Here is a 42,425-nt window from a genome sequence, read left to right as displayed (position 1 = left end):
TTTATTTTGGATTTGGATGGTTTACTACTGCCCAACCATTATAAAGGCTTTTTTTATGCACGGATAATATTACAGAAAATTCAGTTTTTTAAAATTACGTTGAATTATTTTAATGCGACGCTAGTGAAATTGATTATTTTAATAAAGTTTTGTATCAAAGCAGGATTTTTTCTTATTCAACAATCGGGCCATATTGTGGAATAAAGACTAAGTTTTTTAACAGGGGTGTTTTGTTAAAATTTTTTTTATTCGAATTAAAGATATAACAAAATTTTATAGTGATCTTACCTTATATTCTTGTGATAAGATTGCATAGTAATTTACTATAAAGTATTCATATTGATAGGATATTCTTATTAAAAGGAGAGTAGGATTGTGAGAGAAACCTGTGTTCCGACTGGCGTAGAACTAAAAAACACTGGTTTTGGATATACGTTATCCTTAATAGGTGGTAAGTATAAAATGATTATTTTGTATTGGTTGTCTGAAAATAAGGTTATGAGGTTCAATGAGCTGAAGAGATGTATTGAGACTATTCCCTTTAAAACATTAAGTGTTATGTTAAAAGAACTTGAGGAAGATGGTCTTATTATACGCAAAGAATTTCCCCAAATACCTCCAAAAGTTGAATATTCATTATCTGAACGTGGTTGTTCACTTATTCCATTGTTAGATATGATGTGCGATTGGGGAGAGAAAAATAATTTTTAAGCTCTAGAATGTAACAAAATAGGCATAGTGTAAAAAGGAAGTACCTTCTTGTTTAGGAGGTACTTCTTATTTTAACTTTTATAAAAGTTACCCATTACATATTTTCAATGAAATTTAAATAATCTTGAGTGCTTTTTTCTATTTCGCTTACAGATGGCTCAAATTCTGCTCCATAAAACGCAAAGAACGAACGATAATCTGCTTCACAATAGATGGCTGTCGTCTCAAACGGACGTAACACTTGTTCAAGTGTATAATGGTATCTTCCAGCTTCACTATAATCCACATTTTTGATCCCGGCAGATACCCCTAAAGCAATTTTACGATTCTTTAATTTATCTCCTTTTGAACCATAAGCCCACCCATAAAGGAAAACATCATCCATCCACTTTTTTAAGAGAGGGGGACAGTTGAACCAATATACAGGGAATTGGAAAACAAGGTTCCCGTGAGTTTCAATCAATTTTTGTTCTTTTTCCACATTTATGTTCTCATCCGGATATACCTTATACAATTCGTGCACAGTATATTTTTCTGGATATTTTTTTAATTCTTCTACCCATCGCTTATTAACAACAGATGTTTCTAAGCTTGGGTGTGTTATGATAACAAGAGTTTTCAATGTTTTTTCCTCCTTAAGCTGATTTCATTTTTATTGTAAAGTCCAAGCTAAAAATATGTAAGTACGCACTTTTATTACAGGTACTTACATAAAGGTAAGTGTTAAATCAGTGATAAAAAGATTTTTCTATAAGGGAGGACCAGCGAATCTATTATCCACAAAGTAGAATAGCTGCATTCTCAGGTCACCATACGTAATGTGAAAAGATTGTGTACTAAGTCATTATAATTATTCAAGTAGATAGGCTACACTAAGTTGGACAGATAAAATAAGGGGTTGTAAACTTAGACTATTAAAACAAGGGAGCGTGCTACTATGACACGTCAACGTCGAACTTTTACACCCGAATTTAAACTGCAATTAGTGAAACTTTATGAAAATGGTAAATCTCGTGCAGATATTTCTAGAGAATATGATATTACACCTTCTGCGTTAGATCGTTGGATAAAAAATCATAAAGAAACAGGCTCTTTCGCTGCCAAAGATAATCGATCTGTAGAAGAAAATGAACTGGCTCGATTGCGTAAGGAAAACCAACGATTAATGATGGAGAATGATATTTTAAAGCAGGCGGCGCTGATCATGGGACGAAAATAGATGTGATTCGAAATAACGCTCACAAATATTCAGTATCAGCAATGTGTGACGTCCTCAATATTCCCAAAAGTACGTATTACTATCATGCCGATTTGTGTGGTAGACGTACCCTAAAAACTGAAGATAAAGAGATTTCAAAAGAGATTGCCCGTATTTTCAAAGAAAGCCGTAATAATTATGGTACACGTAAAATTAAGAAAGAACTGAGTAAATTACCTGAGCCAAAACACGTATCACGTCGTCGAATTGGTCGTTTAATGAAAGATCTTGGACTCGTATCAAACTATACAGTAGTACAGTATAAGCCACATAAATCAACATGTAATGAAGCGTCAATAAAAAATGAATTACAGCGTCAGTTTGAGCAAGAAGAGCCGTTAGCTGTCATCGTCAGCGATTTAACATATGTTCGTGCCGGAAAAAAGTGGCACTATGTATGCTTATTTGTCGACCTTTTTAATCGTGAAATTATTGGTCATAGTGCTGGCGCGAATAAAACCGCAGAGCTTGTGTATCAAGCGATAGCGAGCATACATGCCAATTTGAATGATGTCAAAATGTTTCATACTGACCGAGGGAAAGAGTTTGATAATAAGCTAATTTCAGAGAGTCTTGAAACATTCGGTATCCAACGGTCACTAAGCATGAAAGGATGCCCTTATGACAACGCTGTGGCTGAAGCGATGTTTAAGGTATTTAAAACAGAATTCGCTAACGGAGCTCATTTCTCTTCTCTTGAACAGCTCGCCCTTGAACTTGATGATTATGTTCATTGGTTCAATAACATTCGAATTCACGGAACACTAGGCTATTTAACACCAGTGGAATTCAAGCAACAGCCCTTATAATTTTTGTCCAGTTTAGTGTTGACATACCATGGAAACGGGGTGACAACTTTGCATTCCTGTCTTTGCGAATGCTGTTGGATTTTATGCAATAGCAAAGGGGGAATTTGGATGAGTAAAAATGGAAGGAAGAATAAGCCTGTAAGTTTCAATACCAATGATGAATATGACCTCGCACTCTTGAAACACGCTAAACAGATTAACCCACTCACTGACAAGCCACGTAATTTCAGCAAGTATGTGAAAAGATTAATTGAAGAAGATATGAAACGTAGATCTGGTAATGAAATTAGGATAGTCAGAAATGAACCGATAATTCATGAAGAAGAAACGTACTCCATTAAAACAAAAGAAGCAATGAACAGTTTTATATAAAAAAGAAGTCACTCATCCGAAAAATGAGTGACTTTCTTCTATTATTATTTTAAATTAATCATTCCTGTTTCAGTTCCCCAGATTCCAGTTTGCACTTGTAACTGTAAATCAGTTGCTTCAGCTACTTCTGGAGCAAGGTCAAATACGACTTTACCCTTGATTTCCATATCAGGGTTTACTTCTTGTAAGAAGAAACTGTTTTGAATGTTTCCATCATTACCTTGGTTAGCTGAGATGCTTGCAACATTATCAGATTCGTAAGTTTTTTCACCACGTTTTAGTTTAAAGAAACTTGCATCAACTGTTACAGCTTTATTACCATTGTTTTTGTAAGTGACATCAATAATTAAGAATTTACCTTTAGCCTTAGTAGGTAATACAGAAGGACCTACTTGATCTGCTAAACTAGATCCATTCAGAGTAAAGACCGCATCTCCGACTTCTAATGGAGTACCCACTCCAGTGATTTCTTCTTTTTTATCTTCTTTTGCATTATCTTTTTTATCATCTGGAGCTTTTGCAGAAGTCTCAACTTTATCTTTAGAGTCCTTCTCTTTTGTTGCATCATTTCCTCCTGCCATATTTCCGATAGCTCCTAATACAATGATGGCAACGATTAAAATAAACCACCATTTTTTGTAGAAAGGTTTTTTCATGTAAAATAGTCTCCTTTGTATATATTGTTATTACTATTAAATTATATCAATATTGGAATGTGTTGTCAGTATGTAATTGGTATAGGTAGATATAATTACACAAATACTAAAGCATGGACATCGAGACATTACACACTATAGCTATCTACTGCTTCGAACAGATTCGTTCTAACTGTGAATTTTTAAAGATATATTCTTACGCTGAAGAAGTCGATGAAAATTATTCCTTTTATGAATTATTTAAGTGCGAACGCAGAGTTATGGTAAAAAAAGTTATTCTTGCTCCCGATGGCAAATGTAGCGAGAGGACGCTACTTGCCTGTTCTGAATCGAACTCCCCTGTTTTTTTGAGACGTGAAGATGGTAGTACTTTAATTAAAATAAATAATTCGGGTAAGCAAAAAGTATAAAAAATAGCGTACCTTATTGGTACGCACGATGAATGGCCATCTATCTGAAATTTCAATCCTATATTGAATCCTTATGTAAAAGCTGTGAACGATAAATCGATTTCATATACGGACGAATTTAAACAATTCTTTATAGATGAATATGAGAAGGGAAAATCCCCTCGTGAAATTTTTCTTGAAGCAGGCTTTGATATTGACATTATTGGCATGACACGGGTAAAAAAGTAGCCTATCGTTGGCGTAATGCTTATAAAGAACATAGGATGATGGAATTAGAGGATGCAAGATCATTCAGGTCGTCCATTAGAACGGGAATAAGTTAAGAAGAAATATATGAACGCTTAAAAGCGAAGATGAAATTATTAGAAGCTGAAATCGAAAACAAGCCTTTTCTTTTTGTTCGTATATCAGGGGTACTAGTATCAATTTAATCAATCTTTATTTTAAAGCAATAGTAATATTCACTAAATAGAAAATAGAGTTCCTGCCCTCGTTTCAAAGTAGTCATACCCCACCAATATTAATCAGTTCTTAATGAAGGAAGTTCCTAGTCTCCTGTTTGCAAAAATAATTGTTTGTTAGATTCAACATGAAGTTGTTCTCATAATTCATGTGCTCTCAATACAAGTGAAACCTACTGTTTTCCTTCACCATACATGTCGAATAGCAATATTGTGCTAATATTTCGAAATATCCTCTAGAGTCAAATGTTTTAAAAATAGATATAATCGCTGTATCACACTAATCGATTAATAAATTACTAAATTCTTAATTGATTGATTGAAAGCGCTTTAATAGAGGGCTAAAGGGGGGTTTTTGAGTCATTTCATTTATTTTTTTGGACATAAATATCTGAAAAATCTGAAAATACAGGAGGAATTCTAATGAATGGACAAACATATAGGATGGATGACGCTCCGCTAAATAAGTTTCATATAAGGATCACAGCACTTACCTTTGGTTCTAATTTTTCTGATGGATATGCACTTGGAATCATTGGGATGGCTCTTAGCCTCCTTGGTCCGCAAATGCACCTTGGTTCATTTTGGACTGGATTAATTGGAAGCTCGGCCTTAATCGGATTATTTTTTGGAAGCCTTTTTCTTGGCGGACTTTCTGATAAAATAGGCAGGCAGAAAATCTACTTATTCAATTTTGTCATTATCACAGTAGCATCGGCTTTGCAATTTTTTGTAAATGGTCCAGTCACGCTTTTCATACTGCGAATCTTAATCGGCGTTGCTCTTGGAGGGGATTATGCAGTAGGTTCTACTTTACTCGCAGAATTTTCACCAAGAAAGTATAGAGGTATTTTATTATCATCCTTAAATGTTATATGGACATTAGGTTATGTCTCTGCCAACGTTGTAGGATTTTATCTTGGGAAGATGGGACCTGACTCTTGGCGCTGGATGCTTGTTAGTGCAGTGATCCCTGCTGTAATTGTTTTAGTTATGCGTATTGGAACTCCTGAATCTCCAAGATGGCTTGTGAAAATGGGGAGAAATGAAGAGGCAAAAGAAATTGTTAGAAAATATATTGGTCCTAATGCTGTAATGGATGAAAATATTTCGCAAGATAATGCCACTAATTATGGCATAAAGGATCTTTTCAACAAACATCTTTGGAAAAGAACTGCTTTTGGCGGTCTATTCTATACATGCCAAGTAATTCCTTATTTCGCTATTTTTACTTTCTTACCGACAATTTTAGAAGCAATGGGCTTTAAAGAAACCTTTATGGTTGATATGCTGTTAAATCTATTCCTTCTTGTTGGGGTAATCGCTGGTGTATGGTGTACAGAAAAGCTCTCACGCAGAGGTTTTACTATTTATACCTTTATTATCCTGACTGTTTCCTTATTTATTCTAAGTCTTATTCCAGCAGGATCTAGTGGCTTTGCTATCATGGTGTTTGCCATCTTCACTTTTGTAATGGCTGCAGCTGGCAACCTTACACTCGTTTATCCAGCAGAATTATTCCCAACCGAAGTCCGTGGAACAGGTGTTGGGTTAGTTACAGCGATAAGCCGTATTGGTGCAGCGATTGGAACATTCCTTTTACCAATAAGTGTAAGTTCTTATGGGATGACAACATCAATGATCTCCATGACTGTTATCTTATTGATTGGAACGATTGTCTCGATTGCATGGGCACCAGAAACGAAATCACTTGGCTTGAATGAAGCGAGTGATCCGAATTTGGACGTTGTCATTGACCTAAATAGAGCGGAAAAGAGTGTTGAAGTAGGTAGATAACATTTATTTCTTTGTCATATTGGAACTTGAAGGGAGTAGGTAAGGAAAATGAATACAACTATATCAAAAATCCATCCAGAGGAAATAAAAAAAGTTACACTAGGTTCTGAAGCTATTTCCATAAATGAAATCATTGCTGTTGCTAGATATGATGCCGAGGTTTTATTTTCACAGGATTACCGTGAGCGGGTAAATCTTTCAAGGTCGGTCATTGAAAAGTTTTTAGATGAAGAACGCGTCATTTACGGGGTCACAACAGGATTTGGCAGTAACGTAACCGAAACTATCTCCACAGAAGATGCCGAGATTCTTCAAAAAAATATTATTCGTTCTCATGCAGTATCAGTCGGTGACCCGTTGGAAAAAGAAGTGGTAAGAGCCATCCAATTCATGATTTTAGTCAATTTAGGGAATGGTTTCTCTGGTGTAAAGTTAGCGACTTTAGAACTTTTAAGGTCGTCGCTCAATCACCAAATTATTCCTTTTGCCCCTGGAGAAGGCTCGGTGGGATATTTAGCTATTGAAGCCCATATGGCCTTAGTGTTAATAGGGGAGGGAAAAGCATGGTACAATGGCGAGCTGATTCCAGGGAATGAAGCTTTAGAAAAAGCTGGTTTACAGCCGGTTTCATTGGGCTGCAAGGAAGGATTATCCTTAATAAATGGATCGACTTCGGTCACAGCTTTCGCTTCATTAGCTCTCTATAACAGTATTCAAGCAGTAAAAACGGCGGATATTACAGGTGCTATGTCACTAGAAGCATTGAAGGGAACCATTAAAGCCTTTGACCCAAGAATCCATTCAGTTAAAAAGCATGAAGGGCAAGCGATCACAGCACGAAATATTGTGGAAATGCTGGAACGCAGTGAGATTGCTGAAAAATATAAGGATTACAGAATACAGGATGCCCTTAGCCTGAGATGTATTCCTCAAGCCCATGGAGCTGTAAAAAAGGTTTTAAAAGATGCGGAATTTACCATCAGCAATGAAATAAACTCAACAAGTGACAATCCAATCATTTTCACTGAGGATCAGGGGGATGCCCTAATGGTTGGGAATTTTGATGGATCATTCGTTGGTATCTATGCGGATACGATGGCCATAGCGATGGCTAATCTTGCAAAGGTTTCAGAGAGAAGGCTAGACCGACTCGTCAACTATCATGTTAGTGAACTTCCGAGTTTTCTCGTAGCAAAGCCAGGGTTAAATAACGGTTACATGATTCCACAGTATACGGCAGCTGGGCTACTTAATGAAATAAGGGTTCTTGTTCATCCCGCAACCGTTGATAATACACCAACCAGTGCAAATCAAGAGGATGTGGTCAGTTTTGCTTATTTTGCGGCAAAAAAGGCTTATCAAATTTCTAAAAAGCTGGAGTATATTTTAGGACTTGAATTGATGGCGGCTGTTCAAGCGTTGGATTTTCATCGACCTTTAAAACCTTCACCTGTCAGCCAAAAGGTTTATGAGCACATCAGAAGTGCCGTTCCAACTGTAGAAGAAGATCGATATTTTTATCCGGACATTCAATTTATTACTAATCTTATTCACGAAGGAGAAATCCTAAAAACTGTGGAATTGATAATTGGAAAATTAGATTGGTAGGCACATCAAGAATATTGGAAGCTTTTTTACTCATCTTCATTCGAGTAGAAAAGTTTCCTTTCTATTTTGGGGGGCTTAGAATATGGTCAAAGAACTGATACAAATATCTTTTTCACAACTATTGCTTTCAGGAACCTTTGTACACTTGGCACCTTTTGAAGTTTTACAGGAAAAGTACGGCGTGAATATTCAGCCTAATGTAGTTGTTTTAGTTTCGATGGATCGCTATCCGGATTTAGCTGAGGGAAAACCGCTTGAATGGAAAATGAAGATTGGACGAAAGCTTGTAGAAGAATTAGACACCATCTTACCTACTCCATTTTTAAGGATATGGGTCGAAGAGGGCGTTCTGGCGCTTTTACTGGATTTTCATGAGGTAAACACACAAGATAGAAGGAGGGATGTTCTTTTACTGGCAGAAATGATTCAAAAGGTCTCAGATCAAAATGGCATACATGTTTCGATTGGTATTGGTAATTTTTACGATGATCCTACTTCCCTCATTTGTTCTTTTGAAGAAGCAAAAAAATCAATGTCTGGAAGGTTTTTTCGAGGGAATAAATTAATTTTTCATACCGATATGAGAAAAAACATGGTTGAATCATTAATGATTCCTTTAACGAAAGAGAAGTCGGAACTATTTTCAATCGTTAGAATCGGGCACACAGAAGGGGTAGTGGCCCAAATGAAAGGAATCATGAATAGAGTTGCAGAGATTTATAACTATAATGAAGATGTTTTTAAATCAGAGGTTATTGATCTTCTTATGATGATGTCTAGAATTGTGTTAGAAGTCGGAGTAAGTCCTGTCTCGATTTTGACTAATACGGCAAATGTGATTCAAGATCTCTACCATATGATCCGATATGATAAATTTGCTATGAAAGTTTGTCATTATGCAGAATGGTTAACCGAACAAGTAGAAAAAATATATATTGGTGATGTTTCACCCACTATTAAACATGCGATTCGTTATATGAAAGAGAATCATCAAAAAGAAGTTTCTTTAGACGATATCGCTAATTATTGTCACTTAAGCAGATATCATTTCAGCCATCTTTTTAAAAAAGAAGTTGGAACCAGTGTCATGGATTTTTTTAATAAGCTTAGAATTGATAAATCCTTATTTTATTTGGAAAAAACTGAATTTCCTGTATATGAAATTGCTAATCGAGTGGGTATCCATGATTTCAATTACTTTAGCCGATTATTTAAAAAATATATGAATTCCAGCCCCACGGATTATCGGCGGTTAATGAGGAAAATTTAAAAATTTATTAGGTGTCCTGCTGTATGCACTCAAAGACTATATTTACTATTACAATCACAAACGAATGAAGGGAAAATTAAAAGACCTAAGCTCGGTGGAGTACCGAACTCAGGTCTTAGAAGTTGCTTAACTAAATATGTCTAACTTTTTTTCTGGAACAAATTAGCGGTTATAGTGAAATAAGAATAGAAGGAGTAGCAGAATGACAAACGAAACGAGAAGCGTCAATGTCAAGTGATGTTATTTAGGTTAATATTTTTACCATAAAGAAGTACGGTGCTGATGGTGGTGCTTCTATCTTCACAAATGAACAGCAAGACTTCTTTATGGAATAAGTAAACCCTGAAGGGATTGCTTTTTACCCGTTAAAACAGTTAATACAATATTCGTAACGAAGAAATATATAAAACTAGTCATGGTCAATAGTATAAGCGTGGCTGCCTCTAAATTTAATTCCAACTCTGTTAAACTAATCGTTGTACCTGTGCCTAAAGACATCGCGGTAATAACTGCAATTGATGGTAAAACGATTAATATACTTAAACATAAAGCAATGATATTGACTACTAAAATCGAACTCTTCCACAATTTCACATTTTTCGTTTTTTTGATTAAAAAACAATATTAATTATATAACAGTGTCACTAAGATAAAAGGTAATATACATAGTAAGAATAATAACATTCCAAGCACTTTGACCTTAAACTATTTTATTTGATGTCAATTACATATCGTAATGTAATTTTACACTTTTGATATTATCAACATGATATCTTTTGGACCGCTTTTTTTATGAATTACATTATAATAGATAAGTAGATTTTATGAAGAAAGAAAAACGCTTAAAAGCTTGATATAAAAGGTTTTAAAGCGTTTTTTTATTTTGTGGTTTTCGATTAGATTCGATTGAACATTTTAAGGTAAATACACGAATCCAGAATGGGGCATACAGCAATCGCGATTGTTGCCATGAACGTGCTGTACAACTTTAGATGATTTGAGTATGGGAACCTCTCAAACGCACTGGGCATAAGCTGATAATATATGTCGAATGGAAAGGGTGTCTTGTTCATGTTTCCTTATTCTCAATTTCCCTATCGCGATTATAGATCTATGTCCAACAGCTTTTATTACGCCCCTTATTGGTCTCCCTGGAGCAATAGTGCCCTTGAATTTGATGAAAGACACCGTTTACCCTCACAGCAACGGCTTACCTTCGTGCTAGTGCATGGTGCTTGGGCTGATGCTCATTTCTGGGATGGAGTAGCGGCAGAGTTGCGCAGTCGAGGGCATGACGTCTATACACCTGAATACGCAGGTCACGGCGAAGATCCGAATAAAAATGTCACGCATGCGATGATCACGAAGTCCGTCGTTGATTTTATAACAAAATGGAATCTACGTAACTTTGTTCTCGTCGGGCACAGTTTCGGAGGATCAGTCATTCAAAAGGTTGCAGAACAGGTTCCAGATCGCATAAAGCGACTTGTTTTCTGGGACGCGTTCGTACTGAAAGACGGAGAATCAGTTGCTGACGAATTCTCGCCCCAAATGTTACAAGGTTTTGAACAGCTCAGAGCCAGCTCGAATGACGATACGATCTTTATGCCGTTTTCCCTGTTTCGGGATTCGTTCGTCAATACGGCAACTTTAGAGGAAGCTAAACGGATGTATGAAAGCGTTACACCGGAACCGGCTAAGCCGCTTTTCGAGAAACTGGATCTTAAAACGTTCTACTCGCTGCCTACGCCCAAAAGCTATGTCTATTTCTACCAAGACAACGCATTGCCACGAGGAGAGAATTACGGCTGGCATCCGAATATGTCCAGCCGGCTAGGGCAGTTCCGACTGATTGTAGGCGACGGTGACCACTTTACGGACACGCGTACAAGACCGGCTATGGTGGCACAAAAGTTTTACGAGGCAGGTCGCGACTGACTACTGAAAGCAGGAGTAAGTTAATGATTAGCTTTAATAAATCATAAAAAGACAACTTTGTGAGGATCAACAAGAACCAAGTTAGAACCAACTGAAAAGTGCTTTGAATTCTTTGTTATTAAGGGTTTAAGGCACTTTTCTTTTTTCATATTGTTCATTCTTGATGTGGCCAGATCAACTGCTTTGAAAATTGTATTTTGTTGCATCACTTAGTCTCTGTTGGGTTATTCACATGCCATTTAATGATGTTCTCACTAAACTATATATCATTCTCCCCCGTAAAGATTCTTTTGTAAATTAGAATAATTTATATAAAAAACGGAAAGAAATATGTGTAAAAATGTTGGAGTTGATCGTTATGGAATTTGATAAAGAGTTAAAAATTTACTGCTACAGCTGTCGTAAAAAAACTGTATTTACACGTAAGGATATGCATAATAAAAGTGGGGTAGATAGTCATTGTAGTGAATGTTCAGGTACTTGGTTTGAATGGCAAAATCGAGCCGTGGAGAGAGAAATGGAAAAGTGGATTGAATATAACCAAAGGCTCATAAATTAACTGAATGTCCATTTTTAACATCCACTAGTTAAAAGAATTTATTACATTAATGATTGAGCTGTTTCATAAATTTAATCCCTTTAGTTTCAAAATTGGTTGAATTAGGCATTATTGAAAAGTTACCTGGAACAAAACTAGCAAGTTAACCACTTCTGGAGCAACAGGATTGATTGAGGAAGCATAACAAAAGGACTTGTGTGAATTTTACGCACAAGCCTTTAGATTGATGTATGATGGCTATTGTTTTATTGTTGAAAAGTCGAGAATAGTCCTCAAAAATATTGATCCATTATTTTTCTACACCATTTTCAACATAAGATTCTAAAACAACTTTATTTTCACGATTTAAGTAATAGTAATACGTTTTTGAATCACCTTCGATTTTAACGGGAACCATCCAATTTTTTGAACCTCTTAAATTTGCTATGAATGTTTAAGAGAATCCTTTGAAATTCCCTCGCTATCTATTAAATAATCAATTACTGCCTTATTCTCCTAATTAAATTTAAATTGAATATAGCCAAAATTAATAATCAATAGGATTAATAGACCTAAAAAAATTTATAGATTTTTTTTCAAATTATTCCCTCGTTTTATTTGCTTAACTATTGAAAATTTTTTAAACAGAAATTGTAACACTACTGATTATTGATTGGTAGTGAGGTAGTAAGGTAGTAAAGGTGCATCGAAGGTGTTTATTTTAGTTATGGAATATGAGTAGTAAAGAAACGGGAAGGATGATAATCATTAAAAAAATGAACTAGGCAATCTATTTATTAGTATGTTTAGATTGGATTTAGATAGGAAATTACTAGTCCTTTCAGAATAAAGTCTAGTATAGTTATATGGGTATTATATTTAATGCAACAAGAGAATAATCTTAATATACGTATAAAAAGTTGGTGAATTTTATTTTGACTGAGAAGTATTTTAAAATAAGCGGATTACTTATTTATGGCTTAATTTTAAGTGGGATAATCGGTTTTATTTCTTCTGTTTTTTTAATTTTAGTTAATGGCTTGGTAGATTTTTTGTGGAATGACGTATCCAATGATTTAAAAATACCCGCTATTTATACATTAATTTTATGTATTTTTGGTGGCATTTTAGTAGGTGTTAGCAAGTTCAAGTGGGGTGGCCTCCCTAAAACGGCTAATGAAGCTATTGTTGAATTAAAAACAACTCAAAAAATTGACTATTCGAATGTAGGTCTCAATTTTTTAATTGCTTTTTTAATTTTAGTTTTTGGTGCAAGTGTTGGTCCCGCAGCAGCCATACTAAGTTCTGTTATTGCGTTATCGGTATGGCAGGGAGATAAAATGCGTTACTTTTATTTTTCCTACAACGAATGGAAACAGGATTCTTGGATAATTAAACTAAAAAAATTAACTTTACCTCATAACTACCTTATTCCATATAATCCTGATCGGGCTCCTAAAGAGAAAAAACTGCTTTTATTGAAGAAATCCTTGTATATATTATTTATCGTTAATGGAATAGTGACCTTTATGTTCTTTATTAAAATATCAGGTCAACCTCCTTTTGTGACAAAGTTAGGGGAAACTAATTGGGGATTAGATGAATTGTTTCTATTTATTCCTTTTGTGTTGTTTGGTATTTTGTTTAGTAAACTTTATGAACTAATGGAAAGAGCAATGAAAAAATTCTTTTCTAAAATTAACAATAAAATTATTTTAAGTGCTGTTATCGGTGGTATTGGTATTGGTTTGATGTCAATAATCGCTCCTAATTTACTTTTTTCCGGCCAACTTTCTATGCAAGCTTTACCTAGTTTAGTACCGACACTTTCGATGGCTACTTTAATTTTAGCTTCTGTTTTAAAACTGATTTTTATGGAGTTTTGTTTTAAGTCAGGTTGGGTTGGTGGAAATGTTTTACCGGTTATATTCGCTTCTATATTACAGGGTTACGCGATCGCGACTTTTTTTCCACAACTAGATATGCTCTTTATCGTAGCTGTTATAGGTGGTAGTGCTTCAATCGCTATTTTAAAGACACCTTTACTAGTAGGAATTGCTCTAATGCTATTTTTCCCTAAAGAGTTAGTCCCGGTTATATTCATCATTGTGTTTTTATTTATTTGGTTAAGTAAAATGGGTAAAAAAAATCCACAAAAAATAACTGCTTGATTTTAGTTGGGAACGCTGGTTGAAACCAACTGAAATGCACAAAGGTTGTAAGGCTTTTGCATTCATACAAATTTGTCGATAGCGTAAAAATTTGTCCGAAATCACTATTTTTCAAAAAATAAGTACTCGCTCTTTTAGTTTCTTCCAATAAATGATCAAAAGTGTTCATCGTAGTCCTACTATAAGAACGTATTTGATCGATTAAAAAAAGTTATTATTCATTAGGTGAGCATCTTACATGTTGAATAGATTTGAAGTTCATTATTTTATCAACCCAAAACAATATATCTAAGAAACGAGAGAAGCGAAAACCTATAAAAAGAGTTATAATATAATAGGAAGAAACTCAATATAAAGTGAGATGGATTTTAACATGAACGAACAATTAGAAGATTGGATTACACGTTTTCAAAAGGAGAAAGATATAGAGGCTCTCGCAAACTTAAAAGACTATTGCTACTATATGATTGAACCTTTAATTGAGGAATTTATGGAGAAATACGGTGAAGATGCCGGGGAATTATTACGGTTAAAATGGGATAAGCGTTTTTATTTTATTTTTACAAAGTATCAATTAAATGTTGGGCTGCCTTTAGATACTTTCGTTAAAAATACGTACCGCTTTTATTTTATGCAGGTTTTAAAAAAGGCTGGCTATTGAATTACATATAGGGAAGTGTTTCAAACTTGAACATTGCTCGATAAAAAAATCCTTGTCTCGTGTAAAAGCGAGACAAGGATTTTTGTGTTTTATCATGCTCTTAGGCAGGAGAATAACTGCCTGTAAAAGCCTGATTGGTGAAGACTAATCATCAGTAGGGGATGAAGAAAACCACCTACTGATGAAAGGTACATTTTATTGATACATCATATCTTCTGCAAGGTGGGTAAATACCTCACCGATAATGGAGTCTTCGTCATAAACGGAAGAGCCTGTATTTTCTTCAGGTTGCGCAAATGGAATTTGAGCGATGATACTTGTCTGAAGCTCATCTGCTAATTTTTCTGCGCCACCTTGACCGAATAGATAGTTCTTTTCGCCATTAGAATTTTCAAAGTAAGCCATATTTTCAACAACACCAAGAATCGTGTGGTTTGTATGTTGAGCCATCAGACCCGCACGAGAAGCAACATGAGAAGCTGCAAGGTGTGGTGTTGTTACAATAATTTCTTGTGCTTGTGGAATCATTGCTGCCATATCAATGGCTACATCTCCTGTACCAGGTGGTAAATCTATAAGGAGATAATCTAATTCATCCCAATGTGTATTAACAAGGAAATTACGAATCCATTTGTTGAGCATTGGGCCACGCCACATGACAGGTTGGTTTTCGTTTGTGAAAAAGCCCATCGACATGATTTTTACACCATGACTTATTACTGGTATAGCTGTTTGGTCTATCATTGTTGGCTTTTGTTGAATCTTCATCATGGCAGGAATACTGAATCCATATATGTCGGCATCTAAAATACCTACACGTTTTCCAAGACGGGCAAGAGCTACTGCTAAGTTAATCGTCACGGTAGATTTACCGACGCCACCTTTACCACTAGTAACTGCTATAAATTTGACACCAGAATCGGGTAGAAGCATTTTAGGCATACCTTTATCCGTAACTTTTTCTGATTTTAAAGAAGCTGTTAAACTACGACGTTCGTCATCTGTCATAGAACCAAATGTAATGGAGACATTTGTTGCGCCGATCGCTTTCAACGCTTCTTCAACATCTTGTTGGATTTTGGCTTTCATAGGACATCCTTGAATAGTCAAGATAATATCAAGTGAGATATCCGTACCGTTGACTTGAATATTGCGTACCATATTCAAGTCAACGATGCTTTTATGAAGCTCTGGGTCATCGATTTTCTGCAAAGTTTTTAAAATGTGTTCGTTCGTTAGCATGTTAGAAACCACCTTCCTATTTTAGGCCTTTGCCAAGCCCTTTTAAGAAGTGAACGCCAAAGTTTACAGCACGATTAACATCAGGATCGTTTAACATTTTGAACAACTTAAAGGCGCTAACTTTTTCATCCGATTCAACGGCTTTGTTCGCTTCATCTAAGCCAGTATTTAAGCCTTCAATAAGCTTTGTTGTTGTTTCTGGATTCAATTCGGTTAATGCTCCTGCAACACCCATTAAGTTATTGATGATATTCGTAACAGGCTTACGCGTTAATTGACCAAGAGCGATATGTGCAACATCCTCTTTTGCTTCAAGTAGTTTCGTAGCTGCCTCTAGCGCTCCAATATCATTTAATTCTGCCATGATCGTAAAGACCTGATTCACCATTTCTTCATTCTCAGAAAGAAGTTGCTTTAAATTCTCTAACTTTTCTTCCTTTAGTTGTTCTTCTGTTACTTGCGCTTTTTGAATTGTCGTAATTGGTGCAGCCATGAAATCACTCCCTTTCGTTAGTTGTTAAGTGAACGTAACCAGGACGATTCCATTTACGTTGTACCTCAACACCATTTTGTGGATGACGTTTTTTATAACGCGGGTTTGTTCTAGGAAGTGGAGATTTTCCTTTTTGCTTCAATACTTCTACGCGTACTTTTGTTTGTTTGTACGCTGGTGTCGATGTATTGATGTCTCCAGCCTGGCCCGTTAAGAAATTAATCGCTGAGTCTTTGCTAACAGAGTTCATTGGTAAGAAAAGTTCATTTCCTTGTACACGATCTGTCACTAGGGCATTTAATTTTAATGCGCCCTGAGGAGACACTAAACGAAGAAGAGCTCCATCTTCAATGCCACGTTCTTTTGCTAGTTCTGGTGATACTTCAACAAAAATTTCAGGTACTTTCGATTGAATACCTTTTGATTTATTTGTCATATTACCTTCATGGAAGTGTTCAAGCATACGACCGTTGTTAATATGGCAATCATATTGCGCTTCATATTCAACCGGTCTGATCCAATCATTTAAAGCAAAACGAGCTTTTTTGTCAGGGAAGTTAAAGCCATCCTCATATAGTAAAGGTGTGTCTTTACCATCATGGCTACCCCAACAGAAGCTACCCCAATTTTCTAATACATCATAGTTCGCTTGCGAGAAGAATGGAGCAAGACTAGCCATTTCAGCAAAGATTTCACTTGGGTGACTGTAATTCCAGTCAGCACCTAGGCGACGTGCAACTAATTGAAGGATTTCCCAATCGGCTTTTGATTCACCAAGTGTTGGTAATACTTGATATAGTCGTTGTACACGACGCTCTGTATTCGTGAAAGTACCTTCTTTTTCAAGAGAAGGTGCTGCTGGTAAAATAACATCCGCATATTGTGCTGTACGTGAAAGGAAGCAATCTTGTACAACAAAGAAGTCTAATTGTGAAAGTACTTTATCTACATGGTTAGCATCGCAATCTACAAGTGCCATATCTTCCCCAACTAAATACATTGCTTTCATTTTACCTTCCATGATAGCATCTAACATTGCCATATTCGTACGACCTGGTTCAGGTTTGATTTTCACACCATATGCTTCTTCAAATTTCTTACGTGCTTCGTCGTCTATTACTTTTTGATTACCTGGTAATAGATTTGGTAGTGTACCCATATCACAAGCACCTTGAACATTGTTGTGACCACGAAGAGGGTAGGCACCTGCACCTGGACGACGATAGTTCCCAGTAGCTAGAAGTAGGTTAGAAATTGCAGCTGATGTATAGGAGCCACCTGTATTTTGTGTAACACCCATACCCCAAAGTACACATGTACCGTCAGCATCACGAATCATTTCAGCAACATTTATCAACGTTTCTTTTGAAATGCCCGTTTCTTTTTCTGCATATTCTAGTGTGTATGTTTCAAGTACATCTTTAAAATCATCAAAGAAGTGCACGTTCTCTTTAATGAAGGCTTCATCATGCCAACCTTGATCGATCATATATTTTGTAACGGCCATTAACCATACTTGGTCTGTTCCTTGTTTTGGGCGCATGAAAATATCAGAACGCTCAGCCATTTCATGTTTACGAACGTCGGCAACAATTAATTTTTGACCGTGTAATTTATGGGCACGTTTTACACGAGTAGCTAAAACAGGGTGACCTTCTGCGGGGTTTGCCCCAACAATAATAACAAGTCCAGCTTTTGCGATATCTTTGATCGTTCCAGCGTCGCCACCTATACCAACTGTGCGTAGTAGGCCATCTGTAGCAGGAGATTGACAATAGCGTGAGCAGTTATCAACGTCATTTGTTTGGAATAATTGACGTGCCATTTTTTGAATTAAGTAGTTTTCTTCGTTTGTAATTTTTGAAGAAGAAATAAAGCCGACAGAACCAGAACCGTGTTCTTTTTGAATGCCACCTAGTTTAGTAGCAATTAAGTCAAGAGCTTCATCCCATGAAGATTCAACAAATGCATCATTTTTACGAATTAATGGTTTTGTAATTCGTTCTTCAGAGTTGATGAAGTCCCAACCGAATTTTCCTTTTACACAAGTAGAAATAGCATTTACAGGACCGTCAGAAGGTTGTACTTTTAAAATTTTGCGGTCTTTTGTCCAAACTTCGAACGAACAACCTACACCACAGAAAGTACAAACTGTTTTTGTTTTCTTCGTACGTTTACTACGCATAGCAGCTTCGACTTCAGAAACAGCGAAGATACCGCTATAGCCAGGCTCAACTTCCTTAATTAAACTAATCATCGGATCTAACGTTTCTTGTTTAAGCCCAGTCATAAAACCAGCTTCGCCAAGCATTGATTTTTCCATTAAGGCATTACATGGACAAACAGTTACACATTGTCCACAGCCTACACATGAAGAATCGTTAATGGCAACGCCTTCATCCCAAATTACTTTTGGTCTTTCAGCTTCCCAGTCAAGAGATAATGTTTCATTGACTTGTAAGTTTTGACAAACCTCTACACATTGTCCACATGCGATACATTGGTTTGGATCATATCGATAAAACGGGTGCGACATGTCTACTTCGTGTGGTTCGACTTTTGGTTGATAAGGATATTTTTGATGTTCGATTTCCATTAATTCTGCTGTGTTGTGTAATGTACAATTTCCGTTGTTATTATCACAAACTGTACAGTACAGTAAATGATTTTCTAGTAAACGATCCATCGCTTCTGTTTGTGCAGCTTTCGCTTTATCAGAAGTAAGTTGGATATCCATGCCGTTTATTGCTTTTGTTGAACAAGAGCGAACTAATTGTCCATTCACTTCGACGATACATGTATCACAAGTTTCGATAGGATCAACAGATGGTACATGACAAATTTGTGGATGGGCGATGCCATTTTGATTAATGGTATCAAGTATTGTAGCTCCCTCTGCTACATCATACGGTTGGCCATTAATTTTAATTGTAGTCAAAGTATTTTCCTCCTTTTGCTCTTTGAGACTTATTTGACAACAGGTTAATACTTAGGATAAATCGGGAATAGAGTTACGAGTTTTATTTTGATTGTCTTGTTTTTTAAAAAAATTGTCTTGTTATAATGTCATTCCCCAATTTGTCCAATTTCTACACCAACATAGATGAAGAAACATTAATTATTAGTTGTCGATGTTGATATTGCTCAAAAATAAAAAAATCCACCATGAAAAGGCATGTACTAACATGCTATTTATTCATGGTGGATAAAATTCTTAACAGGCCTTGCTAAAAATTCAATCAACTTTTATTTTTTATTCAATATAACTATAGAATATAAATATTAAAACCACCATGCCTATAGTTCAAACTTATTTGTATGAAACCATGACATAGGAATCAAAATACTTTCATTCCATATGTAATACCAATTATTATAGCCTTTTCAGCTAAAATGGACAATAATAATAATAAAAATTATCTATTGAGAATAATTATCATTGGATATTTTCTCTTTAATTTTTATTTAAGTTGCTATATTATTAACAAACTGTAAGGGTGACCCCCATGAACATAGGAAAAAAAGATTAATTACGTTGGGAGAATCGTTAAAATGTCAAAAAAAGTGCATGAGTTCAACGACATTATTCGAAAACTACGCAAAGATATATTTGGAAAAGGACCAGAGCGTATTCATACTGTTTTCGTAGAGAACATGGCTGTCTCAACTTTATATGGTAATATCACACCGACAGAAAAATTTATTGCGAGTACGCCTGAAGGGTTAAAAATGGTTCATGCTGCACGTACAAGAATGATTCAAGATTTGTATACTAAATCACCTCCTGAAGGCATGGAAGAATTGATGGGCACTAAGTTACTCCATTTATTTTCAGATATCAAAATTGAAGAAGATTTTGCTATTTCCGTCTTTGTTTTTGAAGATAATATTAGTGAATAAAGGGGATGCCATATGGAACGCGCAGTAACTAGAGAAATAATACGTGTTGAAGGTAATCAAATTAAAGAAATAGAAGATACCGTTGTCACAGAATACGCTGTCACAGTGAAGATTAATGAGCAAGAATTTGTGACGATGGTTTGCACACCCGAGTATGTAGAAGATATGGTTATTGGTTATTTGGCTTCTGAACGGATTATTCGCGATTACGAAGATATTGAAGCCATTTGGCACCAAGAAATAGAAGGTTTTGTACATGTTAAAACAAAGCGTGTGAATCCTTACTTTCAACAAATTCAAAATAAACGTTACATTACTTCTTGTTGTGGCATGAGCCGCCAAGGGTTTGTTTTTGCTAATGATGCATTAGTAGCTAAAAAAATGGAAGGCATTCATGTGCGTATTACAACAGATGATTGTTTTCGTTTAATGCGCGATATGCAAGATTTGGCTGAAACATTCAAACAAACTGGTGGTGTTCATAATGCCGCGCTATGTGATGCGAATGGTGTTTTATTAAGTAGAATGGATATTGGGCGCCATAATGCCTTAGATAAAATATATGGTTATTGCCTAAAAAACAAAATTAGCATTCAGGATAAAATTATTGTATTTAGCGGAAGGATTTCATCTGAAATTTTACTTAAAGTATCGAAAATTGGCTGTGAAATTGTGCTGTCCAAATCGGCTCCAACAGAATTAGCATTGCAATTAGCAGAGCAGCTCGGTATTACGACGGTAGGTTTTATTCGCCAAAATACACTTAATATTTATACACACAAAGAACGTATTCACTTACCAAAAAGTTAATCGCTCTAACAAAATGAAAGGAAGAGATTAAAATTACTAGTCTACAAGACCAACTACACAGACCATTAAGAGATTTAAGGATATCAGTGACAGATCGTTGTAATTTTCGTTGTCAATATTGCATGCCTGCAGAAGTATTTGGTCCAGATTATGCTTTTTTACCGTCCGAAAAAATATTGAGCTTTGAAGAAATAGAAAGATTAGTAAAGATTTTCGTTTCATTAGGTGTGAAAAAAGTACGCATTACTGGTGGTGAGCCTTTACTACGTCGTGATCTGCCGACATTAATTGAACGTATACATCGCATAGATGGAGTAGAAGATATTGCCTTAACGACCAATGGCACATTGTTGAAAAAATATGCCGATGAATTGGCGAGAGCAGGTTTATCACGAGTAGCTGTTAGCCTAGATTCTCTAAATGAAGAACGTTTTTTCGAGATGAATGGCCATCGAGGAAAAGTGAAAACGGTATTAGAAGGTATAGAAAAAGCGGCAGAAGCGGGTTTACAAGTGAAAATCAATATGGTCGTTCAAAAAGGGAAAAATGAGCAAGATATCATTTCGATGGCAGAATATTTTAAAGAGAAACAGCATATTCTTCGCTTTATTGAATATATGGATGTCGGTAATTCGAATGGTTGGCGGCTGGATGAAGTTGTGTCGAAGAAAAAAATCATTGACGAGGTCAACCAATTTTCCCCTTTGCATCCTGTTGACCCTAATTATAAAGGGGAAGTGGCTACACGTTATCAATATGAGGATGCTCAGGGCGAAATTGGCGTGATATCATCTGTAACAGATTCTTTCTGCTCCACATGTTCGCGTGCTCGTATTTCAGCAGAAGGAACATTATATACTTGTTTATTTGCAACAGAGGGAACGAATCTACGAGATTTGTTAAGGTCTGGGGAAGATGATGAAACCATCACCCAACACATTTCGAATGTTTGGGAAAATAGAAAAGATCGCTATTCCGATGAACGAAATGAACAGACAATGGAAAAAAGGAAAAACTCAAAAATTGAAATGTCACATATCGGTGGATAGACGAAATAGAGTGGTATTAGTTAGTGCTGGTGACTTTTGTTAAAAAACAGAAAAAATTCGGCAAAACAATGCCGGATTTTTATCTTCGTTCAGCAGAAAACTATTGCCATAGAAGGTGTGATATGGATGCGTATGAGGTTTCTTTTCAGTGGGTGTCCAAGTATCTGTACCTGCTGAATGAAGATAAAGCCTCCGGCGGATGTCACGGATTTTCAAAGGAATGAATTGTGCTAGCACAATTCAAAATCCGGACGCATTGTTTATCTGCGCGAAAGCGAAGCGGCAGTGGCAATTACGCCAAGGCGAAATTGATTTGATGTTTATTTATGCACAAAGTCGCCACTTTTTCCGCCTGTTTTTTGAACGAGGTATGTTTCTTTAATCACCATAGATTTGTCGACGGCTTTACACATATCATAAAAAGTCAGTGCAGCTATGGATACAGCAGTTAATGCTTCCATTTCGACGCCTGTTTTACCATTACATTTTACTGTAGCTTGAATGTGTAGTTCGTAACCATCCTCTGCTTTAGTATATTCAAATTGCAGATCTGTTCCTTGTAACATAATCGGATGGCACATTGGGATAATATCAGCCGTTTTTTTAGCGCCCATAATCCCGGCAATTTGTGCCACTTGCGTAGGGTCGCCTTTTTTAATGCCTCCCTGTTGGATAGCTTGATAGACTTCATCGGATAACGTGATTGTACTACGAGCGATCGCTGTACGGTTTGTGATTGTTTTATCTGAAATGTCGACCATTTTGGGACGACCTTCTTCATTCCAGTGTGTAAAATTACTCATTATTAGACTTCCTTTCAAATGTTTGTAGCCAATCTTGTTGAGAATTAATATTGATAAATGTTGAGCTTTCTTCTTCGAATGGGACATAACATACTTGAAGTTGCTCTAACAAGACTTTCATACTTCGCTTGTTTTGTTGGACTAATTGCTGTGCTTTTGGTAAAGCGCTGCGTCGATATAAAGCAGCAAGAGGTTGTATTCTTGAAGCTTGTTTAGGAACAATCGCATCATAACGATCATCGATACATGTGAGCATAGTTTGAACAAATTCTGCATTAATAAAAGGCATATCACTAGCTATTACGAAAAACCACTCTACTTCCAGAAAATTTGTCATTATATTATGCAAAGCAAACAGAGGTCCTTGATGAGGCTGTTTTTCAATAATCCATTGGACATTTTCTTCTACAAACTTTGATTGCAAACTAGCATTCGTAGCAATAATTAAAGGCTGTAGTTGATTTTTTTGTAAGGCTATGAGACTGTGCTTATATAAGGGCAGACCAGCAAATAATTCAAACATTTTCGGTTGACCGTACCGTGAAGATTGACCACCTGCTAAGACAACACCAGCCATTTTCATATGCGATTCAACTCACCAACGAAATGTTGCACAGTAGGAAGAATCAGTTTTGTCATGGCAAGTGTCACGGCATTAGTGGAACCTGGTAGTACATAGATAGCCGTTTTATCGCGACTACCTGCTGTTGCACGACTAAACATGGCTTTTGGGCCAATTTCTTCATAACTTAGTGTACGAAATAATTCACCAAAGCCCATCATTTCTTTTTCGAAAAAAGGGAGAATCGTGTCGTAAGTTTGGTCTCTCGGTGTAAATCCTGTTCCACCTGTTACGATAATGGTATTAATGGTTTGATCATCGCACCATTTTTGTACGTGGTTTGAGATTTTAAGCGGTTCATCTTTTGACATTTGGTAGTCTACTAATTCAAATGAAGCTTCTTGAAGTAATGATTGGATACGCTGACCACCATGATCATCCGCCTTTGTTCGTGTGTCGCTTACTGTTAAAATGGCAGCTCGGATAGGAAGTTCACTATGTGTGGGATGCAAGGTAAAAGACCTCCTTTTATAGAGTTGATTTTTGTTTTTGCTGAAAAACATTGCTTTTATTATAAAGCTATAAATGAAAAGGTCAAACTAAAATTCATAGAAAGAAAGGCAAAAATGTTTATGCATAATAGATATTCTAGACAACAATTATTCAGCCCAATCGGAGAAAACGGGCAGCTACTACTAAAACAAAAGCATGTCCTAATGATAGGAGTTGGTGCTTTAGGCAGTGCTAGCGCAGAGGCTCTTGTAAGGGCAGGCGTCGGAAAATTGACGATTATTGATCGTGATTATGTAGAGTGGAGTAATTTACAAAGACAACAACTATATACCGAACAAGATGCACAAGAAAAAGTCCCAAAAGTAATCGCTGCAAAAAAACGACTACAAAGCATTAACGCAGAGGTAGAAATTAACGAATATATTTTTGATGCGTGTACAGAGCAAATAATCCCACTGCTTGCAGATGTCGATATTATGCTGGATGCAACAGACAACTTTGATATTCGCTTTATGATGAACGATCTTGCACAAAAATATCAAATTCCTTGGGTTTATGGTTCTTGTGTTGGGAGTTATGGTGCTACTTATACGATTGTGCCAGGTAAAACACCTTGTTTACATTGTTTGCTAGCAGCGATGCCTAATACAGGGATGACATGCGATACAGTAGGAATTATTAGTCCAACTGTTCAAATCGTCGCAGCTTATCAAGTAGCTGAGGTATTAAAGTTTTTAATAGGCGATGAAGAAGCATTACGCAAAAGTTATTTAACTTTTGATGTTTGGCAAAATCAACATTATGAAATCAACGTAGAAAAAATTCGCAATCATGACTGTCCATCCTGTGGCAAAAATCCGACCTATCCGTATTTATCCTATGAAAATCAAACAAAATTAAATGTATTATGTGGTCGCGATGCTATTCAAATACGTCCAGCAAAACCGATTCACTATAATTTTGATCAGCTCGCTGTTCAACTTCATCCCTATGGTGATATTCAACAAAATCCCTATTTACTATCGTGCCAAGCAGAAGATTATCGACTAGTGATTTTCCAAGATGGACGAGTTGTCATTCACGGTGTACAAGATATACAAAAAGCTAAAACCATTTATTATCGTTTATTCGGATAAAGGAGTGTTCTAAAATGTTAGAAAAAAGAAAACCAATTGCTGTTGGAGAAGCTGTTCAACGTGTCATGGAGTTTGCATTCCAAGGAAAAATAGAGGTCATTTCACTACAGCAAGCACATGGACGATTTTTAGCAGAAGATGTTGCTGCAGATCAAGATGTACCAGCTTTTGATCGCTCACCTTATGATGGTTATGCTATTCGCTCGGTCGATAGTCAAGAGGCAAGTTCAGACAATCCAGTAACCTTTAAAGTAGTGGGGGAAATTGGTGCGGGCTATGTATATGAGAGAGAAGTCGGTGAACGAGAAACGGTGCGTATTATGACAGGAGCGCCTATCCCAAACGGATGTGATGCAGTCGTTATGTTAGAATTAACGCACACATTTGAAGAAGACAATCAATCGTATATGTCGATTAAACGCTCTTATGAAACAGGAACAAATATTTCCTTTAAGGGAGAGGACGTTCAAAAAGGTGCAATTCTTATTGAAAAAGGACAATATATCAATCCAGGTGTTGTCGCATTACTTGCTACTTTTGGTTATGATCAAGTACCTGTTTTTCGAAAACCAATCGTTGGCGTAATTGCAACAGGAAGTGAATTACTTGAACCGAGTGATGCTTTGCAGCCAGGAAAAATTCGTAATAGCAATGCATATATGATAATGGCTCAAATTGAACGTGCTGGGGCAACCGTCAAATATTTTGGTAAGTTTAGCGATGATCTAAATTTATGTATTCAAGCTGTTGAAAAAGCTCTTCAGGAAGTAGACATATTGATTACAACTGGAGGAGTATCAGTAGGTGATTACGATTACTTACCTGCCATTTATGAAGCCATTGACGCACAAGTACTTTTTAATAAAGTAGCAATGCGACCAGGTAGTGTAACAACTGTTGCGGCTCGAAATGGTCAATTATTATTTGGACTTTCAGGTAATCCATCAGCTTGCTATGTTGGTTTTGAATTATTTACACGACCTATTATTCGTACGGCTTTTGGTAATAAGCAACCACATCTACGTAGAGAGCAGGCTGTTTTAAATGCGGACTTTAAAAAACCGAATCCGTTTACCCGTTTTGTACGTGCGAATGCGTCTTACGAAAACGGTCAATTAGTTGCAGTTCCTTCTGGGTTCGATAAATCTAGTGCCGTTTCTTCCTTAGCAGAAGCCAATTCTTTTATCGTATTACCAGGTGGATCACGTGGATACGAAAAAGGAATGCAAGTTGTTGTTTTATTGTTAGAAGATTTGCAGGGAAGTGAGTGGCCATGGGGCAACATCGAAAAATCTTACAAATCGTAGGCTATCAAAATAGTGGGAAGACAACGTTAATGGAACAACTCATTACACAAGCCACCACAGAAGGATTTCGTGTAGGAACGATCAAGCATCATGGCCATGGTGGCATCCCTATGATAGAAAGTTCAAAAGATAGTATTCGCCATGAGAAGGCTGGTGCAAGTGTGACAGCAGTTGAGGGGGAAGGTACTTTGCGCATGAGCATTCACCAAAGTAACTGGCAGCTTGCTGAAATACTAGCTATTTATGAAACATTTAATATGGATATCATTTTCATTGAAGGCTATAAAAATGAAGACTATCCGAAGGTTGTTCTTTTGCGACACGCTGAAGATCAATCTTTGCTACAAAAAGTAACCAATATCGTCTGTGTTCTTTATTGGTCAACATATCCACTAAATAAACCGTTAGATTATCCAACTTTTTCATTTCAAGAAAAAGCACAATATATGGATTTTCTTATGCAGGAAATGAGGAGAAAATCATGACTACATCGTTGTTTGAAATCATGGATAAACCAATTGATGTTGAAGAAGTTAGACAAAAAGTAACTGATCGAAATGCTGGTGCAATCACTGTATTCATTGGAACAGTACGTGAAATGACGAAAGGCAAGAAAACACTACATTTGGAATATCAGGCCTATCCATCTATGGCTATTAAAATGTTCGAACAAATATCTAAAGAAATACAAGAGCGATGGCCAGAAGCGAAAGTAGCCATTACACATCGTGTTGGTCATTTAGAAATTTCGGATATTGCCGTAGTCATTGCGGTTTCATCACCACATCGTAAAATAGCCTATGAAGCCAATGAATTTGCTATTGATCGTATTAAACAAATTGTGCCTATTTGGAAAAAAGAGTATTGGGAAGATGGGACTGAATGGATTGGTGATCAATTAGAAAATGTCCCTTATCCAAAAGGAAATCCATCAATCAGAGAGGAGGAATCTTGTGATTAACATATTACTATTTGCTCACTTACAAGAAATAATCGGTGAGTCAAAATTATGTGTAGACTTGTCAGACCGAACAATTGGACAAATTAAAGAATGGATGGAAACGCAATATCCACAAATTAATTTACAACATGTCATGACAGCAGTAAATGAGGAATTTGCAACGGATACAACGGTTGTAAAAAACGGGGATACAATCGCCTTTATTCCACCCATTAGTGGAGGATAAAAAGAAAAGATGTAGTTGGTACAGTTTAGTTTGCACCGACTACATCTTTTATTATATTTACCCTGTAAAAGTAGAGGGAGGAACCCCTAATAGTTAACGTTTCACTTTACGCCTTCATGAGATGAACGCTCAGAAGCATAAGGAAGGAAATACTTATCATACAAATCACCCATGACCAAGCGAGTGACATGTTACCCGAACCAATCGCCATATAAATAGCGAGTGGGGTCGTTTGTGTTTTGCCTGGAAGGTTACCAGCAAACATTAAGGTTGCACCAAATTCACCTAAAGCTCGTGTGAAACTTAAAATTCCACCTGAGACAATTGATTTTAATGCGAGAGGGATAGAAATTAAGAAAAAGACTTGCCATTCGTTAGCTCCATCAACACGTGCAGCGTTCTCAATGTCCACATCAACAGATTCAAAGCCAGTTTTTGCTGATTGATACATTAAAGGAAATGCAACAACAGTAGAGGCAATGACCGCCGCCCACCATGTGAACATAATGGGTTGATTAAAAAGCCATGTAATCAAGTTACCTAGCACACTATTTTTACCAAAAATAATAATTAGAAGAAAACCTATTACAGTAGGAGGTAATACTAATGGTAAAAGTAACACTGTTTCTAGAAATAATTTTCCTTTGAAATTACGTTTTGCCATCCAATTACCAAATAGAATACCAGTTATTATCACAATTACTCCTGACACAAGTGCTATCTCGATAGAAAGTTTAAGAGGTGACCAGAAATCCGAACTCATTTATTAATGAGTTCCTTGAAAGCCGTATTTTTTAAATACTTTCATCGCTTGATCACTTTGTAAATAGTGATAAAAATCTTCCGCCTCTTTTGCATGCTTACTATCTTTGATAACACCTACAGGATAAATAATAGGTGTATGTGTATCTTCTTTAGCTGTAGCAACGACATCGACTTTTTCTGACACAAGGGCATCTGTTTTATAAACTAACCCTGCATCAACATTTTCAGTTTCTGTATAAGTAAGAACTTGTCGTACGTCTTTTGTATAGACTACCTTTGATTCCGCATTTTCCCAAAGGTTCATGTTTTTCAATGTTTCTATACCGTACTTGCCAGCAGGAACCGTTTCAGGTGTACCAACGGCAATCTTATCAGCTTTCGTTAAGTCTTCAAATGATAGAATTTGTTTTTCATTTTTCTTAGGAACGATTAATACTAATTCGTTTGCTAAAAGATTCGTTCCTTGCTTTTCATCGATTAAACCTTTTTGTACTAACTCATCAAATTTATCTTGTGCTGCTGAAAAGAAAAGATCAACAGGAGCACCTTCTAAAATTTGTTGCTGTAAAGCACCAGAGCCACCAAAGTTAAATGTGATTTTAATATTATCGTGTTCATTTTCATAGGCTTTTTGAAGCTCTTCTAATGAATCTTGCAAACTAGCTGCTGCGGAAATCGTTAATTCAACTGGTTCGTTTACTTTGTTGTTACTTTCTTGACTACCACAACCTGCTAAAATGCCGACTAGTAGTAATAATGAAGCTATTAAACTATAATACTTTTTCACTTTGATTATACTCCTTTTATAACTCGTTATAACAAGACATAACTAATTATAATTAGTTATGTCTAAAAAAGAAATACCAAATCGCTAGAAACTTTCAAGATGTTAAAAATATGGTTCATCACCAAAAGTTGTGGATGACTTTTGTTAACCGTATACTATGTAAATAAGTTAATTGGAGTGGAGGCTGGGCGACCCCTTGGGGATTAGCGATAGAGGAACGAAGGCTAAAACCATCACGTCCTGTGATAACGCCTTCGTGACCAACATCCTGTTGGCCCAAGCGGCTCATTGGACGCCCCCAGTCGGAACGGAAATCAACCACACGTTTTGGTGATGCCAATAATATTATAATTACGTTACTATAGAATCAATAGAAGCAGAAGGGGAGATTTTTTACATGTCACATGAACATTCCTATACGATTGAAGAGGTGGCTCAATTATTAAAGGTTTCAAAATTAACGATCTACGATTTAGTGAAAAAGGGAGATTTACCTATTTTCCGTGTGGGCCGACAAATGCGTGTGGATAGAACCGATTTACAATTATATATACAAAAGAGCAAGACAGGAGCAACTCCAGCTGCATCTACTGCCTCGACTACTCCTTCGACAAAAAATAAAAAAATTATTATTAGCGGACAGGATTTAGCCTTAGACTTATTAGGGAAATATATAGAGAAAAAACAATCAAATAAAGTATTGCGCTCGCATGAAGGTAGCTTTAATGGTGTCATGGCGCTATATAACGGGGATTGTGATATTGCGAGTTTACATTTGTACGATGGTGATACAGGGGAATATAATACCCCTTATTTGAAAAAGATTTTTGTAAGTCACTCTTATATTCTTCTCAATCTGATTTCACGCCGAGCGGGCTTTTATGTTCAAAAAGGTAATCCATTGCAAATTCAATCAATGGATGATTTTAAGACTAAATCACTAAAATTGATGAACCGTGAAAAAGGTTCAGGTGCTCGTACTTTCCTAGATGAACAATTACGCATTCATCACATATCTCCATCCTCAATTGAAGGGTATAACGAAGAAGAAATGAGCCATATAGATGTAGCTTCTGCAGTCGCAAATGGGCATGCAGACATTGGAATAGGCATTGAAAAAATATCAAAACTCATAGAGGTTGACTTTATACCACTTGTTAGAGAACGTTATGATATTGTCCTATTAAAAACACCTGAAAACCAACTGCTGGTTGAATCGGTAAAAGAGATTTTAAATTCACCAGATTTCCAATCAGAAGTAGTCGCACTAGGAGATTATGACGTCACTCAAATGGGACAAGTTATATATGAAACACTTTAACTTCTTTTAGCAATTATTTTCTGTAGCGAAAGCATAGCGTTAGCTACAAATATTTTATGTCTAAAATAAAAGTCATTGTAACATATTATATCGAAGATTAATAAAGCGTGTATAAGAAAGAAACATGTGATTCCATTTGCTTCAAAAGGGTTTTCTTCTATGTTCTTTCTAAGTAAACGCAAGGTTCAACTAACGGAGTAGATTGATCTAAAAAAGGATTAAATATACCTCATAGTTGAACTTATTTTAGTGCGAAGCGGGTAAGAAAGAAACTAAATTTTAGAAAATCTGCTTTTGCACTAGACAAATATGATTTTTTCTTATATATTAAGTATAATAAAATCGTTTTCAAGAGAACAATAAATTCACATATTACAAAGAGTAATCGTGTTTTGTTTGATGCTTTTTGTAATATGTGAATTTTTTCTTTTGAAGTAAAATGATTTTACTTAAATATTATTAATGGAGGTCATGCAAAATGGCACAAGGTACAGTAAAATGGTTTAACTCAGAAAAAGGTTTTGGATTCATCGAAGTAGAAGGTGGAAATGACGTATTCGCTCACTTCTCAGCTATCCAAGGTGACGGTTTCAAAACACTTGAAGAAGGTCAAAAAGTTGAGTTCTCAGTAGAAGAAGGCCAACGCGGACCTCAAGCTACAAACATCGTAAAACTTTAATTTTAATGATGTAACCATAAAAGAGGCATCCTTTCATGAGGATGCCTCTTTTTTATGCGAAAAAAGAAGTGTTGTAATGAAAAAATGGATTGGTTAATAAGTATAAATTTGGAACTTAATACAAATTCAATCGTATACAGAGTAAGAAGCATAAACTTTGAAGAGTAGGGGGATATATATGAGTAGGAAAAATTTGATAATTATGATAGTAGCATTTATTGTGGAAGTTTTAATTACGTATTTTATTGCTTCATTTTTCTCCGTAAGATTTATCGAGGTAATGTTTTTCGCTGGTATCGTTTTTGCTGGGGGTACTTTTTACTTTTCAAGTAGTGGGGGAGCTATGTCTAGATTATTTGCATCTCAAGCTAGTGGGCAAACAGGCATAATTCAGAAAAGAGAACAGTTCACTTATCAAATAGGTCCGATATTTATTACTTCACTAATATTCTTTTTAATTGGGTTAGTATTCTTTCTCCTACTTGTTTGGGGAATAATTCCACCTGATCAAGCTTAAATAATGGGAAATCAATAAATTCTGTTTACCCCAAACACCTATATAAAATAGCTGTAGACAAAGTTACATATAACTTTGTCTACAGACTCTAACATAAAAATTAATCGCTTAGCATTGCTTTTAATGTTCGTTTTTGCCAGCCTAGCTTGAAGTATGCGTATTGTAATACAAAATGCACACAGAAGGCAGCAGGGTAAGCGATCCAAACGCCGTTTAGCTCGAATGTAGTGTAGTGCGATAACATAAACGCCAATGGTACCTCGACTACCCAAATTGCGATGACTAGGAAAATTGTCGGCCATAAGACAACACCTGTAGCACGCATTGTAGCTGAAACGGTTTGTGTATGACCAAAAATTAAATAGCTCCAAAATGCGATATATAAATAATTCTTGGCGATAAGTACCGTATCTTGTTTATCAATAAAGAAAGATAAAATAGGCTCCGCAAATATATACATAATTAAAATAATAGCGCCGCCTAAAATATAGTTCACAAGCACACCGAATTGACGAATTTTTTTAATCATATCTGTAGAGTTTGCCCCTAAAGCCTGCGCCACAAATACAGATGTCGCAATAGCAATACTCATCGCTGGCACCTGCGCATAGCTAGCGACCTGATTGACAACACCGTAAGCGGCAGTAGCATCGGAGCCGTAAACATTAACGAAGCCTATTACAGCAATTTCTGCTACAGAGATCGCAACCATACTAATGCTTGCTGGAATGGCTAATTTTAGTAATGAAGCTAAAATATCTTTCTTTAATTTAAAATGCTGTAAAATCGATTTGTCTAAGCGTAAAATATGCTTTGTTTTATGCAAGTAGGCGAATAACAATATCATCGTCACCAAATTCGATAAAACGGAAGCATAAGCAGCACCGTTTAAGCCAAACTTAGGCAGACCAAGCCAACCGAATACTAATGGTGGTAGGAATGCGATATTTAAAATAACACTTATGACTAAAAATAAAAAAGGTGTTTTAGAGTCACCTACACCACGCATAAAGGTTGTGTACACCATATACCAGAACATAATCGGTAATGTGAAAAATAAGATTTGAGCATAGCTTATACTCATATCTAAAATATTTGCGGGTGTTTGCATAAAGCGTAAAATCCATTCAATGAAAAAGCCACCAAAAATCGCGACGACAATCGATAAAATCGTTGTAAACGCTAAAGTTACCCCTACAACCTCCTTCATCTTCTCATGATTGCCAGCCCCATAAGTTTGCCCTACTAAAATCGAGCTACCTGAGCCAATCCCAATAGCAAATGCCATTAAAAAGAAGAAGAAAGGAAAGAATGCTGAAATTGCCGCTAGCGCATCAACACCTAAATTGCGCCCAACGATAAACATGCCAAAGACTTGCCCTAGTGACTGCAGCACATTCGCTAGCATAACCGGGATTAAAAAGTTAAAAAAAGCTTTTTGCAGTTTCTTATCATCATGTAAAATTTGTTGGTTCATTTTTATCCCCTCTTGGGTTTTAATAACCGTAACCCATTTCCTTTAAAATATGAGATAGCGTGCGCAGGCGTTCGCCAATTAGTTCACCATCCGCACTTAAAGCTTGACGAAAGAGCTTAATATCCTCTTCAATTTGTTCATTTTCCGTACATACTTCCACTGTCATTGCATCTCCTTGTAAGCCAATACGTTTAATAACAGGGTTTTCTTCATCATATAAATGATCGTAGCGATAAGCTTCCTTAAAATGAAGCTGAGATTCACATACTAATATAGCGAGGTCAAGCACGCGATGGAGTGGTAATTCCTCCGATTGACGTGACCATTTACCACCTGTATGACGCCACACTTTAGCAGAAATATCAACCTTGCCTCTGTCATTCCATTGAGCTAAGCCAAGTGAGAGCCCCTGTGCATCTGTATGATAAGCAGTGCGCCCATCAATATTGGCATAATTTTCAGCAACAATAACAGGTTTGTGCTTTAAATGTGTAGGTATTTTCAACAATTACATCCCCCTTTGTTAATTCAATTTTTAGTAATTTAGTAAATTACTGCATTAGTAAATATAACATTGGACAAATTCGGAGGTCAATCTTTATATGGAAAATTTTTCATCTAATGGATCTCGTGAATAAACCAGTTATAAAGGGAACATCAAGATAATCTTCGCAATATTAATATGAGAATTACTACTGATTTGTTCGAAAGAATTTTTTGCAGAGGATAGCTACTACAATTTATAGAGAGTAGACCAAATTAATTAAATTAGTTAAAATGGTAATTGGTTTATATAATGGAAAAATAATTAAGCGTTATTCTTTGAATATCGAAAAAACGAATGAAAGAGGGCAATAGAATGAGGATTCAATCTACAAATAATAATTACATAAATACGATAAAAAAAGATGAATTAAATAGACTATCTCCAGATTTATTTTTAGATAAAAATAAAGGAGCAAAAGCGAAATATGAAATAATAAGAGAAGATGGTTATATTCGTCATTATGTAACAAAATTGAATGGCGAAAGAGTAATGATTAAAGAAACGAAATTACCAAAGAGACAAGGTACAGATCAAAGCACAGGCGAGATGCACGATGTTTTGATAGATAACCTATTAAATCAATTTACTAAAACTTTAGATCACCAAAAATCTGATGAATTATTAAAAACAGGATTAGCTGGTCGGAAAGCCAAAGAAAAATTAATGTTAGCTTATCAAAATTCAATCTAGGTACGTTTTAAGAGAAAAGGATATTTAAAAAAGGGGTTATGTAGGTGATTGTTTGTGCAGGATAAAAAGCGTTTAGGTTATTATATATCAGCTTTGTTAGTCGTATTACTTGTAGGGATTGTTTTCAAAAATGTATTCATAAAAGAAGCAACAGTAAATCCGATAGTAGAAAATGAAGATGGAACAAAACAGCTTGTTTTTGATGCAAAATTAACACGATTAGACGAATCATCAACAACATTTAAAGAATACAATGGAAAGGTCCTAATCGTTAACTTTTGGGCATCTTGGTGTGGACCTTGTCAAGAAGAGGCTTCTGAATTAAGGGATTTTTATAACAATAAATCTGAAAATGTTGAGCTGTTAGCGATCAATGCAACTTCTAAAGATAGTATTGAAAATGCCATGAAATTTCAAGAGTCATACAATTTGAATTTCCCTATATTTCTTGATATAGATGGTACACTTCAAAAATCATTTGAAATATTGGCTTACCCAACAACGTTTATATTTGATTCAAAAGGTAAATTAATGTACACGATAAAAGGATCGATTAATCAAAAAGAATTAAATAAATATATTGAAAACCTCTACTAATCTATAAACATTTCCTTTACGATAAGAGCACTTTTCTGTTGTTGTCACTTTTAAGAAAAGAGGGGATTATTATGTATCAGAATTTAAATGATTTTTTTAAGTCTTGGGAGTTCGAAGCAAATTGTACACAGAGGTTACTGAATAATCTAACTGATGAATCTCTTCAACAGGAAATAACATCTGAAAATTGGACTTTAGGACGTATTGCTTGGCATACAGTTACGGCAATTCGCATCATAACTTCAAATACAAATTTGACATTTGAAGGTCCAACTAAAGATTATCCTGTTCCTGCTTCAGCACAATTTATTGCAGATAGCTATTCTCAAGCTAATAATGCGTTTATGGAAGCAGTAAAAACAAATTGGACGGATCAAACCCTTCACGAGCACATCAATTTTTTCGGTCAAGAAATGCGAATTAGTACACTGTTAATGTTCTTGATTCAACATCAGAATCACCATCGAGGACAAATGACGGTTCTTATGCGACAGGCGGGATTAACTGTCCCAGGCATTTATGGTCCAGCTAAAGAAGAATGGGCAAATTTCGGTATGGAAGCTCCAGAAATGTAAAACTAATTAAGGTGAGGATATTGTGAAAATAGCTGTACTATCAGATATTCATGGAAATAAAGATGCATTAAAAGCAGTGTTAGAGGATATAAAATATAGAAGTATCGATAAGATATATAATTTAGGTGACACTCTTTACGGACCGTTATTCCCATTAGAAACATATGAAATGATACAGAGTACAGATATTAAAAGTGTAAGTGGGAATTGTGATCGGATATTGTTGCAGTCTTCATCGGATAATCCAAACATTCAATGTGTAATAGACGTTCTCTTAGAGGAACATAAAAGCTGGTTAATTAACCTGCCATTTTCGATTCAGACAGATGATTTTTACTTTTGTCATGCTTCACCTGAAAATGATGAACTGTATATGTTGAATGAAATTACTCCACATGGCGTTACTGTTAAACAGACAGAGGAAATAATGAAATTAGTAAAAGATATTCCTCAAAATATTATTTTTTGTGGTCACTCCCATTTACCAACGATTGTTTATTTACCTAATAACAAAATCATTATAAATCCAGGCAGTGTCGGTTTGCCTGCTTATGAAGAAGTTGAACCGTTCTATTATAAGATTGAATCAGGCACACCGTTTGCAAATTATACAGTTGTAGAAAAAAGGGATGGTGAATATGTTATTGAGCAGTTAAGCATTCCTTATGATACTACGGAGGTTATTAAACAAAGCGAAGTTCAAAATAGATCTGATTGGGCGAGAGCATTAAAATATGGGAGAGTTTAAGGTGATATTTTTTAAGCTTAAAAGAGTAAAAGGACTTGTTGATAAATCATAAAAACAAGTCCTTTTTTATCATGTTAAATACTGTCGTGAGCTTTGTCTGTCATTGTTATTACCTTTAGTAGATTCTTCTTCTGGATAAATAAAATAACTAAGGCTTGTACTGTCATTGCTAAGACAAGCAGAATGAAGTGTGAATTGTGGTACAAAATTATTGAAAGAAAATAAAATATTGGTGCAGACGAAAGGTACGAAATATATTGGTTTTTAGTTACTAAATAAATAATCGTTGAAATACAAGTTGTCACTAAAAGAAGTTCGAGTAATATCCCGATTGAAGCATTATCAATATAATACTGTAAATCGTTTACATAGGACATATTAAAAAGATCCCCCTATTCCGACAAAAATACTTTAACTAAATTGTAACATATTAACAAATTCGATGTATAGGTAATACTAGGGGATATTAGGGTGATAGAAGAACTATTGAGCTATTTGAAGCCGTGGATTTTAGGTAATACGAAATCATTGGTAATTATAATAATTGCCTACGAAGCGACAGCATAATTACGCTAAGGCGAAATTGATATCAGTTGATTGGAGTGGAGACTGGGCGACTCCTCGGGGTCAGATTATAGCGGCTCATCAGACGCCCCCAGGAAGCTTTACTCTGTGCGAAAGCGAAGCGTCAGCGGCAAAAGCGCCCAGTCGGAACGGAAATCAACCACACGCTATGGTAAGGAGGCTTCCCCTGCATACTAGGGAAGTCTCTTAGAATTTAACTTAATTTAACTTCTTTAAGCCGATTCCGGACCAAGGCCTAATTGATTTATAGTTCTTCCTGGAAATAAATTTTGTAGAATTTTCGATTTGTAGATTCATCGTAACCTACTTCAATTAGTTCATCGACTTGCTCGATATCCTGTACATTCACCTGGATTTCAATATTGGAATCGAGTTTAATTTTACGTTTATATTTTTTTTCAGCCTTTTCAAGTGCACTCTCAGAAATAACGGTTTCATATGGTTTTACCGAATTAATAATAATATCTTTTTGCGTTGGCTCTGCATTTTCAAATACCGTTTCAATATAATTATTTACTTGAAATTCATCTTCATTTCTAAAGTAATCAAGCGTTTTATTTAAAAGCCCTAGTTTCTCAGTGTTGCTATAGCTCTCTTCTTTTAAAATATATTTTTTGCACTCTGTTAATGCTAAATTCGTTTTGTAATAATGTTCATCGGCTGCTTTTATCTTTAAAAATCGTTCTTGCCAGTAGACAATATCTTCTTTCCTTTTCGTTTTCATAAAGACAGCAGGTGTCTTATCAGTTCCCATATCTATGATAATGGCCATGTTATTAATTTTTTTTACATTAATTCCATCAATTCCGTTAACAACCATTTTGTTGTGGTCGTTCTTTACATCTAAAAACATTTCTTTTTCATCAATTTTAACAATGGCAATTATTTTTTTAACTTCTGTAGCTAGAAAACAATTGTCAAATAGCCCAATAAACAATTCGCCGCTTTTAATGTTAGGATGTTGAGATACACTATGTAAGTGTTTAGCAATGTTGATTGATTGTTCAAGGAAACTAGTCTCCTGATCAAATATTGCCCTCACATATGTGTAAACCTCGTTTAACGCAATGTCTGTTTCATGAAAAAATTCGAATTGCTGCTCTAAATCGATTTTGCTAAACGCTAGCTGTGTAAAAGCAGCCTCTAGCATGACCTCTGGCTGTGATAATGATTCCTCACCTAACACGAGTGTATCGTCAATAAAATGTAAAATATATTGTGCTAACTTACTTTCACTTACTTCTAGCATGTTTTCCACCTTCTAAAATTTCATTGTAGATAATATACCATATCATAACCCTCGCAACATTTTCATGTATTTTTTTTTTACGAATAATAAAATTAAAAAGAACATTGAATACATGCATTTAAGAGATTTATTACCACATTTACTATAAGGGAGACTATCGGTTCTCTTTTAATTGGTGAAACGCCTTTTAAATTGTAAATTCATTACCTTAAATTGACATTTGTGGCAGCTGAAGTATACTGAAATTAAACGGAAATAGCATGAAGAAATCAACGAAGAGAAGAGGTCTTGATATGCTCTATACCATTAAACCAATAGCTGTAGTGAGCAATAGTCGAAAAATGATTGAAGACGATAATTGGGGAGATATCATTTCTACTATTGAATTGACAAAAGATATGCATGAATCGTCTTTAAAGGGGATTGATGATTTTTCCCATTTAGAAATAATTTTTTATTTTGACAAAGTGGCGGATGAAAAAATCCAATATGAAGCGAGACATCCAAGAAATAATACGGACTATCCGGAGGTCGGTATTTTTGCACAGAGAGGTAAAAATAGACCTAATAAAATAGGTGAAACGGTTGTAGAATTACTAGAATTAAAGGATAGAACATTAATCGTTAAAGGCTTAGATGCTATTGATGGAACACCAATTATTGATATAAAACCTGTAATGAAAGAATTCTTACCAAAAGGTGAAATAAAACAGCCACGTTGGGCAAGTGATTTAATGAAGAATTATTGGGACTAGTATATGTACATTCTTTTTAATTTTATTTGTTAAGGAGAGAAATCATTATGTTTTTAAATCTACATATTGAAACCGAGAGACTCGTAATTCGTCCATATGCTTTAACTGATTTGGATGAGTTATATGCAGTCGTTTCTGAGCCTAATTTTTATCAATTTATCCCAGAGGATGTGCCGAGCCGTGATGATGTTCAGCGAGTAATAGAGTGGTCCATTCAATGTAACTCAAAAAACACGCCTACTAAAATACATAAGCTTAATCTAGCTATTGTAGATAGGGAAAGCCAAACGTTAATTGGCTATTGTGGCCTCGGTCCGGATGATGTAAAAGAAACTGAGATTGAACTATATTATGGTATTTCGGAAGCTTGTAGAGGGCAAGGAATTGCGTCTGAAGCTACACAAGCGTTACTAAAATACGCGTTTAATAAAATAGGTTTATTTAAGGTTATTGCTGTTGTACATCCTGAAAACGTGGCATCTTTACGAATTGTTGAGAAACTGGGAATGAACTATGAATATACGTATAACAACCTTAATCCGGAACTGAAGGATTTTGAAGGATTGCTTCATTATTCTATAGAGGCTAAGGCATTTCGACGAAGTAAATAAATTTGTAAAGCGTAAATGCTTCCTTGGGGATTAGTCTCAGATGTGATTCTGGAGTGGGTGAGAGGGTAGGGGAAAAAAGGCTAAAGGCATCACGTCCTGAGATAACGCCTTCGACCGACATCGTGCTGCTGACGCATCGCTTTCGCGCAAAAAACATCGTGCTGCTGACGTATCGCTTTCGCGCAAAAAACATCGTGCTGCTGACGCATCGCTTTCGTGCAAAAAACATCGTGCTGCTAACGCTTCGCTTTCGTGCAAAAAACATCATGCCGCTGCGTTTGCACTACGCTTTCGCACAAAAAACATCTGTTGCCCCAAGCAGCTCATCGGACGCATCCGGGAAAGCGTCCAGCCGGAACTAACCCTCGTTTCGTTGAGAAATCATTTCCCCTTAAATACAATGAGATAATAGCTTTTCAACAACATGGGATTTCTACTTAATCAGTAGAAGTCTTTTTTGTTATCGAACAAAATTATCATACGTCCATTTTCATGTGTCCTTACACATAAAAAAACTAAATAGTCCTATTATTCAGTTTTTAAGACCATCTTAAGATAACGATTAAATAGCTATAAGGTTATTACGTTATTCTTTCTTTAAATGAATGGAAAGGGGAAACATGATGGGATTGAAACGGGTTTCGTTCGTTGATTGTCTTCGTGGATTTAGTTTGCTTGGAATTTTACTTGCTAATTTAGTAATTTTTCAATATGGCATGCATGGAGCCTTAAAAAATTTATCAGCACAAAGTGCAGGGGATTTTGTGAAGGTGTTTATCGGCGGATCTTTTATGCCTATTTTTACACTGTTATTTGGATTTTCTTTTATAAAGCTAATTGAATCTGTACGTGAAAAAGGGATGAGAAGTCGATGGGTTATACTTCGACGGAGCATGGGGCTCATTTTATTAGGTTGGCTTCATACTACATTTATATGGGAAGGTGACATACTCTTATATTACGGTTGTATGATTCTGTTTTTGTTACCATTCATTAATCGAAAAGCAAAAACAATTATTATATGGGCTAGTATTTTCTTTGGATTTTCAGTTGCGATTATGATGAATATTAACCTAGATCTCCCAGCAAATCAGCAGGACATCAATACGTATATTGAAAAAGCAGATACCATTTATGCGCATGGTAGTTATTTAGATGTCGTTAATTTTCGTCTAAATAGGCTGATGCCTGAGCAGGAAACATCTTTCCTATTACTTGTAGCGCCACTATTCTATGCACCGTTGTTTTTACTTGGCATAGCCCTAGCGAAAATGCGAACATTTGAAAATATGGAGAGAGAACAAAAGTGGTATAAGTTAGGCATGATACTTGTGCCTATTGGGATACTATGTAAATATTTAAGCTTAAAAGAATGGGATTTTTCGACTACGCTTCATATGAGTGGGGCACAAGTTTTAGCGTTAGGCTATGTATGTGTTGCAGCCTTACTTTATAAGAAATGGGGTACACTGCCTATTACTTATGCCTTTGAATGTGTCGGTAAGCTATCTCTGACAAACTATTTAATGCAATCTATTATTTGTACAACGGTATTTTTTGGCTATGGTTTTGGACTGTACGGAAAATTAGGTGTCTTGAATGGGATGTTATTTGGATTAGGCGTTTATTGTGTGCAGTGCATTGGCAGTGTCTTATATTTAAAAAAATTCAAGCGTGGCCCATTTGAGCAGGCTTTACGGATGTGGACGAATTGGTCCATTGATGGTCGATTAAAGCGAAAAGAACAGAGTATTAATAGAGTGATTGAATAACTTTAAAACAAAGGGGATGAGAGAAATCCCCTTCGTTTATAAAATAATACCTTGCTTATAAAGTAGGTTTATAGCATGGGAACGATTTTTAGCCTGTAGTTTTTTTATTGCAGACTTTACATATTGATTGATCGTTAATTCGCTTAAATCCATACTATTTGCAATTTCCTTCGTACTGTCTCCGTTAGCAACTTGCATCATAACTTCTAACTCACGTTTACTAAGAGCAACATTTTTGCTTCTCTCTTTAGATTGAATTAATAAATGTCCAACCATATTACCAAAGCTAGTTAAATCATCTAGAAGTCTATCGTTTATTTCTATATCTTCTTCAAAATGAGTGCTACAAATATAACCGAAAACAAATGGGCCGATAAATATAGGCACGATTAAAAGCTTGTTGTGTTTAGAGGCGACAACATATTTAATACTAATGTTTTTCAAATAATCCATTCCTGTACAAAACTTTGCTTTTTTATCGACAATAGAAGAATAGATAATTGGAAAACTTCGTATCTCCTCTCTAATTTCTCCGATATGGATTCCGCCAGACTCATTTAAATAAATAATGCCTTCAGCTACAAATCCTATTGGAGAATATCTCAAAAAATAGGCATCTTTAATAGGGAATGAATTCAAATATACCTGCAAAATGTGTATCAGCAACTCTTCGTGATTCGAAAAGTTATCAATAGTGTCAAAATGTTTTTGAATGGTATAAAGATTTGACATGTTGTATCCCCTTTTTTTAAGTATATAATACGCTTGAAATGAGGAATATTCAATATTTTCTGGTAAATGTATTATTAACGCTAAGATATCCCTTTTTCCTTTAGTAATTTGATTTGTAGAAGTTTATATGACCGTTTGACAAATAAACGAAGTGGGGGAGGAACAGTGAGTGAAAAATAATTCAATCAAAGAGGTAGATGCAATTGTACTTGGTGCAGGGTTTGCTGGACTTTATATGTTATACCAACTAAGGAGTAAGGGGTTTTCTACAGTTCTATATGAAGCCGGGGGCGGAGTAGGTGGCGTTTGGTATTGGAATCGCTATCCTGGTGCTAGATGTGATGTTGAAAGCATCT

Annotated in this window: 51 protein-coding genes (1 of these 51 cut by a window edge); 33 read left to right on the top strand and 18 right to left on the bottom strand. The window is 35.7% G+C overall.

Going from position 1 to position 42,425, the window contains the following annotated elements:
• Together ACYQ73_RS11670 and ACYQ73_RS11665 are read left to right on the top strand one after the other, a co-directional pair.
• Window positions 1–204 (top strand): hypothetical protein (locus tag ACYQ73_RS11670; RefSeq protein ID WP_460012645.1); only part of this gene is annotated, 204 nt, incomplete at its 5' end.
• A 171-nt stretch (window positions 205–375) separates the two neighbouring features.
• Complete coding sequence (locus ACYQ73_RS11665; protein ID WP_400964439.1) at window positions 376–711, top strand: winged helix-turn-helix transcriptional regulator; 336 nt, start codon at window positions 376–378, stop codon at window positions 709–711.
• A gap of 94 nt (window positions 712–805) precedes the next feature.
• Here the strand turns inward: ACYQ73_RS11665 and ACYQ73_RS11660 are convergent, their stop codons facing one another.
• Complete coding sequence (locus ACYQ73_RS11660) at window positions 806–1,333, bottom strand: NAD(P)H-dependent oxidoreductase (RefSeq protein WP_400912059.1); 528 nt, start codon at window positions 1,331–1,333, stop codon at window positions 806–808.
• A gap of 315 nt (window positions 1,334–1,648) precedes the next feature.
• Here ACYQ73_RS11660 and ACYQ73_RS11655 point away from each other — a divergent pair.
• Both ACYQ73_RS11655 and ACYQ73_RS11650 read left to right on the top strand, forming a co-directional pair.
• A protein-coding gene (locus ACYQ73_RS11655) for an IS3 family transposase (protein WP_460012644.1) occupies window positions 1,649–2,778 on the top strand; the annotation gives its coding sequence in 2 pieces (ribosomal slippage) (window positions 1,649–1,895 and window positions 1,895–2,778; 1,131 coding nt in all).
• A 108-nt stretch (window positions 2,779–2,886) separates the two neighbouring features.
• Window positions 2,887–3,150, top strand: a complete 264-nt coding sequence (locus ACYQ73_RS11650) for a hypothetical protein (protein WP_460012643.1) — start codon at window positions 2,887–2,889, stop codon at window positions 3,148–3,150.
• 44 nt (window positions 3,151–3,194) lie between these two features.
• Here the strand turns inward: ACYQ73_RS11650 and ACYQ73_RS11645 are convergent, their stop codons facing one another.
• On the bottom strand, window positions 3,195–3,806 hold the full coding sequence (locus ACYQ73_RS11645; RefSeq protein WP_460012642.1) for a DUF4352 domain-containing protein: 612 nt from the start codon (window positions 3,804–3,806) through the stop codon (window positions 3,195–3,197).
• A 473-nt stretch (window positions 3,807–4,279) separates the two neighbouring features.
• Between ACYQ73_RS11645 and ACYQ73_RS11640 the strand changes: the two genes are divergently transcribed.
• The 5 genes from ACYQ73_RS11640 to ACYQ73_RS11620 all read left to right on the top strand — a co-directional run bounded on the left by ACYQ73_RS11640 (window position 4,280) and on the right by ACYQ73_RS11620 (window position 9,482).
• Window positions 4,280–4,444: an HTH domain-containing protein gene (locus ACYQ73_RS11640; protein ID WP_460012641.1), complete on the top strand. Its 165-nt coding sequence runs from the start codon at window positions 4,280–4,282 to the stop codon at window positions 4,442–4,444.
• 656 nt (window positions 4,445–5,100) lie between these two features.
• The gene (locus ACYQ73_RS11635; protein ID WP_460012640.1) at window positions 5,101–6,474 is read left to right on the top strand and encodes an MFS transporter; all 1,374 of its coding nucleotides are present in this window, start codon (window positions 5,101–5,103) and stop codon (window positions 6,472–6,474) included.
• A 48-nt stretch (window positions 6,475–6,522) separates the two neighbouring features.
• Entirely contained in the window at window positions 6,523–8,082 is a 1,560-nt protein-coding gene (hutH, locus tag ACYQ73_RS11630; protein ID WP_460012639.1) for a histidine ammonia-lyase, read from the top strand.
• An 82-nt stretch (window positions 8,083–8,164) separates the two neighbouring features.
• Window positions 8,165–9,352 (top strand): AraC family transcriptional regulator, encoded by a 1,188-nt coding sequence (locus ACYQ73_RS11625; protein ID WP_460012638.1) that lies wholly within the window; start codon window positions 8,165–8,167, stop codon window positions 9,350–9,352.
• A gap of 16 nt (window positions 9,353–9,368) precedes the next feature.
• The gene (locus tag ACYQ73_RS11620) at window positions 9,369–9,482 is read left to right on the top strand and encodes an IS3 family transposase (protein WP_460012660.1); all 114 of its coding nucleotides are present in this window, start codon (window positions 9,369–9,371) and stop codon (window positions 9,480–9,482) included.
• A 194-nt stretch (window positions 9,483–9,676) separates the two neighbouring features.
• On the opposite strand, the gene ACYQ73_RS11615 is transcribed toward ACYQ73_RS11620, so the two are convergent.
• Window positions 9,677–9,940 carry a hypothetical protein gene (locus tag ACYQ73_RS11615; RefSeq protein WP_460012637.1) on the bottom strand — a complete coding sequence of 88 codons (264 nt, stop codon included), beginning with the start codon at window positions 9,938–9,940 and terminating at the stop codon, window positions 9,677–9,679.
• 483 nt (window positions 9,941–10,423) lie between these two features.
• Between ACYQ73_RS11615 and ACYQ73_RS11610 the strand changes: the two genes are divergently transcribed.
• The 4 genes from ACYQ73_RS11610 (at window position 10,424) to ACYQ73_RS11595 (ending at window position 14,660) form a co-directional block, all read left to right on the top strand.
• Window positions 10,424–11,290: an alpha/beta fold hydrolase gene (locus ACYQ73_RS11610; RefSeq protein WP_460012636.1), complete on the top strand. Its 867-nt coding sequence runs from the start codon at window positions 10,424–10,426 to the stop codon at window positions 11,288–11,290.
• Window positions 11,291–11,648: 358 nt separating this feature from the next.
• Entirely contained in the window at window positions 11,649–11,849 is a 201-nt protein-coding gene (locus tag ACYQ73_RS11605) for a hypothetical protein (protein ID WP_460012635.1), read from the top strand.
• 914 nt (window positions 11,850–12,763) lie between these two features.
• The gene (locus ACYQ73_RS11600) at window positions 12,764–13,999 is read left to right on the top strand and encodes a chloride channel protein (protein ID WP_460012634.1); all 1,236 of its coding nucleotides are present in this window, start codon (window positions 12,764–12,766) and stop codon (window positions 13,997–13,999) included.
• Between the two features lie 373 nt (window positions 14,000–14,372).
• Entirely contained in the window at window positions 14,373–14,660 is a 288-nt protein-coding gene (locus ACYQ73_RS11595; protein WP_460012633.1) for a hypothetical protein, read from the top strand.
• Window positions 14,661–14,855: 195 nt separating this feature from the next.
• Here ACYQ73_RS11595 and ACYQ73_RS11590 read toward each other — a convergent pair whose 3' ends face one another.
• The 3 genes from ACYQ73_RS11590 to fdhF are packed head-to-tail and all read right to left on the bottom strand — an operon-like array spanning window position 14,856 to window position 19,333.
• Complete coding sequence (locus tag ACYQ73_RS11590) at window positions 14,856–15,902, bottom strand: Mrp/NBP35 family ATP-binding protein (protein ID WP_460012632.1); 1,047 nt, start codon at window positions 15,900–15,902, stop codon at window positions 14,856–14,858.
• A 16-nt stretch (window positions 15,903–15,918) separates the two neighbouring features.
• Entirely contained in the window at window positions 15,919–16,395 is a 477-nt protein-coding gene (locus ACYQ73_RS11585; protein ID WP_387082277.1) for a helical membrane plugin domain-containing protein, read from the bottom strand.
• Window positions 16,396–16,399: 4 nt separating this feature from the next.
• Window positions 16,400–19,333, bottom strand: a complete 2,934-nt coding sequence (gene fdhF, locus ACYQ73_RS11580; RefSeq protein ID WP_460012631.1) for a formate dehydrogenase subunit alpha — start codon at window positions 19,331–19,333, stop codon at window positions 16,400–16,402.
• Window positions 19,334–19,947: 614 nt separating this feature from the next.
• Here fdhF and ACYQ73_RS11575 point away from each other — a divergent pair.
• From ACYQ73_RS11575 to moaA, 3 genes are read left to right on the top strand one after another with little or no spacing between them, the layout of a single operon-like run.
• Window positions 19,948–20,295, top strand: a complete 348-nt coding sequence (locus tag ACYQ73_RS11575) for a Na-translocating system protein MpsC family protein (RefSeq protein WP_049667590.1) — start codon at window positions 19,948–19,950, stop codon at window positions 20,293–20,295.
• Between the two features lie 12 nt (window positions 20,296–20,307).
• The gene (gene fdhD, locus ACYQ73_RS11570; RefSeq protein WP_460012630.1) at window positions 20,308–21,105 is read left to right on the top strand and encodes a formate dehydrogenase accessory sulfurtransferase FdhD; all 798 of its coding nucleotides are present in this window, start codon (window positions 20,308–20,310) and stop codon (window positions 21,103–21,105) included.
• A gap of 26 nt (window positions 21,106–21,131) precedes the next feature.
• Window positions 21,132–22,154, top strand: coding sequence for a GTP 3',8-cyclase MoaA (moaA, locus tag ACYQ73_RS11565; protein WP_460012659.1), 1,023 nt, complete (start codon window positions 21,132–21,134; stop codon window positions 22,152–22,154).
• Between the two features lie 39 nt (window positions 22,155–22,193).
• Here the strand turns inward: moaA and ACYQ73_RS11560 are convergent, their stop codons facing one another.
• The 4 genes from ACYQ73_RS11560 to ACYQ73_RS11545 all read right to left on the bottom strand — a co-directional run bounded on the left by ACYQ73_RS11560 (window position 22,194) and on the right by ACYQ73_RS11545 (window position 24,031).
• Window positions 22,194–22,370, bottom strand: coding sequence for a hypothetical protein (locus ACYQ73_RS11560; protein ID WP_460012629.1), 177 nt, complete (start codon window positions 22,368–22,370; stop codon window positions 22,194–22,196).
• Between the two features lie 104 nt (window positions 22,371–22,474).
• Complete coding sequence (gene moaC, locus ACYQ73_RS11555; RefSeq protein WP_370075498.1) at window positions 22,475–22,957, bottom strand: cyclic pyranopterin monophosphate synthase MoaC; 483 nt, start codon at window positions 22,955–22,957, stop codon at window positions 22,475–22,477.
• Window positions 22,950–23,540, bottom strand: coding sequence for a molybdenum cofactor guanylyltransferase (locus ACYQ73_RS11550; protein WP_460012628.1), 591 nt, complete (start codon window positions 23,538–23,540; stop codon window positions 22,950–22,952). The genes moaC and ACYQ73_RS11550 overlap by 8 nt, the downstream gene beginning before the upstream one ends.
• Window positions 23,537–24,031 carry a MogA/MoaB family molybdenum cofactor biosynthesis protein gene (locus ACYQ73_RS11545; RefSeq protein ID WP_460012627.1) on the bottom strand — a complete coding sequence of 165 codons (495 nt, stop codon included), beginning with the start codon at window positions 24,029–24,031 and terminating at the stop codon, window positions 23,537–23,539. Before ACYQ73_RS11545 ends, ACYQ73_RS11550 begins: the two co-directional genes overlap by 4 nt.
• A 120-nt stretch (window positions 24,032–24,151) precedes the next feature.
• On the opposite strand from ACYQ73_RS11545, the gene ACYQ73_RS11540 reads away from it, so the two are divergent.
• The 5 genes from ACYQ73_RS11540 to moaD are packed head-to-tail and all read left to right on the top strand — an operon-like array spanning window position 24,152 to window position 27,662.
• On the top strand, window positions 24,152–25,168 hold the full coding sequence (locus ACYQ73_RS11540; RefSeq protein WP_460012626.1) for a thiazole biosynthesis adenylyltransferase ThiF: 1,017 nt from the start codon (window positions 24,152–24,154) through the stop codon (window positions 25,166–25,168).
• A gap of 14 nt (window positions 25,169–25,182) precedes the next feature.
• Window positions 25,183–26,475: a molybdopterin molybdotransferase MoeA gene (locus tag ACYQ73_RS11535; RefSeq protein WP_460012625.1), complete on the top strand. Its 1,293-nt coding sequence runs from the start codon at window positions 25,183–25,185 to the stop codon at window positions 26,473–26,475.
• Complete coding sequence (gene mobB, locus ACYQ73_RS11530; protein WP_460012624.1) at window positions 26,436–26,960, top strand: molybdopterin-guanine dinucleotide biosynthesis protein B; 525 nt, start codon at window positions 26,436–26,438, stop codon at window positions 26,958–26,960. The genes ACYQ73_RS11535 and mobB overlap by 40 nt, the downstream gene beginning before the upstream one ends.
• The gene (locus ACYQ73_RS11525; protein ID WP_460012623.1) at window positions 26,957–27,436 is read left to right on the top strand and encodes a molybdenum cofactor biosynthesis protein MoaE; all 480 of its coding nucleotides are present in this window, start codon (window positions 26,957–26,959) and stop codon (window positions 27,434–27,436) included. Before mobB ends, ACYQ73_RS11525 begins: the two co-directional genes overlap by 4 nt.
• Window positions 27,429–27,662 (top strand): molybdopterin converting factor subunit 1, encoded by a 234-nt coding sequence (moaD, locus tag ACYQ73_RS11520; protein ID WP_460012622.1) that lies wholly within the window; start codon window positions 27,429–27,431, stop codon window positions 27,660–27,662. The genes ACYQ73_RS11525 and moaD overlap by 8 nt, the downstream gene beginning before the upstream one ends.
• A 106-nt stretch (window positions 27,663–27,768) precedes the next feature.
• Here the strand turns inward: moaD and modB are convergent, their stop codons facing one another.
• The 3 genes from modB to ACYQ73_RS11505 all read right to left on the bottom strand — a co-directional run bounded on the left by modB (window position 27,769) and on the right by ACYQ73_RS11505 (window position 29,503).
• The gene (gene modB, locus ACYQ73_RS11515) at window positions 27,769–28,425 is read right to left on the bottom strand and encodes a molybdate ABC transporter permease subunit (protein ID WP_460012621.1); all 657 of its coding nucleotides are present in this window, start codon (window positions 28,423–28,425) and stop codon (window positions 27,769–27,771) included.
• Between the two features lie 3 nt (window positions 28,426–28,428).
• On the bottom strand, window positions 28,429–29,214 hold the full coding sequence (modA, locus tag ACYQ73_RS11510; RefSeq protein WP_460012620.1) for a molybdate ABC transporter substrate-binding protein: 786 nt from the start codon (window positions 29,212–29,214) through the stop codon (window positions 28,429–28,431).
• Window positions 29,215–29,332: 118 nt separating this feature from the next.
• Window positions 29,333–29,503 carry a hypothetical protein gene (locus tag ACYQ73_RS11505; protein WP_460012619.1) on the bottom strand — a complete coding sequence of 57 codons (171 nt, stop codon included), beginning with the start codon at window positions 29,501–29,503 and terminating at the stop codon, window positions 29,333–29,335.
• Between the two features lie 108 nt (window positions 29,504–29,611).
• Between ACYQ73_RS11505 and ACYQ73_RS11500 the strand changes: the two genes are divergently transcribed.
• The 3 genes from ACYQ73_RS11500 to ACYQ73_RS11490 all read left to right on the top strand — a co-directional run bounded on the left by ACYQ73_RS11500 (window position 29,612) and on the right by ACYQ73_RS11490 (window position 31,731).
• Entirely contained in the window at window positions 29,612–30,535 is a 924-nt protein-coding gene (locus ACYQ73_RS11500; protein WP_460012618.1) for a substrate-binding domain-containing protein, read from the top strand.
• A gap of 478 nt (window positions 30,536–31,013) precedes the next feature.
• Complete coding sequence (locus tag ACYQ73_RS11495; RefSeq protein ID WP_049667605.1) at window positions 31,014–31,214, top strand: cold-shock protein; 201 nt, start codon at window positions 31,014–31,016, stop codon at window positions 31,212–31,214.
• A 178-nt stretch (window positions 31,215–31,392) separates the two neighbouring features.
• Window positions 31,393–31,731 carry a hypothetical protein gene (locus ACYQ73_RS11490; protein ID WP_460012617.1) on the top strand — a complete coding sequence of 113 codons (339 nt, stop codon included), beginning with the start codon at window positions 31,393–31,395 and terminating at the stop codon, window positions 31,729–31,731.
• Window positions 31,732–31,831: 100 nt separating this feature from the next.
• Here ACYQ73_RS11490 and ACYQ73_RS11485 read toward each other — a convergent pair whose 3' ends face one another.
• Complete coding sequence (locus ACYQ73_RS11485; protein WP_460012616.1) at window positions 31,832–33,208, bottom strand: MATE family efflux transporter; 1,377 nt, start codon at window positions 33,206–33,208, stop codon at window positions 31,832–31,834.
• A 19-nt stretch (window positions 33,209–33,227) separates the two neighbouring features.
• Window positions 33,228–33,713, bottom strand: a complete 486-nt coding sequence (locus ACYQ73_RS11480) for a DUF6530 family protein (protein ID WP_460012615.1) — start codon at window positions 33,711–33,713, stop codon at window positions 33,228–33,230.
• A 354-nt stretch (window positions 33,714–34,067) separates the two neighbouring features.
• Here ACYQ73_RS11480 and ACYQ73_RS11475 point away from each other — a divergent pair, with 354 nt between their 5' ends.
• The 4 genes from ACYQ73_RS11475 (at window position 34,068) to ACYQ73_RS11460 (ending at window position 36,365) form a co-directional block, all read left to right on the top strand.
• Window positions 34,068–34,445: a hypothetical protein gene (locus tag ACYQ73_RS11475; protein ID WP_460012614.1), complete on the top strand. Its 378-nt coding sequence runs from the start codon at window positions 34,068–34,070 to the stop codon at window positions 34,443–34,445.
• Window positions 34,446–34,499: 54 nt separating this feature from the next.
• On the top strand, window positions 34,500–35,042 hold the full coding sequence (locus ACYQ73_RS11470) for a TlpA family protein disulfide reductase (protein ID WP_460012613.1): 543 nt from the start codon (window positions 34,500–34,502) through the stop codon (window positions 35,040–35,042).
• 71 nt (window positions 35,043–35,113) lie between these two features.
• Window positions 35,114–35,617 carry a DinB family protein gene (locus ACYQ73_RS11465; RefSeq protein WP_460012612.1) on the top strand — a complete coding sequence of 168 codons (504 nt, stop codon included), beginning with the start codon at window positions 35,114–35,116 and terminating at the stop codon, window positions 35,615–35,617.
• A gap of 22 nt (window positions 35,618–35,639) precedes the next feature.
• Window positions 35,640–36,365, top strand: coding sequence for a metallophosphoesterase family protein (locus tag ACYQ73_RS11460; RefSeq protein ID WP_460012611.1), 726 nt, complete (start codon window positions 35,640–35,642; stop codon window positions 36,363–36,365).
• Window positions 36,366–36,439: 74 nt separating this feature from the next.
• Here ACYQ73_RS11460 and ACYQ73_RS11455 read toward each other — a convergent pair whose 3' ends face one another.
• Window positions 36,440–36,742, bottom strand: coding sequence for a hypothetical protein (locus ACYQ73_RS11455; protein WP_460012610.1), 303 nt, complete (start codon window positions 36,740–36,742; stop codon window positions 36,440–36,442).
• Between the two features lie 452 nt (window positions 36,743–37,194).
• Window positions 37,195–38,199, bottom strand: a complete 1,005-nt coding sequence (locus ACYQ73_RS11450; protein WP_460012609.1) for a nucleoid-associated protein — start codon at window positions 38,197–38,199, stop codon at window positions 37,195–37,197.
• Between the two features lie 293 nt (window positions 38,200–38,492).
• On the opposite strand from ACYQ73_RS11450, the gene tsaA reads away from it, so the two are divergent.
• The 4 genes from tsaA to ACYQ73_RS11430 all read left to right on the top strand — a co-directional run bounded on the left by tsaA (window position 38,493) and on the right by ACYQ73_RS11430 (window position 41,337).
• The gene (gene tsaA / locus ACYQ73_RS11445; protein WP_460012658.1) at window positions 38,493–38,954 is read left to right on the top strand and encodes a tRNA (N6-threonylcarbamoyladenosine(37)-N6)-methyltransferase TrmO; all 462 of its coding nucleotides are present in this window, start codon (window positions 38,493–38,495) and stop codon (window positions 38,952–38,954) included.
• A gap of 47 nt (window positions 38,955–39,001) precedes the next feature.
• On the top strand, window positions 39,002–39,565 hold the full coding sequence (locus tag ACYQ73_RS11440) for a GNAT family N-acetyltransferase (RefSeq protein ID WP_460012608.1): 564 nt from the start codon (window positions 39,002–39,004) through the stop codon (window positions 39,563–39,565).
• Window positions 39,566–39,618: 53 nt separating this feature from the next.
• Complete coding sequence (locus ACYQ73_RS11435) at window positions 39,619–39,927, top strand: hypothetical protein (protein WP_460012607.1); 309 nt, start codon at window positions 39,619–39,621, stop codon at window positions 39,925–39,927.
• Window positions 39,928–40,188: 261 nt separating this feature from the next.
• Window positions 40,189–41,337, top strand: a complete 1,149-nt coding sequence (locus ACYQ73_RS11430) for a DUF418 domain-containing protein (RefSeq protein ID WP_460012606.1) — start codon at window positions 40,189–40,191, stop codon at window positions 41,335–41,337.
• 36 nt (window positions 41,338–41,373) lie between these two features.
• On the opposite strand, the gene ACYQ73_RS11425 is transcribed toward ACYQ73_RS11430, so the two are convergent.
• Complete coding sequence (locus ACYQ73_RS11425; protein WP_460012605.1) at window positions 41,374–42,069, bottom strand: response regulator transcription factor; 696 nt, start codon at window positions 42,067–42,069, stop codon at window positions 41,374–41,376.
• A gap of 169 nt (window positions 42,070–42,238) precedes the next feature.
• On the opposite strand from ACYQ73_RS11425, the gene ACYQ73_RS11420 reads away from it, so the two are divergent.
• Window positions 42,239–42,425: the 5' end (the start) of a flavin-containing monooxygenase gene (locus tag ACYQ73_RS11420; protein ID WP_460012604.1), read on the top strand. The gene runs 1,439 nt beyond the window's last position; the window shows 187 of its 1,626 coding nt (coding positions 1–187); its start codon is at window positions 42,239–42,241; the stop codon falls past the right edge of the window.

The sequence above is a fragment of the Lysinibacillus sp. CTST325 genome (assembly GCF_054665055.1).
This window is presented reverse-complemented; position numbering and strand designations above follow the sequence as displayed.

Bases quoted from the DNA above. Each gene is read 5' to 3' on its own strand.
- ACYQ73_RS11650 (WP_460012643.1), top strand. From the start codon at position 2,887: ATGAGTAAAAATGGAAGGAAGAATAAGCCTGTAAGTTTCAATACCAAT.
- ACYQ73_RS11645 (WP_460012642.1), bottom strand. From the start codon at position 3,806: ATGAAAAAACCTTTCTACAAAAAATGGTGGTTTATTTTAATCGTTGCC.
- ACYQ73_RS11635 (WP_460012640.1), top strand. From the start codon at position 5,101: ATGAATGGACAAACATATAGGATGGATGACGCTCCGCTAAATAAGTTT.
- hutH (WP_460012639.1), top strand. From the start codon at position 6,523: ATGAATACAACTATATCAAAAATCCATCCAGAGGAAATAAAAAAAGTT.
- ACYQ73_RS11625 (WP_460012638.1), top strand. From the start codon at position 8,165: ATGGTCAAAGAACTGATACAAATATCTTTTTCACAACTATTGCTTTCA.
- ACYQ73_RS11610 (WP_460012636.1), top strand. From the start codon at position 10,424: ATGTTTCCTTATTCTCAATTTCCCTATCGCGATTATAGATCTATGTCC.
- ACYQ73_RS11605 (WP_460012635.1), top strand. From the start codon at position 11,649: ATGGAATTTGATAAAGAGTTAAAAATTTACTGCTACAGCTGTCGTAAA.
- ACYQ73_RS11595 (WP_460012633.1), top strand. From the start codon at position 14,373: ATGAACGAACAATTAGAAGATTGGATTACACGTTTTCAAAAGGAGAAA.
- ACYQ73_RS11590 (WP_460012632.1), bottom strand. From the start codon at position 15,902: ATGCTAACGAACGAACACATTTTAAAAACTTTGCAGAAAATCGATGAC.
- ACYQ73_RS11585 (WP_387082277.1), bottom strand. From the start codon at position 16,395: ATGGCTGCACCAATTACGACAATTCAAAAAGCGCAAGTAACAGAAGAA.
- ACYQ73_RS11575 (WP_049667590.1), top strand. From the start codon at position 19,948: ATGTCAAAAAAAGTGCATGAGTTCAACGACATTATTCGAAAACTACGC.
- fdhD (WP_460012630.1), top strand. From the start codon at position 20,308: ATGGAACGCGCAGTAACTAGAGAAATAATACGTGTTGAAGGTAATCAA.
- moaC (WP_370075498.1), bottom strand. From the start codon at position 22,957: ATGAGTAATTTTACACACTGGAATGAAGAAGGTCGTCCCAAAATGGTC.
- ACYQ73_RS11550 (WP_460012628.1), bottom strand. From the start codon at position 23,540: ATGAAAATGGCTGGTGTTGTCTTAGCAGGTGGTCAATCTTCACGGTAC.
- ACYQ73_RS11540 (WP_460012626.1), top strand. From the start codon at position 24,152: ATGCATAATAGATATTCTAGACAACAATTATTCAGCCCAATCGGAGAA.
- ACYQ73_RS11535 (WP_460012625.1), top strand. From the start codon at position 25,183: ATGTTAGAAAAAAGAAAACCAATTGCTGTTGGAGAAGCTGTTCAACGT.
- ACYQ73_RS11525 (WP_460012623.1), top strand. From the start codon at position 26,957: ATGACTACATCGTTGTTTGAAATCATGGATAAACCAATTGATGTTGAA.
- modB (WP_460012621.1), bottom strand. From the start codon at position 28,425: ATGAGTTCGGATTTCTGGTCACCTCTTAAACTTTCTATCGAGATAGCA.
- ACYQ73_RS11505 (WP_460012619.1), bottom strand. From the start codon at position 29,503: ATGAGCCGCTTGGGCCAACAGGATGTTGGTCACGAAGGCGTTATCACA.
- ACYQ73_RS11500 (WP_460012618.1), top strand. From the start codon at position 29,612: ATGTCACATGAACATTCCTATACGATTGAAGAGGTGGCTCAATTATTA.
- ACYQ73_RS11495 (WP_049667605.1), top strand. From the start codon at position 31,014: ATGGCACAAGGTACAGTAAAATGGTTTAACTCAGAAAAAGGTTTTGGA.
- ACYQ73_RS11490 (WP_460012617.1), top strand. From the start codon at position 31,393: ATGAGTAGGAAAAATTTGATAATTATGATAGTAGCATTTATTGTGGAA.
- ACYQ73_RS11485 (WP_460012616.1), bottom strand. From the start codon at position 33,208: ATGAACCAACAAATTTTACATGATGATAAGAAACTGCAAAAAGCTTTT.
- ACYQ73_RS11475 (WP_460012614.1), top strand. From the start codon at position 34,068: ATGAGGATTCAATCTACAAATAATAATTACATAAATACGATAAAAAAA.
- ACYQ73_RS11465 (WP_460012612.1), top strand. From the start codon at position 35,114: ATGTATCAGAATTTAAATGATTTTTTTAAGTCTTGGGAGTTCGAAGCA.
- ACYQ73_RS11455 (WP_460012610.1), bottom strand. From the start codon at position 36,742: ATGTCCTATGTAAACGATTTACAGTATTATATTGATAATGCTTCAATC.
- ACYQ73_RS11450 (WP_460012609.1), bottom strand. From the start codon at position 38,199: ATGCTAGAAGTAAGTGAAAGTAAGTTAGCACAATATATTTTACATTTT.
- tsaA (WP_460012658.1), top strand. From the start codon at position 38,493: ATGCTCTATACCATTAAACCAATAGCTGTAGTGAGCAATAGTCGAAAA.
- ACYQ73_RS11440 (WP_460012608.1), top strand. From the start codon at position 39,002: ATGTTTTTAAATCTACATATTGAAACCGAGAGACTCGTAATTCGTCCA.
- ACYQ73_RS11430 (WP_460012606.1), top strand. From the start codon at position 40,189: ATGGGATTGAAACGGGTTTCGTTCGTTGATTGTCTTCGTGGATTTAGT.
- ACYQ73_RS11425 (WP_460012605.1), bottom strand. From the start codon at position 42,069: ATGTCAAATCTTTATACCATTCAAAAACATTTTGACACTATTGATAAC.